Here is a 57671-nt window from a genome sequence, read left to right as displayed (position 1 = left end):
TGCGGCACCGCCATCGTCGTCAGCGGCGGCTGACAGACGCGGCTCACGTCGCTATCGCCAAAGCCGACCACCGCCAGATCGTCCGGCACCTTGATTCGCCTGCGCTGGCACTCGTACAGCGCGCCGCATGCCAGCTCGTCAGAGACGCACACCAGCGCATCCAGCTCCGGCCACGCCAGCAGGAATTCTGGCAGCTGTGCCGCGCCGGTCGAGAAGCTCGGCGGCATCGCCGCGTTAATGACCCGGGTCGGCGACATATGGTGGCGAAGCATGGCTTTGTACCAGCCCTGCAAATGCTGCTGGAAAATCCACTGCTCCTGGTTGGCGCACAGCAGGCCAATATTTTGATAGCCGCGCTTAATCACCATTTCCGTAAGTTCATACATGGCCGCTACGTTATCAATCCCGATATTCATATCAATCGGGTCGGCGCGCATGGCGCCCATCTCCATCACCGGAATAGAGGCGTTTTTCAGCCAGTGGCGAACGGTGTCGGTATGTTCAACGCTGAGCAGGATAGCGGCGGCAATATTTGACGCAAGCAGCGTCTCCAGCAACTTTTCCTCCTGCTCCAGGCGATGCTGGGATTCTGCCAGCATGATCTGATACCCGGCAGGCTGTAGCACCTGCTGTAGCCCGGCGAACATCTCCGAGCAGCCGGCTTCGGAGAGATTAGGCACCACCATGGCTATCGTCCATGACGACGCCGAGGCCAGCGCGCTGGCGGCAAGATTAGGCATATAGCCCAGCTCCTGCACGGCAGCTTCAATTTTTTCTCGTAGTTTATCGGAAACCTGTTCGGGCGTGCGGAGTGCACGGGACACGGTCATCGTGCCCACACCGGCAAGCTGTGCGACATCGGCGAGTGTCACTTTACCAGTACTGCGCCGTTTTCGGGTTAGAGACATACACCTTCCTGCTGACCAGACGCGTTCTTCATTTCCTTCGCTTCACGTGACAGGCAGTATACGCCTTAAATCCCTTTTTTTGCTGTGATTTAGCACCGTGATTGCAATTTGATAGCGCTATCACATTTCTGCATGTTAACCATTGGTAGCGCTATCTTTGTGATCGCGATCGCAGTCATCCAGCGATGTGTTGAATAAAGTTTGCTCATCTTCAAGCGTGTAGCGGGAGTGAAAAGTGCTCAAAAAATGGATATATGATACAACCATCACGCTGCAGGATAGCGTGGAAAACTGGCCGCAGGCGCTGGAGCTGTGCGCGAAGCCGCTTCTGGATTTGCAGGTGATTGAGCCTGAATACGTCACGGCCATCATCCAGCAGCACCACACGTTAGGACCCTATTATGTGCTGGCACCAGGGCTGGCTATGCCGCATGCGCGGCCGGAGGAAGGCGCCAAAGGACTGGGGTTGTCTTTATTAAAACTAAAACAGGGCGTCTCGTTTGGTGCCGGTGAGTTTGACCCTGTGGATGTCATTATTATGCTCGCGGCACCCGACAAAAATAGCCATATTGAGATGATATCTTCGCTGGCTGAATTATTTTCCAGCGATGCAGATATGGCTGAACTGCATCAGGCGAATACCCTGGAGGAAATTAAAACGATTATTGACCGCTTCTGATTTAATTCTTTAATCCGATTATTCACAACATTACGCGCCAGCGTGATGGGGCGTGCTCTACTCAAAATAAGGGGACAACAATGAAAATCATGGCTATTTGCGGCTCCGGCCTGGGCAGCAGTTTTATGGTCGAAATGAATATTAAAAAGGTGCTTAAAAAACTGGAGATTGAGGCTGAGGTTGAACATTCCGATCTCTCCTCGGCCACGCCGGGCGCAGCCGATCTTTTCGTGATGGCAAAAGACATTGCGGCCAGCGCCAGCGTGCCGGAAAGCCAGCTGGTGGTGATTAACAACATCATCGACATCAACGAACTTGAAGCGCAGCTGCGCGCCTGGTTCGACAGACAATAACCCTGATAAGGCGAGGTGGATATGTTTATCCTTGAAACGCTGAATTTCGTTGTTGATATTTTAAAAGTCCCTTCGGTGCTGGTCGGTTTAATTGCGCTAATTGGTCTGGTTGCGCAGAAAAAAGCGTTTTCGGACGTGGTGAAAGGGACGATTAAAACCATTCTCGGCTTTATTGTGCTGGGCGGCGGCGCCACGGTGCTGGTGGGGTCGTTAAATCCTTTGGGCGGTATGTTTGAGCACGCCTTTACGATCCAGGGCATTATTCCAAACAATGAAGCGATTGTGTCAATCGCGCTGGAAAAATACGGTGCAGCGACCGCGCTGATTATGGCCTTCGGCATGGTGGCGAATATCATCGTCGCGCGCTTTACTCGCCTGAAGTACATCTTCCTGACCGGTCACCACACGTTTTACATGGCGTGCATGATTGGCGTGATCCTGACGGTCGCGGGCTTTGAGGGCGTGGGGCTGGTCTTTACCGGCTCGCTGATCCTCGGCCTGATCATGGCCTTCTTCCCGGCGATTGCCCAGCGCTACATGAAGCGCATTACCGGCAACGATGAGATTGCCTTCGGCCACTTCGGCACGCTGGGCTACGTGCTGTCCGGCTGGATTGGCAGCAAGGTTGGCAAGGGCTCTCGCTCAACGGAAGAAATGAACCTGCCGAAGAACCTGAGCTTCCTGCGCGACAGCTCGATCTCCATCTCCCTGACCATGATGATTATCTACCTCATCCTCGCGGTGAGCGCCGGGCGCGAGTACGTGGAGGCCACCTTCAGCGGCGGCCAGAACTACCTGGTCTACGCCATCATCATGGCGATCACCTTCGCGGCGGGCGTGTTCATCATCCTGCAGGGCGTGCGCCTGATTCTGGCGGAGATCGTTCCGGCCTTTACCGGCTTCTCGGAGAAACTGGTGCCGAACGCGCGTCCTGCGCTGGACTGCCCGGTGGTGTATCCCTATGCGCCAAACGCGGTGCTGATTGGCTTCCTGTTCAGCTTCCTCGGCGGGATTGTGGGGTTGCTCATCTGCGGTCAGTTTAGCTGGGTGCTAATCCTCCCGGGCGTCGTGCCGCACTTCTTCACCGGCGCCACGGCGGGCGTGTTCGGTAATGCTACCGGTGGACGTCGCGGGGCAATGATTGGCGCCTTTGCTAACGGCCTGCTGATCACCTTCCTGCCGGTCCTGCTGCTGCCGGTGCTGGGCGCCATTGGCTTTGCCAACACCACCTTCTCGGACGCCGACTTCGGCGCGGTCGGGATTGTCCTCGGTAACCTGGCGCGCTTCCTGTCGCCGCTTGCCATCACCGGACTGGTTGTGGCGTTGTTCGCGCTGCTGGTGGCGTACAACGTCTTCGCGAAAAACAAACCTGCGGGCGGTAACGCGCAGGAAAACACCGGAGCCAAATCATGAATGAGAAAGAGATAACCGAACTCGCGCGTCAGATCCGTCTTGAGACGCTGAAGTCCCTGACGCAGCTGGGCTTTGGGCACTACGGCGGCAGTATGTCGGTGGTTGATACCCTGGCCGTGCTTTACGGCGCGGTGATGAAAATCGACCCGGCGGATCCGGACTGGCCGGAGCGAGACTATTTTGTCCTGTCGAAAGGTCATGCGGGCCCGGCGCTCTACAGCACGCTGGCAATCAAAGGCTACTTCCCGGTGGAAGAGCTGAGCACCCTGAACCAGAACGGCACGCGCCTGCCAAGCCACCCGGACCGTCTGAAAACGCGCGGCGTGGACGCCACCACCGGTTCGCTGGGGCAGGGGATCTCCATTGCTGGCGGTATGGCGCTCTCGCACAGGCTGGCGGGGCGGCCGAATCGGGTCTTCTGCATCGTCGGTGACGGCGAGCTGAACGAGGGGCAGTGCTGGGAGGCGTTCCAGTTTATCGCCCACCATCGCCTCAACAACCTGACGGTGTTCGTGGACTGGAACAAACAGCAGCTCGACGGCGAGCTGGACGAGATCATCAGCGCTTTCGACCTGGAGGGGAAATTCCGCGCCTTTGGCTTTGACGTGGCGACGGTGAAGGGCGACGACATTCCGGGTCTGCTGGCAGTAACGTCGCGGGTTCCGGCTGCCGATGCGCGTCCGTTAGTCGTCATCCTCGACAGCATTAAAGGGCAGGGGGTGCCGTACCTGGAGCAGCTCAGCAACTCGCACCACCTGCGACTGACCGCCGAGAGCAAAGCGGCCCTCAATGAGACGATTCGCCAACTGGAGGCTTCACATGATTAAGGTTGCACCGGCAGGACAGAAAGACGCCGTTGAGATGCGTAAGGTCTACGCGGGCTTCGTGGCAAAGCAGATTGAGGCAGGAAGCGAGATTATCGCCCTGGAGGCGGATCTGATGAGCTCAATGGCGATGGACGGCGTGGCGCGCGATTATCCGCAGCACGTGATTAACTGCGGCATTATGGAGGCCAACGTCATCGGCACCGCGGCGGGGCTGTCGCTTACCGGGCGTAAGCCGTTTGTTCATACCTTCACAGCCTTTGCCAGCCGTCGCTGCTTTGACCAGCTGTTTATGTCTCTGGACTATCAGCGCAACAACGTGAAGGTGATTGCCTCGGATGCGGGCGTGACGGCCTGCCACAACGGCGGAACGCATATGTCGTTTGAGGATATGGGCATTGTTCGCGGTCTGGCGCACTCGGTGGTGCTGGAGGTGACCGACGCGGTGATGTTCGAGGACGTGCTGCGCCAGCTTATCGACCTCGAAGGCTTCTACTGGGTGCGGACCATTCGTAAGCAGGCGCCGAGCGTGTATGCCCCGGGCTCAACCTTCACCATCGGAAAAGGCAACGTGCTGCGTGAAGGAACCGATATTACCCTGATTGCCAATGGCATCATGGTGGCGGAAGCGCTGGAAGCGGCGCGCCAGCTGGAGCAGGAGGGGGTAAGCGCGGTGGTCATCGACATGTTTACCCTGAAGCCCATCGACCGGATGCTGGTGAAAAACTACGCCGAGAAGACCGGGCGTATCGTCACCTGTGAAAACCACAGCATTCACAACGGCCTGGGATCGGCGGTGGCGGAAGTGCTGGTGGAAACCTGCCCGGTACCGATGCGGCGGGTGGGCGTCAAGGAGCGCTACGGTCAGGTAGGGACGCAGGATTTCCTGCAGAAGGAGTATGGCCTGACGGCACATGACATTGTGTCGGCGGCGAGAGAACTGCTGTAAATAAAAAAGGCGACCGGTTAAGTGGTCGCCTTTCTTGCCGGATGGCGCTTCGCTTATCCGGCCTACAAAACCGTAGGCCCGGTAAGCGCTAGCGCCACCGGGCTTTTTAGCTTACTGCTGCTGCTGTGACGACTGGATCGCGGTCAGAGCGATGGTATAGACGATATCGTCAACCAGCGCGCCACGGGACAGATCGTTCACAGGTTTGCGCATACCCTGCAGCATTGGCCCGATGGAGATCAGGTCTGCAGAACGCTGTACCGCTTTGTAGGTGGTGTTACCGGTGTTCAGATCCGGGAAGATGAACACGGTAGCGCGACCTGCAACCGGAGAGTTCGGCGCTTTGGATTTCGCAACGTCTGCCATTACGGCGGCGTCGTACTGCAGCGGGCCGTCGATCATCAGGTCAGGACGTTTTTCCTGCGCCAGACGGGTCGCTTCACGCACTTTCTCTACGTCGCTACCTGCACCAGAGGTACCGGTGGAGTAGGAGAGCATCGCGACGCGCGGTTCGATACCGAAGGCAATCGCAGAGTCCGCGGACTGGATAGCGATTTCTGCCAGCTGTTCTGCGGTTGGATCCGGATTGATCGCGCAGTCGCCGTAAACGTAAACCTGTTCAGGCAGCAGCATGAAGAACACGGAAGAAACCAGAGAGCTGCCTGGAGCGGTTTTGATCAGCTGCAGCGGTGGACGGATGGTGTTCGCCGTGGTGTGAACCGCACCGGAAACCAGACCGTCAACTTCGTCCTGCTCCAGCATCAGCGTACCCAGCACCACGTTGTCTTCCAGCTGTTCGCGCGCAACGGCTTCGGTCATGCCCTTGCTCTTACGCAGCTCAACCAGACGGGCAACGTAGCTTTCGCGAACCACTGCAGGGTCAACGATTTCGATGCCAGCGCCCAGCTCAACGCCCTGAGACGCCGCAACGCGGGTGATCTCATCCGGGTTACCCAGCAGCACGCAGGTCGCGATGCCGCGCTCGGCACAGATAGCAGCCGCTTTAACGGTACGTGGTTCGTCGCCTTCTGGCAGAACAACGCGTTTGCCCGCTTTACGCGCCAGCTCGGTCAGCTGGTAACGGAATGCTGGAGGAGACAGACGGCGGCTGCGCTCGGAGGTCGCGGTCAGGGATTCGATCCAGTCTGCGTTGATGTAGCCCGCAACGTATTCCTGAACTTTCTCGATACGCTCGTGGTCATCAACCGGTACTTCCAGGTTGAAGCTCTGCAGGCTCAGGGAGGTCTGCCAGGTGTTGGTGTTCACCATGAAGACCGGCAGGCCGGTGGCAAATGCGCGTTCGCAAAGCTTGCTGACGCGTGGGTCCATCTCGTAGGCACCGGTCAGCAGGATCGCACCGATTTCCACGCCGTTCATCGCGGCCAGGCAGGCTGCAACCAGAACGTCAGGACGGTCTGCGGAGGTCACCAGCAGGGAACCAGCGCGGAAGTGTTCCAGCATGTGCGGAATGCTGCGCGCACAGAAGGTCACGGACTTCACGCGGCGGGTGTTGATATCGCCTTCGTTAACCACGGTCGCGTTCAGGTGACGCGCCATATCGATGGCACGGGTGGCAATCAGATCGAAGCTCCATGGCACCGCGCCCAGCACTGGCAGCGGGCTGGATTCCTGCAGCTTAGCCGGGTCAACTTTGACAACTTTCGCTTTGGAAGAGTCGTCGAAGATCTCGGACAGGTCAGGGCGAGTACGGCCCTGCTCATCCACCGGTGCGTTCAGTTTGTTCACGATCACGCCGGTGATGCTGGTGTTTTTCGCGCCGCCGAAGCTGCTGCGCGTCAGTTCGATACGCTCGTTCAGCTGCTCTGGGGTGTCGGTGCCCTGAGACATCACGAAAACGATCTCTGCGTTCAGGGTTTTCGCGATTTCAAAGTTCAGAGACTGGGCAAACTGGTGTTTGCGCGTCGGGACCAGGCCTTCAACCAGCACCACTTCCGCGTCTTGCGCGTTAGCATGATAGTTGGCGATGATCTCTTCCATCAGCACGTCTTTCTGGTTGCTGGACAGCAGAGATTCAACGTGGCTCATCTTCAGCGGTTCAGCCGCTGGCAGATTGGAGTTCTTGCGAACGATAGTGGTGGTCTGGTCTGGCGCATCGCCACCGGCACGTGGCTGGGCGATTGGCTTAAAGACGCTCAGACGAACGCCTTTGCGTTCCATAGCACGGATAACGCCAAGGCTGACGCTGGTCAGGCCGACGCTGGTTCCGGTAGGGATCAGCATAATAGTACGGGACACGGTTTATCCTCTTTCGTTACCGCCGCGATTGGGCGGGTTACAAAACAGCACCGCCAGCATTGCTGGCGGTGTGGAATCAGGCAGTCAGGCGGTGCGCGTCTTGCGCAATGACCAGTTCTTCGTTAGTTGGGATAACGAGAGCAGGGCGGGTGCCTTCTTTGTTGATGAAGCCAGACTTGCCGAAGCGGGCAGCCAGGTTACGCTCGTGATCAACGTCGAAGCCCAGAACGCCCAGTTTGCCCAGGGACAGTTCGCGAACCATTGCCGCGTTCTCACCGATACCACCGGTGAAGATAACCGCGTCCAGACGGCCTTCCATCAGCGCAGTGTAAGAGCCGATGTACTTCGCCAGACGGTGGCAGTAAACGTCCATTGCACGTTTAGCGTCTTCTTTGTCTGCGTAGTTGTCTTCAACGTAACGGCAGTCGCTGGTGACTTCGGTCAGACCCAGCAGGCCAGACTCTTTGGTCAGCATTTTGTTGATCTGGTCAACGCTCATGCCCAGGGTGTCGTGCAGGTGGAAGATGATCGCCGGGTCGATGTCACCGGAACGGGTACCCATCACCAGACCTTCCAGCGGGGTCAGACCCATGGAAGTATCAACACATTTACCGTTGCGGATAGCGGAAACAGAACCACCGTTGCCCAGGTGGCAGGTGATGATGTTCAGTTCTTCAACCGGCTTGTTCAGGACTTTTGCGGCTTCCTGAGTCACATAGAAGTGGCTGGTGCCGTGCGCGCCGTAACGACGTACGCCGTGTTCTTTGTACAGGCTGTATGGCAGGGCATAGAGGTAAGACTCTTCCGGCATGGTCTGATGGAACGCGGTGTCGAATACGGCCACGTTTTTGTCTTTCAGATTCGGGAAGGATTTCAGCGCTTCAGCGATACCGATCAGGTGAGCCGGGTTGTGCAGCGGTGCGAAGGACGCAGAGTCCTTGATGCCCTGGATCACAGAGTCGTCGATGATGACGGAGCTGGTGTATTTTTCGCCGCCGTGGACGATACGGTGACCAATCGCAGTCAGCTGAGCAGACAGTTCTGGTTTTTGTGCCAGAATAGTGTTAACGATAAAGTTCAGCGCTTCACTGTGAGCGGCGCCTGCACCTAAAGCCGCTTCTTGTTTGCTGCCGTCCATCTTCCACTTGATACGTGCTTCAGGCAGATGGAAACATTCGGCCAAACCAGAGAGGTATTCGTCACCGTTGAGCGCATCGATGATGGCGAATTTCAGTGAGGAGCTACCGCAGTTCAGAACCAGTACTAACTTACTCGACATGGAAGTACCTATTATTGATACGTGGCTAAAAAAACGTCAGTGAGTCTAACAGCGTAACGCATGACGACTCAGACATTTATGATTAACATCATGCCAAACGAACATTGTGGCATGATGGAAGAAATAACTATGATTTTATGCCATTTTGCACAATTTTCAGCCAATGGCATAATATGCAATAATTTGACGAGTTAATGATTCTCGTCTATGGCCCTATCAGGCTGGCACAGGATACCCGATACGGGGTAGTGATGACAAAATATTTTGAACGTTGTCATAGCTTGTTGTGGTTTTGCACGAAAATTTTAATTTTTATATGTGAAGTTGAGGTACAGCCATGTCGACACCAGAAAACCCGTCCGTAAATTTCTTTAGTCTGTTTCGTCGGGGACAGCATTACGCAAAGACGTGGCCGATGGAAAAGCGCCTTGCGCCTATGTTCATTGAGAATCGCACCATCCGCGCCACGCGCTATGCGATTCGCTTTATGCCGCCTGTCGCTGTCTTTACACTGTGCTGGCAGATTGCGTTGGGCGGGCAGCTTGGTCCTGCGGTCGCGACGGCGCTCTTCGCGCTAAGCCTGCCGATGCAGGGCCTGTGGTGGTTAGGTAAACGCTCCATCACCCCGCTTCCCCCTTCTATTTTACACTGGTTTTATGAAGTGCGCGGAAAACTGGAGGAGGCCGGACAGGCGCTCGCCCCGGTTGAAGGCAAGCCGGATTACCAGGCGCTGGCGGACACGTTAAAGCGCGCTTTTAAGCAACTGGATAAAACATTCCTCGATGACTTGTGATTGATCATCGAAACGACGACGAAAAGAAGGCACAGTAACAATCAGTTACCGTGTCTTTTTTTTAAAGTGCAATGCGCTACAGGAGTCGAAAGATGGAAATGACCCATGCTCAACGTCTGATTTTGTCTAACCAGTACAAGATGATGACTATGCTTGATCCCGATAACGCTGCGCGCTACAGCCGCCTGCAAACCATCGTAGAACGCGGTTTTGGTTTGCAAATGCGCGAACTGGACCGCGAGTTTGGCGAGCTGAAAGAAGAAACCTGTCGCATCGTGATCGACATTATGGAGATGTATCACGCCCTGCACGTGTCCTGGACGAATCTCAAAGATCAGCAGTCCATTGACGAGCGCCGCGTGACCTTCTTAGGCTTTGATGCCGCAACGGAAGCGCGTTATCTGAGCTATGTTCGCTTTATGGTGAATACAGAAGGGCGTTACACCCACTTTGACGCGGGCACCCACGGCTTCAACGCGCAGACCCCAATGTGGGAGAAATATCAGCGTATGCTGAGCGCGTGGCACGCCTGTCCGCGTCAGTACCATTTAAGCAGCAACGAAATTCAACAAATCATTAATGCCTGACGGAGGTGCGTGTGCAGTGTAGAGGTTTTCTGTTTGATCTGGACGGTACGCTGGTGGATTCGCTGCCGGTTGTGGAGCGTTCATGGTGCCATTGGGCTGACCGACATGGCATCGACCATCAGGACGTGCTGAATTTTATCCATGGCAAACAGGCCATCACCTCGCTACGGCACTTCCTGGCCGGACGCTCTGAGGACGAAATTCAGGCGGAGTTCAAATACCTGGAACACATTGAAGCCACGGATACGGACGGCATCACCGCCTTACCGGGCGCGCGCGAGCTGCTTGAGCATCTGAACGAAGCGCAGATCCCGTGGGCGATCGTCACCTCAGGCTCCATTCCCGTCGCCCACGCCCGTCATAAGGCGGCAGGTTTACCGAAGCCAGAAGTGTTTATCACTGCGGAGCGCGTTAAGCGCGGTAAACCGGAGCCCGATGCATTTTTACTGGGAGCTGAACTGCTGGGCCTCGCCCCCGCAGAGTGTGTGGTAGTAGAAGATGCGGCCGCTGGCGTACTGGCCGGGCTGAACGCCGGAAGCCACGTTATCGCCGTTAACGTTCCGGCGGGCTCCCCCCGGCTGGAGGAGGCAGACTTTGTGCTGGATTCACTGACGGCGCTGGCCGTTTCGAAAGCCTCTGACGGAGTTGTAACCGTCTCGCTAAAAATGTAATCACATGATATAGCCCCACATTGCTGGGGCTTTTTTATGGCACAATTTCTCCTCTCCCACTGACAAGGACATGTTGTGAACGGTGAACTGATTTGGGTCCTGAGCCTGCTTTTAATCGCCATCCTTCTTTTTGCAACGGGCAAGGTACGCATGGACGCCGTCGCCCTGTTTGTCATCGTCGCGTTTGTGCTGAGCGGTACGCTCACGCTGCCGGAAGCCTTCTCCGGGTTTAGCGATCCCAACGTTATCCTGATTGCCGCCCTGTTTATTATCGGTGATGGGCTGGTGCGTACCGGCGTGGCAACCATCATGGGATCGTGGCTGGTGAAGGTAGCGGGCAGCAGCGAAACCAAAATGCTGATCTACCTGATGGTGACCGTCGCCGGGCTGGGGGCGTTTATGAGCTCAACGGGCGTGGTCGCCATCTTTATTCCGGTGGTGCTGAGCGTCTCCATGCGGATGCAGATCTCGCCGTCGCGCCTGATGATGCCCCTGAGTTTTGCCGGTTTGATCAGCGGAATGATGACGCTGGTGGCAACGCCGCCGAACCTGGTCGTCAACAGCGAGCTGATCCGGGAAGGATTCGAGGGCTTCAGTTTTTTCAGCGTCACTCCGCTTGGGCTGGTCATTCTGGTGCTGGGCGTGGTCTACATGCTGCTGACCCGGTTTGCCCTGAAAGGTGAAAAACAGGATAAAAATAAAGAAGGGTGGAAGCGACGGACCTTCCGCGATCTGATTAAAGAGTACCGTCTCACCGGGCGCGCGCGCCGTCTGGCTATTCGTCCCGGTTCGCCGATGGTGGGACAGCGCCTGGACGACCTGAAGCTGCGTGAGCGCTATGGCGCAAACGTGATCGGCGTAGAGCGCTGGCGTCGTTTTCGCCGGGTGATCGTCAACGTCAACGGGGTGTCGGAATTCCGCGCGCGGGACGTCCTGCTGATTGATATGTCCACCGCGGACGTGGATCTGCGCGAGTTTTGCAGCGAGCAGCTGCTGGAACCGATGGTGCTGCGCGGGGAGTATTTCTCCGATCAGGCGCTGGATGTTGGCATGGCCGAAGTATCGCTGATCCCGGAATCGGAACTGTTGGGTAAAACCGTGCGGGAAATGGGGTTCCGAACCCGCTATGGCCTGAATGTCGTGGGGCTGAAGCGCGATGGCGTGGCGATGGAAGGGGCGGTGGTAGATGAGCCGATCCTGCTGGGCGATATCTTCCTGGTTGTCGGTAACTGGAAGCTGATTAGCCAGCTCGGGCAAAAAGGGCGCGATTTTGTGGTGCTCAACATGCCTGTCGAGGAGAGCGACGCCTCCCCGGCGCACAGCCAGGCGCCCCACGCGATTTTTTGTCTGGTGCTGATGGTGGCGCTGATGCTGACCGATGAAATCCCCAATCCGGTCGCGGCAATTATCGCCTGCCTGTTGATGGGCAAATTCCGCTGCATTGACGCCGAAAGCGCGTATAAAGCCATTCACTGGCCGAGCATTATTCTCATTGTCGGGATGATGCCCTTCGCTCTGGCGCTGCAAAAGACCGGCGGGGTGGATCTGATCGTTAAAGGCTTAATGGACGTTGGCGGCGGGTACGGGCCGTACATGATGCTGGTGTGTCTGTTTATCATGTGCGCCACCATCGGTCTGTTTATCTCCAACACCGCGACGGCGGTACTGATGGCGCCGATTGCGCTGGCGATGGCCAAATCCATGGGCGTGTCGCCGTATCCCTTCGCGATGATGGTCGCAATGGCGGCCTCCGCGGCGTTTATGACGCCAGTTTCTTCACCGGTGAATACGCTGGTGCTGGGGCCCGGGAATTACAGGTTCAGTGATTTCGTGAAGCTGGGCGTGCCGTTCACCGTGCTGGTGATGCTGGTATGCGTGGTGTTGATACCGGTCCTGTTCCCGTTCTGAGCATTTTGCCGGGTGGCGGCTGCGCCTTACCCGGCCTACAAACTAAAAATTACAACGGTGAATCCTGGCTAATCTCATCCAGCGACAGATGGAAGCTCGGCACAAACACCTGCATAAAGTAATCCATCTCTTCGCTGCGGCGGGATTCCAGCGTTTTTTCCAGACGCGTTTTTGCCAGTAAAAATTCGTTATTCCCCGCGGACAGCTCTTCCAGACACTTCAGGTAGGCGCAGAGCGCGTCGGCCTGTTTGACCAGCGATTTTTCATCTTCCGTGTACTGATGCTCATCGATGAGCGGCTCAAAGATGTCGCGCAACTCGTCCGGCACCATGTCAATCAGTTTCTGCTGGGCAATCTTCTCGATGGCCTTATATTCCTGCGCAATCTGCGAGTTGAAATATTTCACCGGCGTAGGCAGGTCGCCGGTCAGCACTTCTGACGCATCGTGGTACATCGCCAGCAGGGCAATGCGCTCTGGATTGACCTGACCGTTAAATTTGCGGTTTTTAATGGCGGCCAGCGCGTGAGCGACCATCGCAACCTGCAGACTGTGCTCTGAGACATTTTCCGTGCGGACATTGCGCATCAGCGGCCAGCGGTTGATGAGTTTCAGGCGGGAGAGGTGGGCAAAGAAATGACTCTGACTCATAGGTTACCTTTTGTCTTCACTGCGACAGGCGTTCATTGTGCGGGGAGGGGAGGGAAGATGCAAATCTGAAGGTGTTGTAGGCCGGGTAAGCGCAGCGCCACCCGGCAGAAAGCCAGCGTTACTGATGATAACCGGACAGGAAGCGCCCGAAGCGGCTGATGGCCATTTCGAGATCATCTTCGCGCGGCAGCGTCACGATACGCACGTGATCCGGCCACGGCCAGTTAAACGCCGTACCCTGAACCAGCAGCACTTTTTCCTGCAGCAGGAAATCGAGCACCATTTTCTGGTCGTCGTGAATATTGAAGCGCTTCGCGTCAATTTTCGGGAACATATAGAGTGCGCCATTCGGCTTCACGCAGGAGACGCCCGGGATATCGTTGATCAGTTCCCACGCGCGGTTGCGCTGTTCGTACAGGCGACCACCGGGAACGATGAACTCGCTAATGCTCTGATAGCCACCCAGCGCCGTCTGGATCGCGTGCTGCGCCGGAACGTTGGCACATAAACGCATGGAGGCCAGCATCTCCAGCCCTTCAATATAGCCTTTGGCGTGCTTTTTCGGACCGTTTAATACCATCCACCCCTGACGGAAACCGGCCACGCGGTAGGTTTTAGACAGGCCGTTAAAGGTGACGGTCAGCAGATCCGGGGCCAGCGCAGCGATTGAGTGGTGCTGCGCCGCGTCGTACAGGATCTTGTCGTAGATTTCATCGGCAAAGATGATCAGGTTGTGCTGGCGGGCGAGCTCGACGATCTCCATCAGCAGCTCTTTTGAGTACACTGCGCCCGTTGGGTTGTTCGGGTTAATGATCACGATGCCGCGCGTGCGGGGCGTAATTTTTGCGCGAATATCATCGAGGTCCGGGAACCAGTCAGAGGACTCGTCGCACAGATAGTGCACTGCTTTACCGCTGGACAGTGATACGGCAGCCGTCCACAGCGGATAATCCGGCGCGGGTACCAGCATTTCGTCCCCGCTGTTCAGCAGCGCCTGCATCGCCTGCACGATCAGTTCAGAGACGCCGTTGCCAATATAAATATCTTCAACGGTAACATCACGCATACCGCGTGCCTGGTAGTGCTGCATGATGGCTTTACGTGCGGAGTAAAGTCCTTTTGAATCACAATAGCCTTGTGCAGTAGGAAGGTTGCGGATCACATCAACCAGAATTTCATCCGGCGCTTCAAAACCAAATGGCGCAGGGTTACCAATGTTGAGTTTCAGAACCTTGTTGCCTTCTTCTTCAAGGCGTTTTGCCTCTTTCAGAACCGGGCCGCGGATGTCATAACAGACGTTATCTAGCTTGCTGGATTTTTCGATAGGGGACATGAACCTTTAACCTTTTCGCTATTATTGCCACTCCCTGCCGTGGAAGTCAGCACGGAATAATGTACTCCCCCCTCGCTTCGTTTTGAAGGGTGTGCAGTAGAAGATTTTGTGCCGGGAGTAAAATTTTGATAAATCTTTTTCGCTGTGTGTGTGCTTTTATGCTGGCGTAAAGTTGTGCTCACAGCGTCGCGTTAGGTTAAATGTGCTATTCATTTGTCAAAATTGTGTATATTGTGCTGGTAAAAATAAGTGGGAAGCAGGACAAAGGTGGCAATCACCTTGAGTGACATTTCGTTAAACCTGAATGCTTGATACATGTTCCTGTAATAGCATACTGTGGCTAAAAGTTACTCATGTGAAATTAATGTTAAGTGCCATTAATGAATGGTCTTAATCTAAATTAAAATTTATTTATTATTAACCTAAAAAATGCAACTTTAGTTAATTCTAATAAAATTAGTTTAGAAGCTTAACATTCTTCTTTAATCCTCAATATTGCAATAAGACTTATAAATAAAGTGGATTTGGGTTAAGATGTCTTTCAGGAAAGCAGAGGTCAGAAGCATGCTTTTTGTATATCTGACGCTGTTTTTCCGAATTAATTGATTGTTATTGTTGGAGTTATCTCTGGCTGGAATGTGTCGAACATCTCCTGCTACGTTGACAGCGCTGCGATAAAGATGGCAGAAAAGGTGTTACACCTTTAATGTAATTTACATAAACCTGCGAACATCAAATATCCTGAACGTTTAAGAGAATAAAAATAACGTCATGAAACGTGCTTTCTGACTGTTGATATAAAGCAGCACAATAACTATCTGTCAGGCAGTCTGCCGGGCCGGGATGCGAGGGAAAATCTTCAGAGGGAATTGCTTAACTGTACACACACAGCTTCAACCCGGGCAGCTCCGCACGAGCAACCTGAAAGTGAATAGATATGATAAATGCAAATCGTCCGATAATGAATCTCGACCTCGATCTGCTGAGAACGTTTGTTGCGGTCGCCGATCTCAACACTTTTGCAGCAGCTGCTGCCGCCGTTTGCCGAACTCAGTCCGCCGTCAGCCAACAAATGCAGCGGCTGGAGCAACTGGTTGGTAAAGAGCTTTTTGCGCGTCATGGGCGTAATAAGCTCTTAACGGAACACGGTATTCAGCTTCTGGGTTATGCCAGGAAAATTCTTCGCTTTAATGATGAAGCATGTATGTCATTAATGTTTAGCAACCTTCAAGGGGTGCTAACATTAGGCGCATCTGATGAGTCAGCGGATACTATATTGCCGTTTCTTCTCAACCGTATTAGCTCGGTTTATCCGAAGCTTGCGCTGGACGTTAGCGTAAAGCGTAATGCCTTTATGGTTGAGATGTTAAATGAGAATAAAGTTGACCTGGTGGTGACGACGCATCGTCCCGGGCAGTTTGATTGCCTGACGCTGCGCACATCGCCTACGCACTGGTATTGCGCAGCCGAATACGTGCTGCAAAAAGGCGAGCCGGTTCCACTGGTCTTACTGGATGACCCGAGCCCGTTCCGCGACATGGTGCTCACGGCGCTGAATGAGGCCAACATTCCGTGGCGTCTGGCGTATGTGGCTTCCACGCTGCCAGCGGTCCGTGCCGCCGTGAAGGCCGGTCTGGGCGTAACGGCCCGTCCGGTAGAGATGATGAGCCCCGATCTGCGCGTCCTTGGGAAATCCGATGGTCTTCCTGCGCTGCCGGATACGGAGTATCTGCTCTGCCACAATTCGTCCAGCCATAACGAGTTGGCCAAAGTGGTGTTCGAGGCGATGGAAAACTACCATAACCCGTGGCAGTTCGAGCGCGTTACCTCCGAAGGGGGGGACGACTCCCTGATCGTTGAAGGGGATTTTGAGTGATCGATAGCTCAAAATTCTGGTAACAAAATGTAAGTGTAAAAAAAAGCCACTCGTGTGATTTTCACATGCAGTGGCTTTTTTTTAGCAATAATACCCGCTTATGGCGCATGGATTTTCAGGATATCCTCTATTTATCAATGAGATAAATGCTTTTGCTTAAAACTTGTCCGTTTTCCGTTCTAACTTCATCCACATCCCTCTCATGTTAAAAAAACAGGAAATATGTTGCCGTTTTCCAGGTTGAATTAACAAAAGCGTGTCTCAGATCAAGAAAATACTCCTATTTGGGGGGAGGAATCGTTGGCAAATCCTGTCAAAATAGGAGGGTTATTTTTTTTACTTCCGAAACGGACACGATTCAACAACATACATTTGACGGAAAGTCATGCACCCACCAGGGTTAAAGGGCACCAAATGTTAATGAGAATCGCTCGATGTAATTTAATGTGAAGAAACCTTTGTTAAAGTTGACAATAGGTTATAGAAAGGAGTAAAAAACCCCATCATTTTGCTGTCTACGTCTCATTTCTGACAGTTAGTGTAAGGTTATTTGTTCCTCCCCATGAATCGATGTGATGCCCATCTGCCAGCAAGAGCAGTGTCGTTGGTATCACTTTTGATGAGTAAGCAATGAGTATGTCAACATCCACAGAAGTCATCGCTCATCACTGGGCATTCGCAATCTTTCTTATTGTAGCCATTGGCCTGTGCTGCCTGATGTTAGTCGGCGGCTGGTTCCTGGGCGGTCGCGCCCGTGCAAGGCACAAAAACACACCTTTCGAATCAGGTATTGATTCAGTAGGTTCCGCTCGCTTACGCCTGTCTGCCAAGTTCTATCTGGTAGCCATGTTCTTCGTCATCTTCGACGTGGAAGCGCTTTACCTTTTCGCATGGTCAACGTCCATCCGCGAAAGTGGTTGGGTGGGCTTTGTCGAGGCCGCAATTTTCATTTTAGTGCTACTGGCCGGTCTGGTTTATCTGGTGCGTATTGGCGCGCTTGACTGGACGCCTGCGCGTTCACGTCGTGAACACATCAACCCGGAAAACAGTATCTCTAATCGTCAGCAGTAACAGCGAGGCAATAAGATGGATTATACGCTCACCCGCATAGATCCTAACGGTGAGAATGACCGTTACCCCCTGCAAAAACAGGAGATCGTAACCGACCCCCTGGAGCAAGAAGTCAATAAAAGCGTGTACATGGGCAAACTCGAACATGCCATGCACGATATGGTCAACTGGGGTCGTAAGAACTCCATCTGGCCGTACAACTTTGGCCTTTCTTGCTGCTACGTTGAAATGGTGACGTCATTCACTGCGGTGCATGACGTTGCGCGTTTTGGGGCAGAGGTACTGCGTGCTTCCCCACGTCAGGCTGACCTGATGGTGGTAGCCGGTACGTGCTTTACCAAGATGGCACCTGTTATTCAGCGTCTTTATGACCAGATGCTGGAGCCTAAATGGGTTATCTCCATGGGCGCATGTGCAAACTCTGGCGGTATGTACGACATCTATTCCGTCGTGCAGGGCGTAGATAAGTTTATTCCAGTGGATGTGTACATCCCGGGTTGTCCGCCACGTCCGGAAGCTTACATGCAGGCGCTGATGCTGCTGCAGGAGTCTATCGGTAAAGAACGTCGCCCACTGTCGTGGGTTGTTGGCGATCAGGGTGTGTATCGCGCGAACATGCAGTCTGAGCGCGAGCGTAAACGTGGTGAACGTATTGCCGTCACCAATCTGCGTACGCCTGACGAAATTTAATTTGCGCCTGTAGGCCTGGAGAACACCTTCGCATATCACTACTCAAATAGCGCGAAGCCAGGCTCAACAGTCACCACGGACCATTTGCAATGGTGAACAATATGACCGACTTAACCGCGCAAGAAGCCGCCTGGCAGACCCGGGATCATCTGGATGACCCAGTCATTGGCGAACTGCGCAACCGTTTTGGGCCGGATGCCTTTACTGTTCAGGCTACCCGCACCGGGGTACCCGTTGTTTGGGTGAAGCGTGAGCAATTGCTGGAAGTTGTCGATTTCCTCAAGAAATTGCCAAAACCGTACGTCATGCTGTTTGACTTACACGGCATGGATGAACGTCTGCGTACCCACCGCCAGGGCCTCCCTGCTGCGGATTTTTCCGTTTTCTACCACCTGATCTCAATAGACCGTAATACGGATATCATGCTCAAGGTGGCATTGTCTGAAAACGACATGCATCTGCCGACGATCACCAAACTGTTCCCGAACGCCAACTGGTACGAGCGTGAAACCTGGGAAATGTTCGGCATGACCTTCGACGGCCACCCGCACCTGACGCGCATCATGATGCCGCAGACCTGGACCGGCCACCCGCTGCGTAAAGACTACCCGGCACGTGCAACCGAATTCGATCCGTTTGAGCTGACCAAAGCCAAGCAGGATCTGGAGATGGAAGCGCTGACCTTCAAGCCGGAAGACTGGGGCATGAAGCGCGGTACCGACAACGAGGACTTCATGTTCCTCAACCTCGGTCCAAACCACCCGTCTGCGCACGGTGCATTCCGTATTATTCTTCAGCTTGATGGCGAAGAGATTGTCGACTGCGTGCCTGACATCGGCTACCACCACCGTGGTGCTGAGAAGATGGGCGAGCGTCAGTCCTGGCACAGCTACATTCCGTATACCGACCGTATCGAGTACCTCGGCGGCTGCGTCAACGAGATGCCATACGTGCTGGCCGTTGAGAAACTGGCGGGAATCGTTACGCCGGATCGCGTTAACGTGATTCGCGTCATGCTGTCAGAGCTGTTCCGTATCAACAGCCACCTGCTGTACATCTCCACGTTCATTCAGGACGTCGGCGCGATGACTCCGGTCTTCTTCGCCTTTACCGACCGTCAGAAAATCTACGATCTGGTAGAAGCGATTACCGGTTTCCGTATGCACCCGGCCTGGTTCCGTATCGGCGGTGTGGCACACGATCTGCCGCGCGGCTGGGACCGTCTGCTGCGTGAATTCCTCGACTGGATGCCAAAACGTCTGGCGTCTTACGAGAAAGCCGCACTCCGCAACACCATCCTGAAAGGCCGTTCCCAGGGCGTTGCTGCCTACGGCGCGAAAGAAGCGCTGGAGTGGGGTACGACAGGTGCAGGTCTGCGTGCGACCGGTATTGATTTCGACGTGCGTAAAGCCCGTCCTTACTCTGGCTACGAGAACTTCGACTTTGAAGTCCCGGTGGGCGGCGGTGTTTCCGACTGCTACACCCGCGTGATGCTGAAAGTAGAAGAGCTGCGCCAGAGTCTGCGCATCCTTGAGCAGTGCCTCAACAACATGCCGGAAGGCCCGTTCAAGGCGGATCACCCGCTGACGACGCCGCCACCGAAAGAGCGCACGCTGCAACATATCGAAACCCTGATCACCCACTTCCTGCAGGTTTCCTGGGGTCCGGTCATGCCGGCGCAAGAATCCTTCCAGATGATTGAAGCGACCAAGGGTATTAACAGTTACTACCTGACCAGTGACGGCAGCACCATGAGCTACCGTACCCGCGTGCGTACGCCGAGCTTTGCGCACCTGCAGCAGATCCCGTCCGCCATCCGCGGCAGTCTGGTCTCCGACCTGATTGTGTATCTGGGTAGTATCGATTTTGTTATGTCAGATGTGGACCGCTAATTATGCACGAGAATCAACAACCACAAACCGAGGCTTTTGAGCTGAGTGAAGCAGAACGTGCCGCCATTGAGCATGAGATGCACCACTACGAAGACCCGCGTGCGGCGTCCATTGAAGCGCTGAAAATCGTACAGAAACAGCGTGGTTGGGTGCCGGATGGGGCGATCTATGAGATCGCGAAAGTGCTGGGTATTCCGGCAAGCGACGTAGAAGGCGTAGCCACGTTCTACAGCCAGATCTTCCGTCAGCCGGTTGGCCGCCATGTGATCCGCTACTGTGACAGCGTTGTCTGCCACATCACCGGGTATCAGGGCATCCAGGCTGCGATTGAGAAGAAGCTCAATATCAAGCCGGGCCAGACCACGTTCGATGGACGCTTTACTCTGCTGCCAACCTGCTGCCTGGGTAACTGCGACAAGGGGCCGACCATGATGATTGATGAGGACACTCACAGCCATCTGACGCCGGAAGCGATTCCTGACCTGCTGGAGCAGTACAAATGAAAACTGTAATTCGTACTGCTGAGACGCATCCGCTGACCTGGCGTCTGCGCGATGACAAACAGCCGGTATGGCTCGACGAATACCAGAGCAAAAACGGCTATGCCGGTGCGCGTAAAGCCCTCGGCGGCATGGCGCCGGATGACATCGTTAATGCGGTGAAAGACTCCGGCCTGAAAGGGCGCGGCGGTGCGGGCTTCTCCACCGGTCTGAAGTGGAGCCTGATGCCGAAAGACGAATCCATGAACATCCGTTACCTGCTGTGTAACGCCGATGAAATGGAGCCGGGCACCTATAAAGACCGCCTGCTGATGGAACAACTGCCGCACCTGCTGGTGGAAGGCATGCTGATCTCCGCGTTTGCGCTGAAAGCGTACCGCGGCTACATCTTCCTGCGCGGTGAGTACATCGAAGCGGCGGAAAACCTGCGTCGCGCGATTGCCGAAGCTACCGAAGCGGGACTGCTGGGCAAAAACATCCTGGGTACCGGGTTTGACTTCGAACTGTTCGTGCACACCGGTGCCGGGCGTTACATCTGCGGTGAAGAAACCGCGCTGATTAACTCCCTGGAAGGCCGCCGCGCGAACCCACGTTCCAAGCCACCGTTCCCGGCAAGCTCCGGCGTATGGGGTAAACCGACCTGCGTAAACAACGTTGAAACCCTGTGTAACGTTCCGGCTATCCTCGCCAACGGCGTGGAGTGGTATCAGGGCATCTCCTCAAGCAAAGATGCCGGTACTAAGCTGATGGGCTTCTCCGGTCGCGTTAAAAATCCTGGCGTCTGGGAACTGCCGTTCGGTACCACCGCACGTGAAATTCTTGAAGACTACGCGGGCGGCATGCGCGATGGCCTGAAATTCAAAGCCTGGCAGCCGGGTGGGGCAGGGACAGACTTCCTGACCGAAGCCCACCTTGACCTGCCGATGGAATTCGAAAGCATTGGTAAAGCAGGCAGCCGTCTGGGTACGGCGCTGGCGATGGCCGTCGACCACGAGATCGGCATGGTCTCGCTGGTGCGTAACCTGGAAGAGTTCTTCGCCCGCGAGTCCTGCGGCTGGTGTACACCATGCCGTGATGGCCTGCCGTGGAGCGTGAAGATCCTGCGTGCAATCGAACGTGGCGAAGGCCAGCCTGGGGATATCGAGACGCTTGAGCAGCTGTGTCGATTCTTAGGCCCGGGTAAAACCTTCTGTGCCCACGCACCGGGTGCCGTCGAACCTCTGCAGAGCGCGATCAAATATTTCCGCGACGAGTTCGAAGCAGGCATCAAGCAGCCGTTCAGCAATACCCATGCGATTAATGGGATTCAGCCGAACCTGCTTAAAGCGCGCTGGTAACGACAAGAATTTTGATTAACGCTCGGTTTCGACCGAGCCAACTGGAAGCATGCTAATGGCTACGATTCATGTAGACGGCAAAGAATACGAAGTCAACGGGGCGGACAACCTGCTGGAAGCTTGTCTGTCTCTTGGCCTCGATATTCCGTACTTTTGCTGGCATCCGGCGCTGGGCAGCGTCGGTGCTTGCCGCCAGTGTGCGGTGAAGCAATATCAAAACGCGGAAGACACGCGTGGTCGCCTGGTGATGTCCTGTATGACGCCAGCCACCGAAGGCACCTTTATTTCGATTGATGACGAAGAAGCGAAACAGTTCCGCGAAAGCGTTGTGGAATGGTTGATGACCAACCACCCGCACGACTGTCCGGTCTGTGAAGAGGGCGGTAACTGCCACCTTCAGGATATGACCGTGATGACCGGCCACAGCTTCCGTCGCTATCGCTTTACCAAGCGTACCCACCGTAACCAGGACCTGGGGCCGTTCATCTCTCATGAAATGAACCGCTGCATCGCCTGCTACCGCTGCGTGCGTTACTACAAAGACTATGCAGACGGTCAGGATCTGGGCGTTTATGGCGCGCACGATAACGTCTACTTCGGTCGTCCGGAAGACGGCGTGCTGGAAAGCGAGTTCTCCGGTAACCTGGTAGAAATCTGCCCGACCGGCGTATTCACGGATAAAACCCACTCCGAGCGTTACAACCGTAAATGGGACATGCAGTTTGCGCCAAGCATCTGCCAGCAGTGTTCCCTCGGCTGTAACACCAGCCCGGGTGAACGTTACGGCGAGCTGCGTCGTATCGAAAACCGTTACAACGGTACCGTTAACCACTACTTCCTGTGCGACCGCGGTCGTTTCGGCTATGGCTATGTGAACCTGAAAGACCGTCCGCGTCAGCCGGTTCAGCGCCGTGGCGACGACTTCATTACCCTGAACGCTGAACAGGCGATGCAGGGCGCGGCAGATATTCTGCGCCAGTCGAAGAAAGTGATCGGTATCGGCTCCCCGCGCGCCAGCATCGAAAGCAACTTCGCGCTGCGCGAGCTGGTTGGCGCGGAAAACTTCTATACCGGTATCGCCCAGGGCGAGCAGGAACGTCTGCAATTGGTACTGAAAGTGCTGCGTGAAGGCGGTATTCATACCCCTGCGCTGCGCGAAATTGAATCTTATGATGCGGTCCTGGTGCTGGGTGAAGACCTGACGCAAACGGGCGCACGCGCGGCTCTGGCGGTTCGTCAGGCGGTGAAGGGTAAAGCACGTGAAATGGCAGCGGCGCAGAAAGTGGCTGACTGGCAGATTGCGGCGATCCTGAACATCGGCCAGCGCGCGAAGCATCCTCTGTTTGTGACCAACGTTGACAACACCCGTCTGGACGACATCGCCGCGTGGACCTACTGCGCGCCGGTTGAAGATCAGGCGCGCCTCGGCTTTGCGATTGCCCACGCGCTGGACAACAGCTCGCCGGCCGTTGAGCTGGATCGCGACCTGCAGAACAAGGTTGACGTGATTGTTCAGGCCCTGGCGGGTGCGAAGAAACCGCTGATTATTTCCGGTACCAACGCCGGCAGCGCGGAGATCATTCAGGCGGCTGCCAACGTTGCCAAAGCCCTGAAAGGCCGCGGTGCGGACGTCGGTGTGACCATGATTGCCCGCGCGGTGAACAGCATTGGTCTGGGCATGATCGGCGGCGGCTCGCTGGAAGCAGCGTTAGGCGAACTGGAATCCGGTGCCGCCGACGCCGTTGTGGTGCTGGAAAACGACCTGCATCGCCACGCCTCTGCCGCTCGCGTTGACGCCGCGCTCTCCAAAGCGCCGCTGGTGATGGTCATTGACCATCAGCGCACCGCGATCATGGACAAAGCGCACCTGGTGCTCTCTGCGGCAAGCTTCGCAGAAAGCGACGGTACGGTGATTAACAACGAAGGCCGCGCACAGCGCTTCTTCCAGGTTTACGACCCGGCGTACTACGACAGCAACACCGTGATGCTGGAAAGCTGGCGCTGGCTGCACTCCCTGCACAGCACCGTGCAGAGCCGTGAAGTGGACTGGACGCAGCTCGACCACGTTATCGACGCGGTAGTCGAAAAACTGCCTCAGCTGGCAGGCATTAAAGATGCCGCACCTGAAGCAAGCTTCCGCATTCGCGGCCAGAAACTGGCGCGTGAACCGCACCGCTACAGCGGCCGTACCGCGATGCGTGCCAATATCAGCGTGCACGAACCGCGCCAGCCGCAGGATAAAGACACCATGTTCGCCTTCTCCATGGAAGGGAACAACCAGCCGTCTGCGCCGCGTTCGCAAATCCCATTCGCATGGGCGCCAGGCTGGAACTCCCCGCAGGCGTGGAACAAGTTCCAGGCTGAAGTGGGTGGCTCCCTGCGCCACGGCGATCCGGGCGTGCGTCTGATTGAAGCCTCCGAAACCGGTCTGGACTTCTTCACCACCGTACCGGCAAGCTTCCAGGCACAGGATGGCAACTGGCGTATCGCGCCGTACTACCATCTGTTCGGTAGCGACGAGCTGTCCCAGCGTTCACCGGTCTTCCAGACCCGTATGCCGCAGCCGTACATCAAGCTCAACCCGGCGGATGCCGCGAAGCTTGGCGTTAACGCGGGCGCGAACATTGCCTTTAGCTATGACGGCCAGACAATCAGCCTGCCGCTGATTATCTCCGAAGGTCTGACGGCAGGGCAGGTGGGTCTGCCGATGGGTATGCCTGGCATCGCGCCGGTTCTGGCGGGTGCGCGTCTTGATAACCTGCAGGAGGCAAAAGCATGAGTTGGTTAACGCCGGATCTTATCGACATCCTGCTGAGCATTCTGAAAGCGGTTGTTATCCTGCTGGTAGTGGTCACCTGTGGTGCGTTCATGAGCTTTGGTGAACGTCGTCTGCTCGGTCTGTTCCAGAACCGTTACGGACCGAACCGCGTAGGCTGGGGTGGTTCACTCCAGCTGGTCGCGGACATGATCAAGATGTTCTTTAAAGAGGACTGGATCCCGCGCTTCTCGGACCGCGTGATCTTTACTCTGGCACCGATGATCGCCTTCACCTCGCTGCTGCTGGCGTTTGCTATCGTTCCGGTCAGCCCGACCTGGGTGGTCGCTGACCTGAACATCGGCATTCTGTTCTTCCTGATGATGGCAGGCCTCGCGGTTTACGCGGTGCTGTTTGCAGGCTGGTCCAGTAACAACAAATACTCCCTGCTGGGTGCGATGCGTGCTTCCGCGCAGACGCTGAGCTACGAAGTGTTCCTGGGTCTCTCCCTGATGGGCGTGGTGGCGCAGGCCGGTTCATTCAACATGACCGACATCGTCAACAACCAGGCCGACATCTGGAACGTTATTCCGCAGTTCTTTGGGTTTATTACCTTTGCAATCGCGGGCGTGGCCGTGTGTCACCGTCACCCGTTTGACCAGCCAGAAGCCGAACAGGAACTGGCCGACGGTTACCACATTGAATATTCCGGTATGAAATTCGGTTTGTTCTTCGTGGGCGAGTACATCGGTATCGTCACCATTTCCGCGTTGATGGTAACGCTGTTCTTCGGTGGCTGGCATGGCCCGTTCTTACCGCCGTTCATCTGGTTCGCGCTGAAAACCGCGTTCTTCATGATGATGTTCATTTTGATTCGCGCAGCGTTACCGCGTCCGCGTTATGACCAGGTAATGTCCTTCGGCTGGAAAGTGTGCCTGCCGCTGACGCTCGTCAACTTGTTGGTAACGGCGGCTGTCATTCTCTGGCAGCAGCCATAAGGGGCTATAGACCATGACCTTAAAAGAATTACTGGTAGGCTTCGGTACCCAGGTACGCAGTATCTGGATGATCGGCCTGCACGCGTTTGCCAAACGCGAAACCCGGATGTACCCGGAAGAGCCGGTATATCTGCCGCCGCGCTACCGTGGCCGTATCGTGCTGACGCGCGACCCGGACGGTTCCGAGCGCTGCGTTGCCTGTAACCTGTGTGCGGTAGCGTGTCCGGTAGGCTGTATCTCTCTGCAGAAAGCCGAGACGGTAGACGGCCGCTGGTACCCTGAGTTCTTCCGCATCAACTTCTCACGCTGCATCTTCTGCGGTCTGTGTGAAGAAGCGTGCCCAACCACGGCGATTCAGCTGACTCCAGACTTCGAACTGGGTGAGTACAAGCGTCAGGACCTGGTGTACGAGAAAGAGGATCTGCTGATTTCCGGTCCGGGCAAATACCCGGAATATAACTTCTACCGGATGGCGGGTATGGCAATCGACGGCAAAGATAAGGGCGAAGCAGAGAACGAAGCTAAGCCTATCGACGTCAAGAGCCTGTTACCGTAAGGAGAGGGCAATGGAATTCGCTTTTTATATCTGTGGCCTTATCGCCATCCTGGCTACGCTGCGAGTGATTACGCACACCAATCCGGTGCATGCGCTGCTGTACTTAATCATCTCGCTGCTGGCCATTTCCGGGGTGTTCTTCGCACTGGGCGCGCACTTCGCCGGTGCGCTGGAAATCATCGTCTACGCCGGGGCCATCATGGTGCTGTTCGTGTTCGTGGTGATGATGCTGAACCTGGGCGGCTCTGAAATTGAGCAGGAACGTCAGTGGTTAAAACCGCAGGTGTGGATTGGCCCGGCAATTTTGTCGGCCATCATGCTGGTGGTGATCGTTTACGCCATTCTGGGTGTTAACGATCAGGGCATTGACGGAACGCCGATTGGCGCGAAAGAGGTCGGTATTACGCTCTTTGGCCCATACGTTCTGGCGGTTGAACTGGCCTCAATGCTGCTGCTGGCAGGTCTGGTTGTTGCTTTCCACGTTGGCCGCGAAGAGCGTGTTGGCGAGGTGCTGAGCAACCGCACTGACGACCGCGCGAAAAGAAAAATGGAGGAGCGCGCATGATCCCCTTAACACATGGACTGATCCTCGCTGCGATTTTATTCGTCCTGGGTCTGACCGGTCTGGTTATCCGCCGCAATCTGCTGTTTATGCTGATCGGGCTGGAAATCATGATTAACGCCTCCGCGCTGGCCTTCGTGGTCGCCGGAAGCTACTGGGGCCAGACCGATGGTCAGGTGATGTACATTCTTGCCATCAGCCTCGCGGCTGCCGAAGCGAGTATTGGCCTGGCGCTGTTACTGCAGCTCCATCGTCGCCGCCAGAACCTGAACATCGATTCAGTAAGTGAGTTGCGTGGATGAACATGCTTGCCTTAACCATTATTTTTCCGCTGATTGGCTTCGTGCTGCTGGCGTTTTCTCGTGGCCGCTGGTCCGAGAATCTGTCTGCGACCGTGGGCATTGGCTCCATCGGCCTGGCTGCGCTGGTCACAGCGTATGCGGGTATCGACTTCTTTAACAACGGACGTCAGCCTTTCAGCGTGCCGCTGTGGACGTGGATGTCGGTCGGTGATTTCAACATCGGCTTCAACCTGGTGCTGGACGGCCTCTCGCTGACCATGCTCTCCGTGGTCACCGGTGTTGGCTTCCTGATCCACATGTTCGCCTCCTGGTATATGCGCGGTGAAGAGGGTTACTCCCGCTTCTTCGCCTACACCAACCTGTTTATCGCCAGCATGGTGGTTCTGGTGCTGGCCGATAACCTGCTGTTGATGTACCTGGGCTGGGAAGGCGTGGGTCTGTGTTCTTACCTGCTTATCGGTTTCTACTATACCGATCCGAAGAATGGCGCAGCGGCCATGAAAGCGTTCGTCGTGACCCGCGTGGGTGACGTCTTCCTCGCTTTCGCGCTGTTCATTCTTTACAACGAACTGGGCACGCTGAACTTCCGCGAAATGGTGGAACTGGCGCCGGCGCACTTCGCTGCAGGCAACAACATGCTGTGGTGGGCAACGCTGATGCTGCTGGGTGGTGCCGTGGGTAAATCCGCGCAGCTGCCGCTGCAGACCTGGCTGGCCGACGCGATGGCGGGTCCAACCCCTGTCTCCGCGCTGATCCACGCCGCGACCATGGTAACCGCCGGTGTCTACCTGATTGCGCGTACTCATGGCCTGTTCCTGATGACCCCGGAAATTCTGCATCTGGTGGGTATCGTCGGTGCGGTCACGCTGGTGCTGGCAGGCTTTGCCGCGCTGGTGCAGACCGACATCAAACGCGTTCTCGCGTACTCCACCATGAGCCAGATTGGTTACATGTTCCTGGCGCTGGGCGTTCAGGCGTGGGACGCAGCCATTTTCCACCTGATGACGCACGCGTTCTTTAAAGCGCTGCTGTTCCTCTCATCCGGTTCTGTGATTCTGGCCTGCCATCACGAGCAGAACATCTTCAAGATGGGCGGACTGCGTAAGTCCATCCCGCTGGTTTATATCTGCTTCCTGGTAGGCGGCGCGGCGCTGGCGGCACTGCCGCTGATTACCGCGGGCTTCTTCAGTAAGGACGAAATCCTTGCGGGTGCCATGGCGAATGGTCATATCAATCTGATGGTTGCGGGTCTGGTCGGTGCGTTCATGACCTCCCTGTATACCTTCCGTATGATTTTCATCGTATTCCACGGTAAAGAACAAATTCACGCTCACGCAGGGAAGGGGATCACCCACCACCTGCCGCTGATTGTGCTGCTGGTACTGTCCACCTTCGTTGGCGCGATGATTGTGCCACCGCTGCAGGGCGTACTGCCAGACACCACCGAGCTTGAGCACGGTCGCGTTCTGACGCTTGAAATCACCTCCGGCGTGGTCGCTATTGCGGGCATCCTGATTGCAGCATGGCTGTGGCTGGGTAAACGTACGCTGGTGACTGCCGTTGCCAACAGCGCCCCGGGCCGCCTGCTGGGCACCTGGTGGTACAACGCGTGGGGCTTCGACTGGCTGTACGACATGATCTTCGTTAAGCCGTTCCTGGGCATTGCGTGGCTGGTGAAGCGCGACCCACTGAACAGCCTGATGAATATCCCGGCGATCCTCTCCCGCTTTGCAGGTAAAGGCCTGCTGTACAGCGAGAACGGTTACCTGCGCTGGTATGTGGCGTCCATGAGCATCGGTGCGGTTGTCGTACTGGCGCTGCTGATGGTGTTGCGATAGTGGTTTTGCCCGGTGGCGCTGCGCTTACCGGGCCTACGAGACCGTAGGTCGGGTAAGCGTGAGCGCCACCCGACACCACAAACCGCACTAACGCGTGAATTTTGTCGAATTTGTTGAAAATCGGTCCCTTAGGGACTTTAACAAGGAATAAAAATCGCCATGTTACTACCCTGGCTAATATTAATTCCCTTCATCGGCGGCTTCCTGTGCTGGCAGACTGAACGCTTTGGCGTGAAGATGCCGCGCTGGATCGCGCTGATCACCATGGGATTGACGCTCGCGCTTGGCCTGCAACTGTGGTTGCAGGGCGGTTACTCACTGACCCAGTCTGCGGGCATTCCGCAGTGGCAGTCTGAGTTCATTCTGCCGTGGATCCCGCGTTTCGGCATTACGATCCACCTGGCGATTGACGGTCTGTCGCTGCTGATGGTGGTGCTGACCGGTCTGCTCGGCGTTCTGGCGGTACTTTGCTCCTGGCGAGAAATCGAAAAATACCAGGGCTTCTTCCACCTGAACCTGATGTGGATCCTGGGCGGCGTTATCGGCGTGTTCCTTGCCATCGACATGTTCCTGTTCTTCTTCTTCTGGGAGATGATGCTGGTGCCGATGTACTTCCTGATCGCGCTGTGGGGCCACAAGGCGTCCGACGGTAAAACGCGTATCACGGCGGCAACCAAGTTCTTCATCTATACCCAGGCGAGTGGTCTGGTGATGTTGATTGCCATTCTGGCGCTGGTGTTTGTTCACCACAACGCGACCGGCACCTGGACCTTCAACTACGAAGATCTGCTGAAGACGCCAATGTCACACGGCGTTGAATACCTGCTGATGCTGGGCTTCTTCATCGCCTTCGCGGTGAAAATGCCGGTCGTTCCGCTGCACGGCTGGCTGCCAGACGCGCACTCTCAGGCACCAACGGCGGGTTCCGTTGACCTGGCGGGCATCTTGCTGAAAACGGCGGCCTACGGTCTGCTGCGTTTCGCACTGCCGCTGTTCCCGAATGCCTCCGCAGAGTTCGCACCGATTGCCATGTGGCTGGGTGTGATCGGTATCTTCTACGGTGCCTGGATGGCCTTCACGCAGTACGACATTAAGCGTCTGATTGCCTACACCTCCGTTTCCCACATGGGCTTCGTGCTGATTGCTATCTACACCGGCAGCCAGCTGGCGTACCAGGGCGCGGTGATCCAGATGATTGCGCACGGTCTGTCCGCAGCCGGCCTCTTCATCCTGTGCGGTCAGCTGTATGAACGTCTGCATACCCGCGACATGCGCATGATGGGCGGCCTGTGGAGCAAAATTAAGTGGCTGCCAGCGCTGTCCATGTTCTTCGCTGTTGCCACTCTGGGGATGCCGGGTACCGGTAACTTCGTCGGCGAATTTATGATTCTGTTCGGCAGCTTCAAAGTGGTACCGGTGATTACCGTGATCTCCACCTTTGGTCTGGTGTTCGCTTCCGTGTACTCGCTGGCGATGCTGCACCGCGCTTACTTCGGTAAAGCGAAGAGCGAAATTGCTGCACAAGAACTGCCGGGGATGTCGCTGCGTGAGCTGTTCATCATCCTGCTGCTGGTCGTACTGCTGGTGCTGCTGGGCTTCTTCCCGCAGCCGATTCTGGATACCTCGCATAGCGCGATGGGTAACATCCAGCAGTGGTTTGTTAATTCTGCTTCTACTACAAGGCCGTAATTCGCCATGACAATAACTCCACAACAACTGATCGCGCTGCTACCGCTGCTGATCGTCGGATTGACGGTGGTGGTTGTGATGCTCTCCATTGCGTGGCGACGCAATCACTTCCTGAATGCCACGCTGTCGGTCATCGGCCTGAACGCCGCGTTAGTCTCTCTCTGGTTTGTTGGCCAGGGTGGGGCGATGGACGTCACCCCGCTGATGCGCGTTGACGGTTACGCCATGCTGTATACCGGTCTGGTGCTGCTGGCGAGCCTGGCAACCTGTACCTTTGCGTACCCGTGGCTCGAAGGCTACAACGACAACAAAGAAGAGTTTTACCTGCTGGTTCTGATTGCCGCGCTGGGCGGCATTCTGCTGGCGAATGCGAACCATCTGGCCGCGCTGTTCCTCGGTATTGAGCTGATCTCTCTGCCGCTGTTCGGTCTGATTGGTTACGCCTTCCGTCAGAAGCGCTCGCTGGAAGCAAGCATCAAGTACACCATTCTGTCTGCTGCTGCGTCCTCGTTCCTGCTGTTTGGTATTGCGCTGCTGTACGCACAGTCCGGTAATCTCTCTTTCATGGCGCTCGGCAAGAGCCTCGGTGACGGCATGCTGCATGAGCCGCTGCTGCTGGCGGGTCTGGGCATGATGATCGTGGGTCTCGGCTTTAAACTCTCTCTGGTGCCGTTCCACCTGTGGACGCCAGACGTCTACCAGGGCGCTCCGGCTCCGGTGTCGACCTTCCTGGCGACGGCGAGCAAAATCGCTATCTTCGGTGTGGTCATGCGTCTGTTCCTGTACGCACCGGTAGGTGACAGCGAAGCGGTTCGCGTGGTGCTGGGCATTATCGCGTTCGTCTCCATCATCTTCGGTAACCTGATGGCGCTGAGCCAGACCAACATCAAGCGTCTGCTGGGCTACTCGTCTATCTCTCATCTGGGCTACCTGATGGTGGCGCTGATTGCGCTGCAGAGCGGTGAGATGTCAATGGAAGCCGTGGGCGTATATCTGGCCGGCTACTTGTTCAGCAGCCTCGGCGCCTTCGGCGTGGTGAGCCTGATGTCCAGCCCGTACCGTGGTCCGGATGCCGATTCACTGTTCTCCTACCGTGGTCTGTTCTGGCACCGTCCGATCCTGTCCGCAGTGATGACCGTGATGATGCTCTCTCTGGCGGGTATCCCGATGACGCTCGGCTTTATCGGTAAGTTCTACGTGCTGGCCGTCGGTGTGCAGGCGCACCTGTGGTGGCTGACTGCGGGCGTGGTTATCGGCTCCGCGATTGGCCTCTACTACTACCTGCGCGTGGCCGTGAGCCTGTACCTGAGCGCGCCTCAGCAGCTCAACCGTGATGCCCCAACCAACTGGCAGTACAGCGCCGGTGGTATCGTCGTGCTTATCTCCGCGCTGCTGGTGCTGATCTTCGGTATCTATCCGCAGCCGCTGATTGATATCGTGCAGCGCGCGATGCCGCTGATGTAAAACAAAAAACCCGCCTCGGCGGGTTTTTTTATGGTTTTCTCCCTCTCCCCGTGGGAGAGGGCCGGGGTGAGGGCACCAGCCCGCACAATGCTTAAGACAGCTGCTTCCTGCTAATCAACGGCCCGTCAATCTTCTTCATCGAGCGGTCCAGCACTTCCTCAATCACCGACGACAGCTCGTTCAGCTCAAACTTCGCCACATACCCGTCCGCCTTCACCTTGCGAATATGGTCTTCGTTGGCGTTGCCGGAAAGGGAAGAGTGGATCACCACCGGAATATCTTTCAGTACCGGGTCGGTTTTGATTTTGCGCGTCAGCGTAAAACCGTCCATCTCCGGCATTTCGAGGTCGGTCAGCACCAGAGCGATCTTATCGGTGATGGGCACCCCTTCAGCCTGGGCCTGTGCCGTCAGCACGCCAATTTTTTCCCACGCCTCTTTGCCGGTGATATGCAGCTGTGCCGGGATCTCCATTGCCTGCAGACCTTTCTCAAGCATCGAGCGCGCCACTTTGGAGTCTTCCGCGACGATGGCGACAGCGCCTGGCTTGATATGGAATTTGGTGGTCTTCAGGTTCGTGGCGTGCAGATCGTGATTGGCCGGGGTGATGTCATACAGGATCTGCTCAACGTCCAGCACCATCGCCAGATCGTTGGTATCGGTCTTCTCGTCAAGACACGCAATGCTGGTGATGTAGCGACCGCTGACGGCGGTTTCCGCCGCGTGCACCTGCTTCCAGTCCAGACGCATGATGTTCTCAACCGATTCCACGGCAAACGCCTGCACGCTGCGCGCATATTCGGTGATCAGCAGAATGTTCAGCCCGGTGGTGGGCTTACAGCCCGCCACGGCGGCCAGGTCAATCACCGGGATCACCTGATCGCGAATATTCACCATTCCCATCAGCGGCGACTTCATCCCGGCAGGTTTTGTGAACTCCGGCATCGGCACAATTTCACGCAGCTTAAAGACGTTAATCCCAAACAGCTCGGATTTATTTTCGTTCAGAGAGGTGCCAAGACGGAACAGCAACAGTTCAAAACGGTTCGACAGGGTCAGATTCGCCCTGTCATCAATATCTTTCTGGAAATTATCCATTCTACCCTCGAGAGAAATGCTGACCTTTTAATCGTTATCGGCATCCTGAGGGAAAAATGAAGGACTAAACGCTGACCTGAGCGAAATCTTCGGCCAGCTCACATTCCGGGAACAGCGCGCGGCACTCTGCCAGCAGGCCTGCGCATCCCCGCGCGTCGTAGCGCGAGCTGACGTGGGTGACGATCAGTCTTCCTACACCCGCATCACGGGCAAGCTGCGCCGCCTGACGCGTGGAGCTGTGGCCCCGGCTGTTGGCTTTCTCTTCCATCGCGGTTTCAAGCGTCGCTTCATGCACCATCACGTCCACGCCCTGGGCCAGCGTGAGCGCCGCCTGGCAAGGGGCCGTATCGCCAAAAATCGCCAGTTTTTTGCCCGGCTGCGGTGCGGCGAGATAATCCTGGCCGTTGATGACGCGTCCGTCCTCCAGCGTGACGGTCTCTCCATGCTTCAGACGCTGGAACAGCGGCCCGGGTTTTACGCCGTCGGCCATCAGCGCGGCGGCATCCAGCGCACCGGGTTTGTCATGCGCTTCAATACGGTAGCCATAGCATTCCACAGGATGACTGAGCGGTTGAGCAGTGACCCGATAATCCCCGTCGTCGAATACCAGGCCTTCGGTAATCTCAACGACCTCCAGCGGATAATCGGTCCATGACCCGCTCAGGCGCAGCGTAGCTTCAACAAATTCACGAATACCCGCTGGCCCGTAAATCGTCAGCGGGTTGGCGTTACCGGCCATCGAGCGGCTGCACAGCAGGCCGGGAAGGCCAAACAGATGGTCGCCATGCAGATGGGTGATAAAAATTTTATCCAGCTTGCCGGGGTGATAAGCGGTGTGTAACAGCTGATGCTGCGTCCCTTCACCACAGTCAAACAGCCACAGTCCGCCACGGGTGGGGTGCTTAAGATCCAGCAGGATCGCCGTCACGTTCCGTGAGCGGGTTGGCACGCCAGCGGACGTACCCAGAAAAATCAGTTCCATAACGCAATCAGCCCTTTGCCGAACGGGGAGGGGTTTAGTATAACGTGATGAACCCCAGGAAGGAGACTGACATGATCCAGTGGCAAGATTTACATCATAGTGACCTCACCGTTCAATCGCTTTACGCCCTGCTGAAGCTGCGCTGTGAAGTGTTTGTTGTGGAACAGACCTGCCCGTATCAGGACATCGACGGCGATGACCTCGTTGGCGAGAACCGCCATATCCTCGGCTGGCGTGATAACGAGCTGGTGGCGTATGCGAGGATTCTGAAAAGCGAAGATGATTTTGAGCCTGTCGTGATTGGCCGCGTCATCATCAGCGGCAAGGCGCGCGGTGAAAAACTGGGCTATCAGCTGATGGAAAAAACGCTGGAAGCGTGCCGGAAACAGTGGCCGGACAAGGCGTTATACCTGGGCGCGCAGGCGCACCTGCAGTCGTTCTATGCCCACTTTGGCTTCACGCCGGTAACGGAAGTGTATGACGAAGATGGCATTCCGCACATCGGCATGGCGCGAGAAGTGAAACAGGCGTAATGGCATCTCGTTGGCTATAGTTAGCGGACTGGTGTACTAACATGGAGAAAAATATGTCATTTCAATCCTGGGATACCCGTATCGACGACGACCTGGCCTTACTGAGCGAAACGCTTGAAGAAGTGTTACGTTCCTCGGGCGACCCTGCCGATCAGAAATATATTGAGCTAAAAGCCCGTGCCGAGCAGGCGCTGCATGAAGTGAAAAACCGCGTCAGCCATGCGTCTGATACTTACTACTACCGTGCCAAAAAAGCGGTGTATCGTGCCGATGATTACGTGCATGAAAAACCGTGGCAGGGTATTGGGATGGGTGCCGCCGTGGGGCTGGTGCTGGGGCTGCTGTTAGCCCGTCGTTAACAGCGTTTTAAACGCTTAACCACTCCCTATACGTGGGTACTGCTATTTATGGCCAGTACCCCGTATAATACGAGGTTTTAACAGGGAGAGGTTCGCGTGAATTCGATTTTCCTCGCGCTGGAGCAACTGCGTACCCAGCTATCGCAAGCGTTACCCGCAGCACCCGGCATACGTCATTTCGACGTCTCTTTCCCGTTAAACGACGCCTTCGATCCCCTCGCCTGGCTGGGCGAGCAGCAGTGTTATCCGCAGTTTTACTGGCAGCAGCGTAACGGCGATGAAGAGCTGGCCGCGCTGGGGGCAGTCACCCAATTTCCCTCTCTGGCATTAGCCTCGCAGTTTTTGCGCGAGCAAAACGTGGCAGGTGATACCCGCATTTGTGGCCTGAACGCCTTTAATCCGGAGCAGGGCAGCCTCTTTTTACCGCGACTGCTCTGGCGACGCACCGCCGGCAACGCCACGCTGCGCCTGCAGCTGTGGAGCGACCGCTCGCTTGAGGAGGATGCCTGCGTCGCGCTGGATTTTTTACAGCAGCTACGTCCTGCGAGACCTATCCGTCCGCTGTCCGTTCAGGTTGAGCACGAAACCCATCAGCCGCAGCAGGCCGAATGGCTGAAGCTTATCCGCACGGCGACGGAGACCATCGCGCGCGGTGATTTTGAAAAAGTGGTTCTCGCCCGGGCAACCGATCTGCAGTTCACGCAGCGTGTTAACCCTGTCGCGCTGATGGCGGCCAGCCGCGCCCTGAATTTACACTGCTACCATTTTTGCATGGTATTCGACGCTAACAACGCGTTTCTTGGCTCTACGCCGGAGCGTCTGTGGCGGCGGCGCGGCAAGCTGCTGCGCACGGAAGCGCTGGCGGGCACCGTTGCCAGCCATACCGATGATAGCCAGGCCCAGCGTCTCGGCGAGTGGCTGCTGAATGACGATAAAAACCAGCGCGAAAATATGCTGGTCGTGGAAGATATCTGCCAGCGTCTTCAGCACCATACGCAGACGCTTGAGGTACTGCCCGCCCAGGTGGTGCGCCTGCGTAAGGTGCAGCATTTGCGCCGCTGTATCTGGACCGAGCTCAAACAGGCCGATGACGAGCAGTGTCTGCTCATGTTACAGCCGACAGCGGCCGTTGCCGGATTACCCCGACAGCCTGCGCGCGAGTTTATCCAGAAGGTTGAACCCTTTAACCGCGAATGGTACGCCGGTTCGGCCGGGTATTTATCTCCTGAACAGAGTGAGTTCTGCGTAGCGTTGCGCTCCGCGCGCGTTCTGGAGGATTCTCTGCGGCTCTACGCCGGCGCCGGTATTGTCAGCGGGTCTGACCCGGAGCAGGAGTGGCAGGAGATTGAAAACAAAGCCGCCGGATTGCGCTCTCTGCTCCTAAGGGATTAATACTGAATCGCGCAATCCCGATTCATATCAAAATTCTATTTTTTTCTATTATTTATACTGTGTCGCATTCTTGATACCGGACAATCTCATGTCAGTAAGTTCTTTTAACCGACGCTGGGCGGCGGTGATCCTTGAAGCCCTGACGCGTCATGGCGTCAGGCACGTGTGTATTGCACCGGGTTCTCGCTCAACGCCATTGACGCTGGCTGCCGCTGAAAACCGGGCGTTGATTCACCACACCCACTTTGATGAACGCGGTCTCGGCCATCTTGCGCTCGGGCTGGCGAAGGTCAGCAAAGAACCAGTGGCGGTGATCGTCACCTCCGGTACCGCCGTGGCGAACCTCTATCCGGCCCTGATTGAAGCCGGGTTAACCGGTGAAAAACTGATCTTACTGACGGCCGATCGCCCCCCTGAGCTTATCGACTGCGGCGCTAATCAGGCCATTCGCCAGCCGGGGCTCTTTGCTTCGCATCCTTCGCAGACGATTTCGTTACCGCGTCCCACCCAGGATATTCCGGCAAGCTGGCTGGTCTCCACCGTCGATCACGCCATGGAGACGCTGCGCAGCGGGGCGTTGCATATCAACTGCCCGTTTGCCGAGCCGCTCTACGGTGAGCTGGACGACACGGGTCTTGACTGGCAGCAGTCCCTTGGCGACTGGTGGGAGAGTGAAAAACCGTGGCTGCGCGAGCAGACGCATCTTGAGAGCGCGAAGCAGCGCGACTGGTTCTTCTGGCGGCAGAAGCGCGGCGTGGTGATTGCCGGGCGCATGAGCGCCGCTGAAGGCAAACTGGTTGCCGAATGGGCGCAAACCCTTGGCTGGCCGCTGATAGGCGACGTGCTTTCCCAGACCGGTCAGCCGCTGCCGTGCGCCGACCTCTGGCTGGGGAATGCCAAAGCGGTCACCGAGCTGGCGCAGGCGCAGATTGTGGTCCAGCTTGGATCGAGTTTGACCGGCAAACGGTTACTGCAGTGGCAGGCCACCTGCACGCCGGAAGAGTACTGGCTGGTGGACGCGCTGGAAGGCCGGCTTGACCCGGCACACCACCGCGGTCGTCGTCTGGTCAGCAGTATCGACGCCTGGCTGACGCTTCATCCGGCTGAAAAACGCAAGCCCTGGGCGGTAGCCATCCCGGACCTTTCGCGCCAGGCGTGGGAGCTGACCAAAGCGCACTGTGAAGCGTTTAGCGAGGCCGGGCTGGCGCACCGTATTCGCCAGTGCCTGCCTGAACAGGGGCAATTGTTTGTCGGCAACAGCCTGGTCGTGCGGCTGATTGACGCGTTTTCGAAGCTGCCAGCGGGCTACCCGGTGTACAGCAACCGCGGCGCCAGCGGCATCGACGGGCTGATCTCCACAGCGGCGGGCGTGCAGCGCGCCAGCGCGAAATCGACGCTGGCGATCGTGGGCGATCTCTCCGCGCTCTACGATCTCAACGCGCTGGCGCTGCTGCGTCAGGCGTCTGCCCCGTTTGTGCTGATTGTGGTCAACAACAACGGCGGACAGATTTTCTCCCTGCTGCCAACGCCGCAGAGCGAGCGCGAGCGCTTCTATCTGATGCCGCAGAACGTGCAGTTCGAACACGCCGCGGCGATGTTTAGCCTGAAATACCATCGCCCGGAAAGCTGGGAACAGCTAGACGCAGCGTTAAGCAGCGCCTGGAAGCAGCCGGGTGCGACGCTGATTGAGCTGGTGGTGAACGATGCTGACGGTGCGCAGGCCCTGCAAAGCCTGCTGGCGCAGGTGAGCCAGCTGTGATCCTCTCTGGCGTGCAGAAGGCCGGAAAACCCGGCTATCCCTGGCTGGTCTTTTTGCACGGTTTTTCAGGCGACTGCCGCGAGTGGCAGAGGGTCGGTGAAGGGCTCAGGGATTACCCCCGGCTGTACCTGGATTTGCCGGGTCACGGTGGATCCCAGGAGCTGGGCGTGACGGGGTTTGACGAGGTGAGCACGTTGCTCACCCGAACCCTTCTTAGTTACAACATACTGACATTCTGGCTCATCGGGTACTCCCTCGGCGGCCGCATTGCGATGTTCCATGCCTGCCAGCAGCCGAAGGGGCTGCTGGGCGTGATGGTGGAGGGGGGACATCCCGGCCTGCAGGATGCCGAGGTGCGGAATGCGCGGCTGGCATCCGACCGCCGCTGGGCAACGCGTTTTCGCACCGAACCGCTGGAGAAGGTGTTCGCTGACTGGTACCAACAGCCCGTGTTCGCCTCCCTCACGGACGCCCAGCGCGAGGCGCTGATAACCCTGCGCAGCCAGAACAACGGCGCGACGCTGGCGATGATGCTCGAGGCGACCTCGCTGGCCGTGCAGCCGGATTTGCGTGCCGCGCTTAGCGCACGCGATTTCTCTTTTGACTATCTCTATGGCGAACGGGATGAGAAGTTCGCGGCCCTTGCCGCAGAAGTGAACGCCGTTCGCCATGCCATTCCCAATGCCGGACACAACGCCCACCGGGAAAATCCCGATGCGGTTATCGCGAGTCTGGCTCAGATACTGCGTTATCGAATAAAGGACACTCTATGATCTATCCTGATGAAAACATGCTCTACGCCCCGGTTGAATGGCAGGACTGCTCCGAAGGCTACACCGACATTCGTTACCACAAATCCACCGACGGCATTGGCAAAATCACCATCAACCGTCCGCAGGTGCGTAACGCCTTCCGTCCGCTGACCGTGAAAGAGATGATTCAGGCCCTGGCGGATGCGCGCTACGACGACAACATCGGCGTGATTGTCCTGACCGGCGAAGGCGATAAAGCGTTCTGCTCCGGTGGCGATCAGAAAGTGCGCGGCGACTACGGCGGATACCAGGACGATGCGGGTACCCACCACCTGAACGTCCTCGATTTCCAGCGTCAGATCCGCACCTGTCCAAAACCAGTGGTGGCGATGGTGGCGGGCTACTCCATCGGCGGCGGTCACGTGCTGCATATGATGTGCGATCTGACCATTGCGGCAGAGAACGCCATCTTCGGCCAGACCGGCCCGAAAGTCGGGTCCTTCGACGGCGGCTGGGGCGCCTCGTACATGGCGCGCATCGTCGGGCAGAAAAAAGCCCGCGAAATCTGGTTCCTGTGCCGTCAGTACAACGCTCAGGAAGCGCTGGATATGGGCCTGGTGAATACCGTGGTACCGATTGCCGATCTCGAAAAAGAGACCGTTCGCTGGTGCCGTGAAATGCTGCAAAACAGCCCGATGGCGCTGCGCTGCCTGAAGGCCGCGCTCAACGCCGACTGTGACGGCCAGGCGGGTCTGCAGGAGCTGGCGGGCAACGCCACCATGCTGTTCTACATGACCGAAGAGGGTCAGGAAGGGCGCAACGCGTTTAACGAAAAACGCCAGCCGGACTTCAGCAAATACAAACGGAACCCGTAATGCGTCGCGCGCAGGTTTACCGCTGGCAGATACCGATGGACGCGGGCGTGGTGCTGCGTGAACGGCGGTTAAAAACCCGTGACGGCTTCTTCGTGCATCTGCAGCAGGACGAGCGGGAAGGCTGGGGCGAGATTTCGCCTCTGCCGGGCTTTAGCCTGGAATCTCTGGATGACGCGCAGTCAGCATTGCTGGCGTGGGCGGACGCGTGGCGCGAGGGCGCGGCTCCGGCGTTGCCGGACGTGCCTTCCGCGGCTTTTGGTATCAGCTGCGCGCTGGCGGAACTCGACGGCAGCCTGCCTGAAGAGGCTAACTACCGCGCGGCACCGCTCTGCACGGGCGATCCTGACGAGCTGTTCGCGCTGCTCTCCGCCATGCCGGGCGAGAAAGTGGCGAAAATTAAAGTTGGTCTCTACGAGGCGGTGCGCGACGGCATGGTCGCCAACCTGCTGCTGGAAGCGATCCCCGACCTTCATCTGCGTCTGGACGCTAACCGCGCCTGGACGCCTCTCAAGGCGCAGCAGTTCGCAAAGTACGTCAACCCGGCGTACCGCAGCCGCATTGCCTTCCTCGAAGAGCCGTGCAAAACCCGCGACGATTCGCGCGCGTTTGCCCGCGAAACGGGGATAGCCATCGCCTGGGATGAAAGCCTGCGCGAGGACGATTTTGAATTTGTCGCCGAGCCCGGCGTCAGCGCGGTGGTGATTAAACCGACGCTGACCGGTAGCCTGGCGAAGGTGCGCGAGCAGGTCTCGGCGGCGCACGCGCTGGGGCTGACGGCGGTCATCAGCTCGTCGATTGAATCCAGCCTTGGGTTGACCCAGCTGGCGCGCATTGCCGCCTGGCTAACGCCGGACACGATCCCCGGCCTCGACACGCTGAATCTGATGCAGGCCCAGCTTATCCGCACGTGGCCGGACAGCGCGCTGCCGTGCCTCGACGTCTCGGCGCTGGAGCCGCTGCGATGAGTTTTACCGACTGGCCGTGGCGACACTGGTGCGCGCAGTTTGCTGATAAACCGGCCCTGAGGCTGGACGACGAGGTGCTCAGCTGGCAGCAGCTGTGCACCCGCATCGACCGCCTGGCGGCAGAATTTCATCTTCAGGGCGTGGAGGAGGGCGACGGCGTGCTGCTGCTGGCCCATAACCACCCGCAAACCCTTCTGGCGTGGCTGGCGCTGCTCCAGTGCGGGGCGCGTATTCTTCCCGTTAATCCGCAGCTGCCTCGCCCGCTGCTGGACGTGTTGCTCCCGCAGATGACGCTGCGCTTTGCGCTGGTGCTGGACGGTACGTGTGAGGGTCTTCCTGCCCTGCGCATGCGCGAGCGCGCGGGTGAATATCGCGTTGCGTGGCAACCGTCGCGGCTGGCGTCCATGACGCTGACCTCCGGTTCCACCGGGCTGCCGAAAGCGGCGGTGCATACCTGCGCCGGCCACCTCGCCAGCGCGCGCGGCGTGCTGGCGCTGATGCCATACGGTGAAGACGACGACTGGCTGCTTTCGCTGCCGCTGTTTCACGTTTCCGGCCAGGGGATTTTATGGCGCTGGCTGCAGGCCGGGGCGCGGTTAACCGTGCGCGAGAAACAGCCGCTGGCGCAGGCGCTGCTCGGCTGCACCCACGCCTCGCTGGTGCCGACCCAGCTCTGGCGTCTGCTTAATACCCACCAGCCTGTCGCACTGAAAGCGGTGCTGCTGGGCGGTGCCGCCATCCCTGTTGAATTGACGCAGCAGGCGCGCGAGCAGGGGATTCACACCTTCTGCGGCTACGGCCTGACCGAGTTTGCCTCTACCGTCTGCGCGAAAGCGGCGGACGGCGAGCCGGACGTAGGCTATGCTCTGCCGGGCAGAGAGGTGCAGGTGGTTAACGGTGAGGTCTGGATCCGGGCGCAGAGCATGGCCTCAGGCTACTGGCGGGACGGCGAATTAGTTCCGCTGACCAATGCGCAGGGATGGTTCGCCACCCGCGATCGCGGTGAATGGCATGATGGCCGCCTGACGATCCTGGGCCGCATGGACAACCTCTTTTTTAGCGGTGGAGAAGGGATTCAGCCGGAGAGCCTTGAGCGTGTTATCGCCCGCCATCCGCAGATTAACCAGGTGTTTATCGTCCCGCTGGACGACGCCGAGTTTGGGCAACGTCCGGTGGCGGTGGTGGAGTGCGAGCCGGGAACGGATATCACCTGTTTGCCTGACTGGGTCAGGGATAAGGTGGCGCGTTTTGAGCAACCCGTCCGCTGGCTGCTGTTGCCGACCGAACTCAAAAATGGCGGCATTAAAGTTTCGCGCCGCGCGTTGCAGCAGTGGGTGAACGCATCGCTGAAGGGATAACAGCCGTTTCAATTAGTTACAATCTACCGTTCTGCCGCACGCAGAGTGCTTGATCCCCGGGAGACTCCGGTTAAAATCTCGCGGTTTTGGGACTTCTTTATAATAATTGTGCGGGATCACGACAATGAAAAAAGTGGCATTACTGGGCTTCGGCCTGATGGTTGTATCTGCGGCGGCTAACGCCATCAGCATTAACGGCTCGGCGGGTCAGGATTACACCCACCTGGGCTTTGGCATGGGTACCGAGACTTCCGGTCTGGCGATGACCGGCGGCTGGACGCATAACGATGACGACGGCGACGCGGCGAGCCTCGGCCTGGGTCTGAACGTTCCTCTTGGCCCATTCCTGGCCACCGTCGGCGGTAAAGGTATCTATACCAACCCAAATGACGGTGACGAAGGGTACGCGGCGGCAGTGGGCGGCGGCCTGCAGTGGAAAATTGGCGACAGCTTCGGCCTGTTTGGTGAGTATTACTATTCGCCGGACTCCCTCTCAAGCGGTATCGAGAGCTATGAAGAGGCTAACGCCGGCGCGCGCTGGACCATCATGCGTCCAATTACCATCGAAGCGGGCTATCGCTATCTGAACCTGGCCGGCAAAGACGGCAACCGCGACAACGCGCTGGCCGACGGCCCGTACGTGGGCGTCAGCGCAGGCTTCTAATCACTCCGGCGCGGCGTTCTGCCGCGCCAGTTTCTCTCTTCTCCACCCCGCGTTTGCGCTATAGTGTTTTGACCAAATAAGCGGGAGAACATAATGATTAACGTGGAGATGTTATCCACCGGCGACGAAGTGCTGCATGGACAAATTATCGATACCAATGCTGCCTGGCTTGCCGATCTTTTCTTTGAGCAAGGATTACCGTTAACGCGCCGCAATACCGTGGGCGACAATCTTGAGTCGCTGGTCGCTATTCTGCGCGAGCGCAGCGAGCACTGCGACGTGCTGATTGTGAACGGCGGGCTCGGCCCCACTAGCGACGATCTCAGCGCGCTGGCCGCCGCGACCGCAAAAGGCGAAGGGCTGGTGCTGCACGAGGCGTGGCTTTCGCAGATGGAGCGCTTTTTCTCCGAACGTGGTCGCGTCATGGCCCCCAGCAACCGCAAACAGGCGGAAATTCCCGCCAGCGCCGAGCTGGTCGATAACCCGGTGGGTACCGCGTGCGGGTTTGCCATGCAGCTGAACCGCTGCCTGATGTTCTTCACGCCGGGCGTGCCCTCAGAATTTAAAGTGATGGTCGAGCAGCAGATCCTGCCGCGCCTTCGCGATCGTTTTACCCTGCCTGAACCGCCGCTGTGCCTGCGTCTGACCACCTTTGGCCGCTCTGAAAGCGATCTGGCCCAGAGCCTTGACCCCCTCCCGCTGCCGCCGGGCGTCTCCATGGGCTATCGCTCCTCCATGCCGATCATTGAACTTAAGCTGACAGGCCCGGCCGAGCAGAAAGAGGCGATGCTGGCCCTGTGGCCCGAGGTGCAGCGCGTGGCGGGCGAAAGCCTGATTTTTGAAGGGACGGAAGGGTTGCCCGCGCAGATTGCGGCGCATCTGCAGTCGCGTCAGCTGAGCGTGACCTTAAGCGAGCAGTTCACGGGTGGCCTGCTGGCGCTGCAGCTGTCGCGCGTCAACGCGCCGCTGCTGGCCAGCGAAGTGGTGCCGTTCCAGCAGGAGACCCTGGCGCAAACCGCACGCTGGGCTTCCGAGAGAAGGGTGAAGCATTTTGCCGGTCTGGCGCTGTTCGTCGGGGGGCTGGACGAGGAATACCTTAACTTCGCGCTGGCGACGCCGGAAGGCACCTGGGCCCTGCGGGTAAAAATGAGCATCACCCGCCACAGCCTGGCGGTGCGTCAGGAGGTTTGCGCCATGATGGCGTTGAACATGCTGCGCCGCTGGCTGAATGGTAAAGAGGTTGCCAGCGAGCACGGCTGGATCCATGTGGTCGAGTCGCTGTTTATCGAGTAAAACCTGTGCCGGGGCCTTTCGCCCCGGCCATGTTCAGCCCAGCGCCTTCGCCAGCAGGGTGATTGGATGTTCGCAGCGCTTGCTGGTGGACATCTCAATCTGCCACTTGCAGGTTTCGCAGTCCGTTACCACGATATCCGCGCCGCTCTCTTCAATCTGACGGAACAGCGGGGCGCCAATCGCCTGTGACGTTTCGTAGTTTTCACGCTTAAAGCCGTAGGTCCCCGCAATCCCGCAGCAGCGCGAATCCAGCACCGTCAGCTCCAGGCCAGGAATAAGCCGCAGCAGCTCAAGCGTATAGAGCGACCAGCCCATTTTCTCCATGTGACACGGCGTGTGATAGACCACTTTCAGCGGTAATGTCTTCAGCGGCAGCGTCTGCCCGCTATCCAGCTTGCGCCACAGGAAGCGCGTCGCCAGCTCGATGTGCTCGCGCAGGCCGGTGTTATCCACGTCCAGCAGATGCGGGTACTCGTCGCGCAGGGTGAAGGTACAGGTGGACGAGGTCGCCAGCACCGGAATACCTTTATCGACAATTGCTTCGCGCAGGGAGGTGACATTGCTCTGAGCTTGCCTGCGCGCTTTATCGGTAAACCCGTTGGCAATCAGCGGTACGCCGCAGCACTTCTCTTTGTTCAGTAGCTGAACGCCCGTTCCCATGGCGTTCAGCACCTTCAGCAGGTCTTTACCCAGCTGCGGGTGGTTGTAGTTCACATAGCAGCCGTGGAAAAAGGCCACCTGGTCGGCATACTTCGCCTGTTCCGCCGCGACGGATTTGTACCAGCGGCGGAAGGTGCCGTGAGAATATTTTGGCAGGCTGCGGTGATGGTCTATCTTCAGCGTCGCATCCAGCAGCTGGCGCACCGGCTTGAGCGAGGTCGCGGCATTCACCAGCGGGGCAAAGGGCGTCGAGACGCTGCCCATCAGATCGGTATGGCTAAGGATCGCGTCCCGCAGCGTCGGCTTTTGCGTGCTGTAGCGCGCCCGGGCGCGCTGGATGATATCGCCGATTTTAACATCCGACGGGCAGGCGACTTCGCAGCGTTTGCAGTTAATGCAGTATTTCAACGCCTCGTCATACAGCTTGCCGTCCTTCAGACGCAGACGCTCGCCGTCCGGTCCGGCCTGCTTTGGACCCGGATAGCGTGGGTTCACGCCGCTGACCGGGCAGACGGTGGTACACACCGTGCATTTAATGCAGCTTTCAAAACGGGTGTCGTTCATTGTTCAGCCTCCGTGCGCTGGCTAATCTGCTCTGCCACACACAGCGCCGTGACGGCGCAGACCCCGCCACCGCATCCCTGGGCAATGGGATCGTACCCGCCCAGCAGCGAGCCGATGGCAAAGAGATTACTGACGGGCTTACCGGAAAGCTGCGGGTGCAGCTGGCTATCGACAATCACCCCGAACTGCTGCCAGGGCTGCGGCGAGAAGAAATCACTCTGATACCAGTCAGATCGGGAGGCTCGCTGGCGAACATCCAGCCCCATGATGGCTTCCCGGATGCCCTCCCGGCTGCTCAGCAGCCCGTTGCTGAAGAAGCTGCCGCTTGCCAGCACCGTATAGCGGGCACGAAGCGGAATATCGTCGTGGTTGCGCGTCCAGATTTCGCTCACCGCGCCGTCGGTCAGGGTGATTTTTTTCACCTCATCACCCGCCATCCACACGCCGCCCTGCGCGACAAACTGGCGCTGGAGCTGGGTATGCAGGCGAATGCCGGGTACGGAAGGGGGCAGCGTGGGCAGCAGGCCGAGCGAGCAGGGCAGACGATCCGAGAGCCAGCGCCAGAGCCGGTTGTCGCGTAAACCAAAGCAGGCTGGCATCAGCAGGGCGTCGCAGCCGTCGCCGAGCGGCCTGAGCGCGTCATACAGCAGCGGCCATTTGTCTTCGTTATCCAGAAAACGGGCGATATTCACCGCGCGAAACTCGCTCGGGTTATCGCGCAGGACATCAAGCTCGGGCAGCTCTATTTCTGCCGTTTCGGCGTTAACGCCCTGGCGACAGAGCGACGCCGCCGCGAGATGGGGCTGAAAATCCAGAAAGCCGCTAATACCCACGACCCGCACGCGCGCGGCATTGAAGGGTGCAACGGGCACCTCCTCCGGGCTGAGCCAGGCAGAGCGTAGGGTGCCGAGCGGCGTGACGCGCTGGTTATTGAGCCGGGCACTTCCCTTCAGACGTGCGCCGCAGTCCGCCAGCAGCGCTTCGGTTTCCAGCGCAAAGCGGTCAATATGCTGCGCGCCAATCAGGTGATACGGGTGCTCCGGCGGCAGCTTATCGCGGTACGCTTCGTTCACCAGATCCAGCGAGCCCGACGAGAAGTGCAGGGCGCTCTGGCCACGGGTGATAATGGCGCAGCGCAGCCCCTGCTTCGTGAGTTTGATGCCGCAGAGCAATCCTGCCAGCCCGCCGCCGACGATGACGGTATCAAATTTCATCGCGTTGCTCCTTCTCAAGACCGCAAAGCCCCTGGTAGACCCAGCGGGTAAATTCGCTTTCGCGCAGGGCATCTCCCCACGCGACAGGCTGAATGCCTTTCCAGCGCTCGTTTAAAAACGCGCTGAGCTGATCGAGCGACTGGGTGGCGGTGGTGGTGTGAAAACGCTGCAATAACCCGGCGGCACGACAGGCGCACAGCTCGCCCTGACAGGTGCCCATTCCAACGCGGGTGCGGCGGCGAAGATCGAGCAGGCTGTTTACCGTCAGGCTCTCCACCGCGTACTGCACCTCACCGGCGGTGACGGCTTCGCACTCGCACACCAGGCTGCGGCTCAGTCGTCCTTCACCGAGCCACTGTGGCGTTCTGTCGCCGTGGCGGTAAATAGCGGACCCGCGCAGCGGCGCGGGCAGAGAGATAATTTTTTGCAGCGTTTTTTCGGTGGACTGACGCGAGCCGGGCAGGGCTTGCTCTGCCGTCACGCACCGTTCGGTATTGCCCAGCTTGCGGCAGACGGCATCGGTCGCCCACTCGGCCATCAGGCGGTAGGTCATCAGCTTGCCGCCGGTAATGGTGATAAACCCGTCCATGCCGTCGCGCTCGGCGTGATCGAGCAGCACGATGCCCCGGCTGACGTTACGCCCGCTCGGGTCGTTATCGCTGGCGACCAGCGGACGCACGCCCGCGTAGGCGCGCAGAATACGCGTCTGGGCCATCACCGGGGCCAGTTTTTCCCCTTCGCGCAGCAGGATGTCGACCTCTTCGGCGGTCACGCGGTTGTAGTCAATCTCGCTGTAGTCCACGTGGGTTGAGGTGGTACCGATTAACGAAATGGTGTCGCCCGGGACGAGGATATCGGCATCGGACGGTTTGCGGCAGCGGTTAATCACGTGGTTATTGATGCGGTGGTCGAGGATCAGCAGCGAGCCTTTCGCCGGGAACATGCGCACCGACAGGTCCGCGTATTCCGCGATGCGCTGCCCCCAGATCCCCGCCGCGTTAACCACAACGGCGGCATACAGCTCGCTGTGTTCGTTATATTGCGTATCAAGGATCCGCACGCCGCAGATGCGATTCCCCTCGCGGATAAGCCCGGTCACTTCGTGCCCGGTCAGGATGTGCGCGCCATGCTCGCGAGCGTCCAGCATATTGGCGGCGGTCAGGCGGAAGGGGTCAACGGTGCCGTCAGGCACTTTCACCGCGCCGATAAGCGCCGGGTTAACCGACGGTTCCAGCCGCCGCGCCAGCGCCGGGTCCATGGCCTCAGCCTGAATGCCTGCTGCAGTGCAGGCGGTAATAAAGGTGTCCTGAAAGGCGAGGTCATCTTCGGGAAGGGTAATAAAGAGGCCGTCGGTCGGCTCAATGCAGTGGCGGGCGATACGCTTGAGGATCTGGTTTTCAGCAATACATTCGCGCGCGGATTCACCGTCGGTCACCGCGTACCGCGCGCCGCTGTGCAGCAGGCCGTGGTTGCGTCCGGTTGCGCCCGTGGCGATATCATGGCGCTCGAGCAGCGTGACGCTTAAGCCGCGAAGGGCGCAATCGCGTGCGATCCCGGCGCCGGTTGCGCCACCGCCAATGATTATCACATCGCTGTAGCGAGGATCGTGAATGGTCATTGTTTACCCTCTATGTTCGTTTTTTTATCATTTAGCCATATCAATAGTGTGGTTTGTTTGATTTCGAACATAAACGCGCGAAATTCGAAAGTGAAACGTGATTTCATGCGCTTTTTTGCGCATTCTGTCATATTTCTGTAACAATCTGTGCGTTGATTCACAGTAACAATCACCGTGATTTCTTAACATCCCCGCCTCTGGAATTCAGGTGCGAGCCACCTGCTCATTCAATTCAAGGCCACGGAGGCTGTTATGCTCAGTATCTTCAAACCTGCGCCGCATCGGGCGCGTCTGCCAGAGGCAGAAATTGATCCGCTATACCGCCGCCTGCGCTGGCAAATCTTCCTGGGGATCTTCTTCGGGTACGCGGCGTACTACCTTGTACGTAAAAACTTTGCGCTCGCCATGCCGTATCTGGTGGAGCAGGGCTTCTCCCGCGGCGATCTGGGGTTCGCGCTGTCGGGGATCTCAATCGCCTACGGTTTTTCCAAATTCATCATGGGTTCCGTATCGGATCGCTCGAATCCGCGCGTGTTCCTGCCCGCCGGCCTGATCCTGGCGGCCACGGTCATGCTGTTCATGGGCTTTGTGCCGTGGGCGACGTCCAGCATTGCCGTCATGTTCGTGCTGCTGTTCCTCTGCGGCTGGTTCCAGGGGATGGGGTGGCCGCCGTGCGGACGTACCATGGTGCACTGGTGGTCGCAGAAGGAGCGCGGCGGCATCGTGTCGGTGTGGAACTGCGCGCATAACGTGGGTGGCGGTATTCCGCCGCTGCTGTTCCTGCTGGGTATGGCCTGGTTCAACGACTGGCACGCTGCGCTGTATATGCCTGCCTTCGGCGCCATCGTCGTGGCGATTATCGCCTTCGCGCTGATGCGCGACACGCCGCAGTCCTGCGGCCTGCCGCCGATTGAAGAGTACAAAAACGACTATCCGGATGATTACAGCAAGGAGCACGAGGAAGAGCTGACCGCAAAACAGATCTTCATGAAGTACGTCCTGCCGAACAAGCTGCTGTGGTACATCGCGGTGGCGAACGTGTTCGTTTACCTTCTTCGCTACGGCATCCTCGACTGGTCGCCAACCTACCTGAAAGAGGTGAAGCACTTCGCGCTGGATAAATCCTCGTGGGCCTATTTCCTGTATGAATATGCCGGGATCCCGGGCACGCTGCTTTGCGGCTGGATGTCGGACAAGGTGTTTAAAGGTAACCGCGGCGCGACGGGCGTGTTCTTTATGACCCTGGTGACCATCGCGACCGTTGTTTACTGGCTCAACCCGCCGGGCAACCCATCAGTAGACATGGCCTGCATGATCGTCATCGGCTTCCTGATTTATGGTCCGGTAATGCTGATCGGTCTGCACGCGCTGGAGCTGGCACCGAAAAAAGCGGCAGGCACGGCGGCAGGCTTTACCGGTCTGTTCGGCTATCTGGGCGGTTCGGTCGCGGCGAGCGCCATCGTGGGCTACACCGTTGACTTCTTCGGCTGGGACGGCGGCTTTATGGTGATGATCGGCGGCAGCGTGCTGGCGGTACTGCTGCTGATTGTTGTGATGATCGGTGAGAAACGCCACCACGCGGAAGTGCAGGCGCGTCGTCAATAAGGAGTATTGCCATGAAATTATCTTACGTAACAACCGGCCTGCTGCTGGCGGGCCTGATGACCGGCTCCGCGCTGGCGGCGGATAAAATCGTTATCGCCCACCGCGGTGCCAGCGGCTATCTGCCGGAGCATACGCTGCCGGCAAAAGCGATGGCCTATGCCCAGGGCGCGGATTATCTGGAGCAGGATCTGGTGATGACGAAGGACGACCAGCTGGTCGTCCTGCATGACCACTATCTGGACCGCGTGACGGACGTGGCGGAGCGCTTCCCTGACCGCGCGCGAAAAGATGGCCGCTATTACGCCATTGATTTCACCCTGGCGGAGATCCGTTCCCTGAAATTTACCGAAGGCTTCGAGATTGAAAACGGCAAGAAGGTGCAGGTCTATCCGGGACGTTTCCCGATGGGCAAATCTGACTTCCGCATTCATACCTTCCAGGAAGAGATTGAGTTTGTTCAGGGGCTGAACCACTCCACCGGTAAAAACATCGGTATCTACCCGGAGATCAAAGCGCCGTGGTTCCACCATCAGGAAGGAAAAGACATTGCCGCGAAGACGCTGGAGGTGCTGAAACAGTACGGCTACACCAGCAAGAAGGACAAAGTCTACCTGCAGTGTTTTGACGCCGCCGAGCTGAAGCGCATCAAAACCGAGCTGGAGCCGAAGATGGGCATGAACCTCAATCTGGTTCAGCTGATCGCCTATACCGACTGGAATGAAACCCAGGAGAAGCAGCCGGACGGGAAGTGGGTGAACTACAACTACGACTGGATGTTTAAGCCGGGCGCGATGAAGCAGATTGCGCAGTACGCCGACGGCATCGGGCCGGATTACCACATGCTGGTGGCGGAAGGCTCAGCGCCGGGCCACGTGAAGCTGACGGCGATGGTGAAAGAGGCGCACGCCAGCAAGATGCAGGTGCATCCGTATACCGTGCGTGCAGACCAGCTGCCGCCGTATGCTACGGACGTGAATCAGCTTTATGAGGTGTTGTATAACCAGGCGGGCGTGGACGGGCTGTTTACGGATTTTCCGGATAAAGCGGTGAGCTTTTTGAAGGATTAACGCTGAAATTGCCGGGTGGCGGCTGCGCCTTACCCGGCCTACGAACTAACCCTCTCCCACCGGGAGAGGGGATACGGACAACATCACATCTCGATCTCAATATCGCCTTTTGCCCGGCAGCAGCAGGGCAAAATTTCCCCTTCGTTGATAAAGGCCAGCGGCTCGGTCAGCCAGTCCACCTGGCCGGCGACCAGACGGCAGCGGCAGGAGCCGCAGTAGCCGGAACGACACTGGTACTCTACTTCTACCTGATGCGCTTCAAGCGCCACCAGCAGAGAAGGGTGCTCCTCCCGACACAGTACCTCAGTGCCGGAAAGGCTTAACGTGACGCGTGACATCAGAGCTGGAAGTTGCTCAGGTCGTCGGTGTTGACTTCAGAATCAATCTGACCGACCAGATAAGAGCTCACTTCCACTTCCTGCGGCGCAACCTGCACGTTATCGGACACCAGCCAGGTGTTGATCCACGGGATTGGGTTAGAGCGCGTCTGGAACGGCAGGTCGAGACCGACGGCCTGCATGCGGATGTTGGTGATGTACTCAACGTACTGGCACAGGATGTCTTTGTTCAGGCCAATCATGGAGCCGTCGCGGAACAGGTAGTCCGCCCACTCTTTCTCCTGCTGAGCCGCCAGCACGAACAGGTCGTAGCACTCCTGCTTGCACTCTTCGGCGATTTCCGCCATCTCCGGATCGTCCGTACCGCTGCGCAGCAGGTTCAGCATGTGCTGGGTACCGGTCAGGTGCAGGGCTTCGTCACGAGCGATCAGGCGAATGATTTTGGCGTTGCCTTCCATCAGCTTGCGCTCGGCAAAGGCGAAGGAGCAGGCGAAGCTCACGTAAAAGCGGATCGCTTCCAGCGCGTTGACGCTCATCAGGCACAGGTACAGCTGCTTTTTCAGCGCGCGCAGGTTCACGGTAACGGTTTTACCGTTCACGTTGTGGGTGCCTTCGCCCAGCAGATGCCAGTAGCTGGTCATCTGGATCAGCTCGTCGTAGTAGTGGGCAATGCCTTCCGCGCGCTTCTGGATCTGCTCGTTGGTAACGATATCGTCAAACACCACCGCCGGATCGTTCACGATGTTGCGGATGATGTGGGTGTAAGAGCGGGAGTGGATCGTCTCGGAGAACGCCCAGGTTTCCACCCAGGTTTCCAGCTCAGGAATGGAGATCAGCGGCAGCAGCGCCACGTTCGGGCTACGGCCCTGAATGGAGTCCAGCAGCGTCTGGTACTTCAGGTTACTGATGAAGATATGCTTTTCGTGATCCGGCAGCGACTGGTAGTCAATACGGTCGCGGGAGACGTCCACTTCTTCCGGGCGCCAGAAGAAGGAGAGTTGCTTTTCGATCAGCTTTTCGAAGATGTCATATTTTTGCTGATCGTAGCGTGCCACGTTGACCGGCTGGCCGAAGAACATCGGCTCTTTGAGCTGGTCGTTTTTCGTCTGTGAAAAGGTGGTGTATGCCATGAGTGTGTCCTGTGAGAGATTTTGTCAGTCGGGCAAACAAAATCGTAGGCCGGGTAAGCGTAGCGCCACCCGGCATTTACATTAGATCTTACATGCGCCGCTTTCGCAGCCATCGTCCTGAATTGACGGCACCATGTCGTCCTGCGCGTCTTCCGCACCGTCACGGGTGTTGTGATAGTACAGCGTTTTCACGCCAAATTTGTAGGCGGTGAGCAGGTCTTTCAGCAATTGCTGCATCGGAACCTTGCCGGACGGGAAGCGCGTCGGGTCATAGTTGGTATTGGCAGAGATCGACTGGTCGATAAACTTCTGCATGATACCTACCAGCTGCAGGTAACCGTCGTTGTTTGGCATTTCCCACAGCAGCTCGTAGTTGTTGCCCAGCGTTTCGTAATCCGGTACGACCTGACGCAGCACGCCGTCTTTCGACGCTTTAATGCTGACGTGGCCGCGCGGCGGTTCAATACCGTTGGTGGCGTTCGAGATCTGCGAAGAGGTCTCGGACGGCATCAGGGCAGAGAGCGTGGAGTTACGCAGGCCGTGGGTCTTGATGGACTCACGCAGACCTTCCCAGTCGAGATGCAGCGGCTCGCTGACAATCGCATCCAGGTCTTTCTTGTAGGTGTCGATTGGCAGAATGCCTTTCGCGTAGGTGGTTTCGTTGAACCACGGGCACGCGCCTTGCTCTTTCGCCAGCTCGTTAGAGGCTTTCATCAGGTAGTACTGAATCGCTTCGAACGTCTGGTGCGTCAGGTTGTTGGCGCTGCCGTCAGAGTAGCGCTTGCCGTTTTTCGCCAGCCAGTAGGCGAAGTTGATCACGCCGATACCCAGGGTACGGCGGCCCATTGCACCGCGTTTAGCGGCCGGGATTGGGTAATCCTGGTAGTCCAGCAGGGCGTCGAGTGCGCGAACCGCCAGCACGGCCAGCTCTTCCAGCTCGTCCAGGCTCTTAATCGCGCCCAGGTTGAACGCGGACAGCGTACACAGCGCGATTTCGCCGTTTTCGTCGTTAACGTCTTCCAGCGGTTTGGTCGGCAGGGCGATCTCCAGGCACAGGTTAGACTGGCGCACCGGGGCGACGACCGGGTCAAACGGGCTGTGGGTGTTGCAGTGGTCCACGTTCTGGATGTAGATACGGCCGGTAGAGGCACGTTCCTGCATCATCAGGGAGAACAGGTCTACCGCCTTCACGCGCTGCTTGCGAATGCTGTCGTCTTTTTCGTATTTGGTGTACAGACGCTCGAACTCGTCCTGATCGGCAAAGAACGCGTCATACAGGCCCGGAACGTCGGACGGGCTGAACAGGGTGATGTCTTCGCCTTTCAGCAGACGGGTGTACATCAGCTTGTTGATCTGCACGCCGTAGTCCATGTGGCGCACGCGGTTGCCTTCCACGCCGCGGTTGTTTTTCAGGACCAGCAGGCTTTCCACTTCCAGGTGCCACATCGGGTAGAACAGGGTCGCAGCACCGCCGCGCACGCCGCCCTGAGAGCAGGATTTTACTGCCGTCTGGAAGTGTTTATAGAACGGGATACAGCCGGTGTGGAACGCTTCACCGCCGCGAATCGGGCTGCCCAGCGCACGGATGCGACCGGCGTTGATGCCGATACCGGCACGCTGGGAAACGTATTTCACGATGGCGCTGGAGGTGGCGTTGATGGAATCCAGGCTATCACCGCACTCGATCAGTACGCAGGAGCTGAACTGACGGGTTGGGGTACGCACGCCGGACATGATTGGCGTCGGCAGAGAAATCTTGAACGTGGATACCGCATCGTAGAAACGCTTCACGTATTCCAGACGGGTGTCACGCGGGTAGTTAGAGAACAGGCAGGCGGCCACCAGAATATAGAGGAACTGGGCGCTTTCGTAGATCTCACCGGTTACGCGGTTCTGAACCAGGTATTTGCCTTCGAGCTGCTTCACCGCCGCATAGGAGAAGTTCATGTCGCGCCAGTGATCGATAAACCCGTTCATCTGCTCGAACTCTTCTTCCGTATAGTCTTCCAGCAGATGCGTGTCGTATTTGCCCAGCTCAACCATTTTCACTACGTGATCGTAAAGCTTCGGCGGCTCAAACTGGCCGTAGGCTTTTTTACGCAGGTGGAAAATCGCCAGACGTGCAGCGAGGTACTGATAATCCGGTGCTTCGCGGGAGATGAGGTCTGCCGCTGCTTTAATGATCGTTTCGTGGATATCAGACGTTTTGATGCCGTCGTAGAACTGAATGTGGGAACGCAGTTCAACCTGGGAGATAGATACGTTGTTCAGTCCTTCTGCTGCCCAGTCGAGAACTCGATGGATTTTGTCCAGATTGATACGCTCGGTAGTACCGTCGCGCTTTGTCACCAGCAGACTCTGATTCATGTGGGTTTTACCTGTCCGTGAAATAAAAAATATCCCCCGCTTATCCACAGATCCGTCTTGTGACTAACTCTGTGGATAAATACTACATATAGGGGGTTTGCGATAAGATAAACGCTATATGGTGAGTATTCTAGTATCGAATCATTTCAGCACAAGGGTTGATTTTGACGTTAAATTGAGGTTGTGAAAGGGTAAAAAAGGCTAAGTCCTCGTACCGTAAGGCCTGGAAGACATGTCAATAATTAAGAAAAAAAATTCAAAATTTGATCGAGTGCTGATTTCTTCAACGAGAGGTCAGAATTGCGCAACATGATGTCGCGCAATCTTTATAAGAATAACGAATGACGTTAGTCGTTTTTGGCGGTTGTGTGCAACATATAGTTAACATCAACGCCCGGTGCGAGTTTGAATTTATCGGTCAGCGGATTGTAGTGCAGGCCGGTGATGTGCTGCTCTTTGAGCCACGTCTGGTCAACCCAGCTTAACAGCTCCGCAGGCTTGATGAATTTCTTCACGTCGTGGGTCCCTTTCGGCACCATGCGCAGCACATACTCCGCGCCGACGACGGCCATCAGCCAGGCTTTACCGTTGCGGTTGATGGTTGAGAAGAAGACCTGGCCGCCCGGCTTCACCAGATTTGCACAGGCATGCACCACCGACTGCGGATCGGGAACGTGCTCCAGCATCTCCATGCAGGTCACCACATCGTACTGATGGGCGTGTTTCGCCGCATGCTCTTCCACGGTTTCCTGCACGTATTCAACCTGTATACCGGACTCCAGCGCGTGAAGGCGGGCCACCTGCAGCGGTTCAAAGCCCATATCCAGGCCCGTAACATTCGCCCCTTCGCGCGCCATGCTCTCAGCCAGGATGCCGCCGCCGCAGCCGACGTCGAGCACTTTCTTACCGAACAGACCGCCGGAACGCTCCGCGATATAGCCCAGACGCAGCGGGTTAATGCGATGCAGCGGTTTGAACTCACCTTCGAGATCCCACCAGCGGGACGCCACCGCTTCAAATTTGGCAATCTCTTCGTGGTCAACGTTGTGAACCACCGGGGATTTTTCGGCATTCATGGGCGCTTTTACTCCTTATTTAGCAAGACAAAGGAGTATATCAGGCAATCCCCGTGAATAAAGCGTATAGGTTTACCTCAATCACCTCGGCTGTGTTATAATTTGCGACCTTTGAATCCGGGATACAGTAGAGGGATAGCGGTTAGATGAGCGACCTTGCGAGAGAAATTACACCGGTTAACATCGAGGAAGAGCTGAAGAGCTCCTATCTGGACTATGCGATGTCGGTCATTGTTGGCCGTGCGCTGCCGGACGTCCGCGATGGCCTTAAGCCGGTACACCGTCGCGTACTATACGCCATGAACGTATTGGGCAATGACTGGAATAAAGCCTATAAAAAATCTGCCCGCGTCGTCGGTGACGTTATCGGTAAATATCACCCGCATGGTGATACCGCCGTTTATGACACCATCGTTCGTATGGCGCAGCCATTCTCCTTGCGTTACATGCTGGTAGATGGTCAGGGTAACTTTGGTTCAGTCGACGGCGACTCCGCTGCGGCGATGCGTTATACGGAAATCCGTATGTCGAAAATCGCACATGAGCTGATGGCCGACCTGGAAAAAGAGACCGTTGATTTCGTCGATAACTACGACGGCACCGAGCGCATCCCAGATGTGATGCCAACCAAGATCCCGAACCTGTTGGTTAACGGTTCGTCCGGTATCGCGGTCGGTATGGCAACCAACATTCCGCCGCACAATATCACCGAGGTGATCAACGGCTGCCTGGCCTATATCGACGATGAAGACATCAGCATTGAAGGGCTGATGGAACACATCCCGGGCCCGGACTTCCCGACGGCGGCGATCATCAACGGTCGTCGCGGTATTGAAGAAGCGTACCGCACCGGCCGCGGCAAGATTTACATCCGTGCCCGCGCCGAAGTGGAAGCGGACGCTAAAACCGGCCGTGAAACCATCATTGTTCACGAGATCCCGTATCAGGTGAACAAAGCGCGTCTGATTGAAAAAATCGCCGAGCTGGTAAAAGAAAAACGTGTTGAAGGCATCAGCGCGCTGCGTGACGAGTCTGACAAAGACGGTATGCGCATCGTGATTGAGATCAAACGCGACGCGGTGGGCGAGGTTGTGCTGAACAACCTGTACTCCCAGACTCAGCTTCAGGTCTCCTTCGGTATCAACATGGTTGCACTGCACCATGGTCAGCCGAAGATCATGAACCTGAAAGAGATCCTGAGCGCGTTCGTGCGTCACCGCCGTGAAGTGGTGACCCGTCGTACCATCTTCGAACTGCGCAAAGCGCGCGACCGTGCGCACATCCTTGAAGCGCTGGCGGTTGCGCTGGCCAACATCGACCCGATCATCGAGCTGATCCGTCGTGCGCCAACCCCGGCGGAAGCGAAAGCCGGCCTGATTTCCCGTCCGTGGGATCTGGGTAACGTCGCCGCGATGCTGGAACGTGCGGGCGACGACGCTGCGCGTCCTGAGTGGCTGGAACCTGAATTCGGCGTGCGTGACGGTCAGTACTACCTGACTGAACAGCAGGCACAGGCGATTCTGGATCTGCGTCTGCAGAAACTGACCGGCCTTGAGCACGAAAAACTGCTCGACGAATACAAAGAGCTGCTGGAACAGATTGCTGAGCTGCTGCACATCCTGGGCAGCGCAGAGCGTCTGATGGAAGTGATCCGTGAAGAGCTGGAACTGGTCCGCGATCAGTTCGGCGATGCGCGCCGCACCGAAATCACCGCGAACAGCTCTGATATCAACATTGAAGACCTGATCAACCGCGAAGACGTGGTGGTCACCCTGTCTCACCAGGGCTATGTGAAGTATCAGCCGCTGACCGACTACGAAGCACAGCGTCGTGGCGGTAAAGGCAAGTCTGCAGCTCGTATTAAAGAAGAAG

Annotated in this window: 50 protein-coding genes (2 of these 50 cut by a window edge); 36 read left to right on the top strand and 14 right to left on the bottom strand. The window is 57.3% G+C overall.

Annotation, left to right across the window (positions count from 1 at the left end):
• Window positions 1–908, bottom strand: partial view of a LacI family DNA-binding transcriptional regulator gene (locus AC2TE5_RS15700; RefSeq protein ID WP_023312550.1) — the 5' portion only. It extends 112 nt beyond the left edge of the window; the window shows 908 of its 1020 coding nt (coding positions 1–908); it begins with the start codon at window positions 906–908; the stop codon falls past the left edge of the window.
• Between the two features lie 235 nt (window positions 909–1143).
• Here AC2TE5_RS15700 and AC2TE5_RS15695 point away from each other — a divergent pair, with 235 nt between their 5' ends.
• The 5 genes from AC2TE5_RS15695 (at window position 1144) to AC2TE5_RS15675 (ending at window position 5126) form a co-directional block, all read left to right on the top strand.
• Complete coding sequence (locus AC2TE5_RS15695; RefSeq protein ID WP_023336414.1) at window positions 1144–1587, top strand: PTS sugar transporter subunit IIA; 444 nt, start codon at window positions 1144–1146, stop codon at window positions 1585–1587.
• 80 nt (window positions 1588–1667) lie between these two features.
• Window positions 1668–1940, top strand: a complete 273-nt coding sequence (locus AC2TE5_RS15690; RefSeq protein ID WP_023336413.1) for a PTS sugar transporter subunit IIB — start codon at window positions 1668–1670, stop codon at window positions 1938–1940.
• Window positions 1941–1961: 21 nt separating this feature from the next.
• A complete protein-coding gene (locus tag AC2TE5_RS15685; RefSeq protein ID WP_032659183.1) occupies window positions 1962–3353 on the top strand; it encodes a PTS ascorbate transporter subunit IIC in 1392 nt (463 codons plus the stop codon).
• Complete coding sequence (locus tag AC2TE5_RS15680) at window positions 3350–4180, top strand: transketolase (protein WP_484611971.1); 831 nt, start codon at window positions 3350–3352, stop codon at window positions 4178–4180. The genes AC2TE5_RS15685 and AC2TE5_RS15680 overlap by 4 nt, the downstream gene beginning before the upstream one ends.
• Complete coding sequence (locus AC2TE5_RS15675) at window positions 4173–5126, top strand: transketolase family protein (RefSeq protein WP_484611970.1); 954 nt, start codon at window positions 4173–4175, stop codon at window positions 5124–5126. Before AC2TE5_RS15680 ends, AC2TE5_RS15675 begins: the two co-directional genes overlap by 8 nt.
• A 111-nt stretch (window positions 5127–5237) precedes the next feature.
• On the opposite strand, the gene pta is transcribed toward AC2TE5_RS15675, so the two are convergent.
• Both pta and ackA read right to left on the bottom strand, forming a co-directional pair.
• On the bottom strand, window positions 5238–7382 hold the full coding sequence (gene pta, locus AC2TE5_RS15670; RefSeq protein WP_484611969.1) for a phosphate acetyltransferase: 2145 nt from the start codon (window positions 7380–7382) through the stop codon (window positions 5238–5240).
• 76 nt (window positions 7383–7458) lie between these two features.
• Window positions 7459–8661, bottom strand: a complete 1203-nt coding sequence (gene ackA / locus AC2TE5_RS15665) for an acetate kinase (RefSeq protein ID WP_484611968.1) — start codon at window positions 8659–8661, stop codon at window positions 7459–7461.
• Window positions 8662–8998: 337 nt separating this feature from the next.
• Between ackA and yfbV the strand changes: the two genes are divergently transcribed.
• The 4 genes from yfbV to AC2TE5_RS15645 all read left to right on the top strand — a co-directional run bounded on the left by yfbV (window position 8999) and on the right by AC2TE5_RS15645 (window position 12620).
• Entirely contained in the window at window positions 8999–9454 is a 456-nt protein-coding gene (yfbV, locus tag AC2TE5_RS15660) for a terminus macrodomain insulation protein YfbV (protein WP_023312543.1), read from the top strand.
• Window positions 9455–9546: 92 nt separating this feature from the next.
• Window positions 9547–10041, top strand: coding sequence for a YfbU family protein (locus tag AC2TE5_RS15655; protein WP_023312542.1), 495 nt, complete (start codon window positions 9547–9549; stop codon window positions 10039–10041).
• A gap of 11 nt (window positions 10042–10052) precedes the next feature.
• The gene (locus AC2TE5_RS15650) at window positions 10053–10712 is read left to right on the top strand and encodes a sugar phosphatase (protein WP_045402709.1); all 660 of its coding nucleotides are present in this window, start codon (window positions 10053–10055) and stop codon (window positions 10710–10712) included.
• A gap of 75 nt (window positions 10713–10787) precedes the next feature.
• Complete coding sequence (locus tag AC2TE5_RS15645; RefSeq protein ID WP_213328141.1) at window positions 10788–12620, top strand: SLC13 family permease; 1833 nt, start codon at window positions 10788–10790, stop codon at window positions 12618–12620.
• 49 nt (window positions 12621–12669) lie between these two features.
• On the opposite strand, the gene yfbR is transcribed toward AC2TE5_RS15645, so the two are convergent.
• On the bottom strand, window positions 12670–13269 hold the full coding sequence (yfbR, locus tag AC2TE5_RS15640) for a 5'-deoxynucleotidase (RefSeq protein ID WP_023312539.1): 600 nt from the start codon (window positions 13267–13269) through the stop codon (window positions 12670–12672).
• A gap of 118 nt (window positions 13270–13387) precedes the next feature.
• Window positions 13388–14602 (bottom strand): alanine transaminase AlaA, encoded by a 1215-nt coding sequence (alaA, locus tag AC2TE5_RS15635; protein WP_008500204.1) that lies wholly within the window; start codon window positions 14600–14602, stop codon window positions 13388–13390.
• 937 nt (window positions 14603–15539) lie between these two features.
• Here alaA and lrhA point away from each other — a divergent pair.
• The 14 genes from lrhA to nuoN all read left to right on the top strand — a co-directional run bounded on the left by lrhA (window position 15540) and on the right by nuoN (window position 32132).
• A complete protein-coding gene (gene lrhA / locus AC2TE5_RS15630) occupies window positions 15540–16478 on the top strand; it encodes a transcriptional regulator LrhA (RefSeq protein ID WP_021241557.1) in 939 nt (312 codons plus the stop codon).
• A 630-nt stretch (window positions 16479–17108) separates the two neighbouring features.
• Complete coding sequence (nuoA, locus tag AC2TE5_RS15625) at window positions 17109–17549, top strand: NADH-quinone oxidoreductase subunit NuoA (protein WP_014171000.1); 441 nt, start codon at window positions 17109–17111, stop codon at window positions 17547–17549.
• Between the two features lie 15 nt (window positions 17550–17564).
• Entirely contained in the window at window positions 17565–18239 is a 675-nt protein-coding gene (nuoB, locus tag AC2TE5_RS15620; RefSeq protein WP_003861482.1) for an NADH-quinone oxidoreductase subunit NuoB, read from the top strand.
• A gap of 89 nt (window positions 18240–18328) precedes the next feature.
• The gene (nuoC, locus tag AC2TE5_RS15615) at window positions 18329–20131 is read left to right on the top strand and encodes an NADH-quinone oxidoreductase subunit C/D (protein WP_023312537.1); all 1803 of its coding nucleotides are present in this window, start codon (window positions 18329–18331) and stop codon (window positions 20129–20131) included.
• Between the two features lie 2 nt (window positions 20132–20133).
• Window positions 20134–20634: an NADH-quinone oxidoreductase subunit NuoE gene (nuoE, locus tag AC2TE5_RS15610; protein ID WP_006176513.1), complete on the top strand. Its 501-nt coding sequence runs from the start codon at window positions 20134–20136 to the stop codon at window positions 20632–20634.
• Window positions 20631–21968 carry an NADH-quinone oxidoreductase subunit NuoF gene (gene nuoF, locus AC2TE5_RS15605; RefSeq protein WP_023312536.1) on the top strand — a complete coding sequence of 446 codons (1338 nt, stop codon included), beginning with the start codon at window positions 20631–20633 and terminating at the stop codon, window positions 21966–21968. The genes nuoE and nuoF overlap by 4 nt, the downstream gene beginning before the upstream one ends.
• Window positions 21969–22023: 55 nt before the next feature.
• Complete coding sequence (gene nuoG, locus AC2TE5_RS15600; protein ID WP_193939378.1) at window positions 22024–24747, top strand: NADH-quinone oxidoreductase subunit NuoG; 2724 nt, start codon at window positions 22024–22026, stop codon at window positions 24745–24747.
• The gene (nuoH, locus tag AC2TE5_RS15595; protein WP_047346615.1) at window positions 24744–25721 is read left to right on the top strand and encodes an NADH-quinone oxidoreductase subunit NuoH; all 978 of its coding nucleotides are present in this window, start codon (window positions 24744–24746) and stop codon (window positions 25719–25721) included. The genes nuoG and nuoH overlap by 4 nt, the downstream gene beginning before the upstream one ends.
• A gap of 13 nt (window positions 25722–25734) precedes the next feature.
• Window positions 25735–26277: an NADH-quinone oxidoreductase subunit NuoI gene (gene nuoI, locus AC2TE5_RS15590; protein ID WP_003861491.1), complete on the top strand. Its 543-nt coding sequence runs from the start codon at window positions 25735–25737 to the stop codon at window positions 26275–26277.
• Window positions 26278–26287: 10 nt separating this feature from the next.
• Window positions 26288–26842: an NADH-quinone oxidoreductase subunit J gene (gene nuoJ, locus AC2TE5_RS15585; protein ID WP_029741935.1), complete on the top strand. Its 555-nt coding sequence runs from the start codon at window positions 26288–26290 to the stop codon at window positions 26840–26842.
• Complete coding sequence (nuoK, locus tag AC2TE5_RS15580) at window positions 26839–27141, top strand: NADH-quinone oxidoreductase subunit NuoK (protein ID WP_003861496.1); 303 nt, start codon at window positions 26839–26841, stop codon at window positions 27139–27141. The genes nuoJ and nuoK overlap by 4 nt, the downstream gene beginning before the upstream one ends.
• The gene (gene nuoL / locus AC2TE5_RS15575) at window positions 27138–28979 is read left to right on the top strand and encodes an NADH-quinone oxidoreductase subunit L (RefSeq protein WP_063143734.1); all 1842 of its coding nucleotides are present in this window, start codon (window positions 27138–27140) and stop codon (window positions 28977–28979) included. Before nuoK ends, nuoL begins: the two co-directional genes overlap by 4 nt.
• Before the next feature lie 159 nt (window positions 28980–29138).
• Window positions 29139–30668: an NADH-quinone oxidoreductase subunit M gene (gene nuoM, locus AC2TE5_RS15570; protein ID WP_023312532.1), complete on the top strand. Its 1530-nt coding sequence runs from the start codon at window positions 29139–29141 to the stop codon at window positions 30666–30668.
• Window positions 30669–30674: 6 nt separating this feature from the next.
• Entirely contained in the window at window positions 30675–32132 is a 1458-nt protein-coding gene (gene nuoN / locus AC2TE5_RS15565) for an NADH-quinone oxidoreductase subunit NuoN (protein WP_029740937.1), read from the top strand.
• A gap of 91 nt (window positions 32133–32223) precedes the next feature.
• Here nuoN and AC2TE5_RS15560 read toward each other — a convergent pair whose 3' ends face one another.
• A complete protein-coding gene (locus AC2TE5_RS15560; protein WP_484611967.1) occupies window positions 32224–33228 on the bottom strand; it encodes a chemotaxis protein in 1005 nt (334 codons plus the stop codon).
• A gap of 64 nt (window positions 33229–33292) precedes the next feature.
• The gene (gene rbn / locus AC2TE5_RS15555) at window positions 33293–34210 is read right to left on the bottom strand and encodes a ribonuclease BN (RefSeq protein WP_484611966.1); all 918 of its coding nucleotides are present in this window, start codon (window positions 34208–34210) and stop codon (window positions 33293–33295) included.
• A gap of 71 nt (window positions 34211–34281) precedes the next feature.
• On the opposite strand from rbn, the gene AC2TE5_RS15550 reads away from it, so the two are divergent.
• The 10 genes from AC2TE5_RS15550 to AC2TE5_RS15505 all read left to right on the top strand — a co-directional run bounded on the left by AC2TE5_RS15550 (window position 34282) and on the right by AC2TE5_RS15505 (window position 44160).
• On the top strand, window positions 34282–34743 hold the full coding sequence (locus AC2TE5_RS15550) for a GNAT family N-acetyltransferase (protein ID WP_484611965.1): 462 nt from the start codon (window positions 34282–34284) through the stop codon (window positions 34741–34743).
• A 53-nt stretch (window positions 34744–34796) separates the two neighbouring features.
• Window positions 34797–35102: a stress response protein ElaB gene (elaB, locus tag AC2TE5_RS15545; protein WP_484611964.1), complete on the top strand. Its 306-nt coding sequence runs from the start codon at window positions 34797–34799 to the stop codon at window positions 35100–35102.
• Between the two features lie 96 nt (window positions 35103–35198).
• Complete coding sequence (menF, locus tag AC2TE5_RS15540; RefSeq protein ID WP_484611963.1) at window positions 35199–36494, top strand: isochorismate synthase MenF; 1296 nt, start codon at window positions 35199–35201, stop codon at window positions 36492–36494.
• A gap of 88 nt (window positions 36495–36582) precedes the next feature.
• Entirely contained in the window at window positions 36583–38253 is a 1671-nt protein-coding gene (menD, locus tag AC2TE5_RS15535) for a 2-succinyl-5-enolpyruvyl-6-hydroxy-3-cyclohexene-1-carboxylic-acid synthase (protein WP_213328147.1), read from the top strand.
• The gene (gene menH, locus AC2TE5_RS15530; RefSeq protein ID WP_484611962.1) at window positions 38250–39026 is read left to right on the top strand and encodes a 2-succinyl-6-hydroxy-2,4-cyclohexadiene-1-carboxylate synthase; all 777 of its coding nucleotides are present in this window, start codon (window positions 38250–38252) and stop codon (window positions 39024–39026) included. Before menD ends, menH begins: the two co-directional genes overlap by 4 nt.
• The gene (menB, locus tag AC2TE5_RS15525; RefSeq protein ID WP_484611961.1) at window positions 39023–39880 is read left to right on the top strand and encodes a 1,4-dihydroxy-2-naphthoyl-CoA synthase; all 858 of its coding nucleotides are present in this window, start codon (window positions 39023–39025) and stop codon (window positions 39878–39880) included. The genes menH and menB overlap by 4 nt, the downstream gene beginning before the upstream one ends.
• Complete coding sequence (gene menC, locus AC2TE5_RS15520; protein WP_484611960.1) at window positions 39880–40845, top strand: o-succinylbenzoate synthase; 966 nt, start codon at window positions 39880–39882, stop codon at window positions 40843–40845. Before menB ends, menC begins: the two co-directional genes overlap by 1 nt.
• Window positions 40842–42203, top strand: a complete 1362-nt coding sequence (gene menE / locus AC2TE5_RS15515; RefSeq protein WP_484611959.1) for an o-succinylbenzoate--CoA ligase — start codon at window positions 40842–40844, stop codon at window positions 42201–42203. The genes menC and menE overlap by 4 nt, the downstream gene beginning before the upstream one ends.
• A gap of 124 nt (window positions 42204–42327) precedes the next feature.
• A complete protein-coding gene (locus AC2TE5_RS15510; RefSeq protein ID WP_024908211.1) occupies window positions 42328–42867 on the top strand; it encodes a YfaZ family outer membrane protein in 540 nt (179 codons plus the stop codon).
• A gap of 93 nt (window positions 42868–42960) precedes the next feature.
• Entirely contained in the window at window positions 42961–44160 is a 1200-nt protein-coding gene (locus tag AC2TE5_RS15505) for a nicotinamide mononucleotide deamidase-related protein YfaY (protein WP_063143742.1), read from the top strand.
• 33 nt (window positions 44161–44193) lie between these two features.
• Here AC2TE5_RS15505 and glpC read toward each other — a convergent pair whose 3' ends face one another.
• From glpC to glpA, 3 genes are read right to left on the bottom strand one after another with little or no spacing between them, the layout of a single operon-like run.
• Window positions 44194–45384 (bottom strand): anaerobic glycerol-3-phosphate dehydrogenase subunit GlpC, encoded by a 1191-nt coding sequence (glpC, locus tag AC2TE5_RS15500; protein WP_301508358.1) that lies wholly within the window; start codon window positions 45382–45384, stop codon window positions 44194–44196.
• Complete coding sequence (gene glpB, locus AC2TE5_RS15495; protein WP_484611958.1) at window positions 45381–46598, bottom strand: glycerol-3-phosphate dehydrogenase subunit GlpB; 1218 nt, start codon at window positions 46596–46598, stop codon at window positions 45381–45383. The genes glpC and glpB overlap by 4 nt, the downstream gene beginning before the upstream one ends.
• Entirely contained in the window at window positions 46588–48216 is a 1629-nt protein-coding gene (glpA, locus tag AC2TE5_RS15490) for an anaerobic glycerol-3-phosphate dehydrogenase subunit A (protein WP_407597658.1), read from the bottom strand. The genes glpB and glpA overlap by 11 nt, the downstream gene beginning before the upstream one ends.
• A 252-nt stretch (window positions 48217–48468) precedes the next feature.
• On the opposite strand from glpA, the gene glpT reads away from it, so the two are divergent.
• Entirely contained in the window at window positions 48469–49821 is a 1353-nt protein-coding gene (gene glpT, locus AC2TE5_RS15485) for a glycerol-3-phosphate transporter (protein WP_484611957.1), read from the top strand.
• 11 nt (window positions 49822–49832) lie between these two features.
• Window positions 49833–50888, top strand: a complete 1056-nt coding sequence (gene glpQ / locus AC2TE5_RS15480; protein ID WP_213328156.1) for a glycerophosphodiester phosphodiesterase — start codon at window positions 49833–49835, stop codon at window positions 50886–50888.
• An 83-nt stretch (window positions 50889–50971) separates the two neighbouring features.
• Here glpQ and yfaE read toward each other — a convergent pair whose 3' ends face one another.
• The 4 genes from yfaE to ubiG form a co-directional block, all read right to left on the bottom strand.
• Window positions 50972–51226 (bottom strand): class I ribonucleotide reductase maintenance protein YfaE, encoded by a 255-nt coding sequence (gene yfaE / locus AC2TE5_RS15475; RefSeq protein ID WP_008500234.1) that lies wholly within the window; start codon window positions 51224–51226, stop codon window positions 50972–50974.
• Window positions 51226–52356, bottom strand: coding sequence for a class Ia ribonucleoside-diphosphate reductase subunit beta (gene nrdB / locus AC2TE5_RS15470; protein WP_029740920.1), 1131 nt, complete (start codon window positions 52354–52356; stop codon window positions 51226–51228). Before nrdB ends, yfaE begins: the two co-directional genes overlap by 1 nt.
• A gap of 81 nt (window positions 52357–52437) precedes the next feature.
• Complete coding sequence (gene nrdA, locus AC2TE5_RS15465) at window positions 52438–54723, bottom strand: class 1a ribonucleoside-diphosphate reductase subunit alpha (protein ID WP_023312513.1); 2286 nt, start codon at window positions 54721–54723, stop codon at window positions 52438–52440.
• Window positions 54724–55070: 347 nt separating this feature from the next.
• Complete coding sequence (gene ubiG, locus AC2TE5_RS15460; RefSeq protein WP_213328158.1) at window positions 55071–55799, bottom strand: bifunctional 2-polyprenyl-6-hydroxyphenol methylase/3-demethylubiquinol 3-O-methyltransferase UbiG; 729 nt, start codon at window positions 55797–55799, stop codon at window positions 55071–55073.
• A 146-nt stretch (window positions 55800–55945) separates the two neighbouring features.
• Here ubiG and gyrA point away from each other — a divergent pair, with 146 nt between their 5' ends.
• A protein-coding gene (gene gyrA, locus AC2TE5_RS15455; RefSeq protein WP_121425291.1) for a DNA topoisomerase (ATP-hydrolyzing) subunit A crosses the window boundary here: on the top strand, window positions 55946–57671 show its 5' portion. The gene runs 911 nt beyond the window's last position; only the first 1726 of its 2637 coding nucleotides appear in the window; its start codon is at window positions 55946–55948; the stop codon falls past the right edge of the window.

Source organism: Enterobacter sp. N5-15 (genome assembly GCF_057221635.1).
Note: the sequence above shows the minus strand (reverse complement) of the source record. Positions and strands in the feature narration are given on the sequence as shown.

Bases quoted from the DNA above. Each gene is read 5' to 3' on its own strand.
- AC2TE5_RS15690 (WP_023336413.1), top strand. From the start codon at position 1,668: ATGAAAATCATGGCTATTTGCGGCTCCGGCCTGGGCAGCAGTTTTATG.
- AC2TE5_RS15685 (WP_032659183.1), top strand. From the start codon at position 1,962: ATGTTTATCCTTGAAACGCTGAATTTCGTTGTTGATATTTTAAAAGTC.
- AC2TE5_RS15680 (WP_484611971.1), top strand. From the start codon at position 3,350: ATGAATGAGAAAGAGATAACCGAACTCGCGCGTCAGATCCGTCTTGAG.
- AC2TE5_RS15675 (WP_484611970.1), top strand. From the start codon at position 4,173: ATGATTAAGGTTGCACCGGCAGGACAGAAAGACGCCGTTGAGATGCGT.
- ackA (WP_484611968.1), bottom strand. From the start codon at position 8,661: ATGTCGAGTAAGTTAGTACTGGTTCTGAACTGCGGTAGCTCCTCACTG.
- yfbV (WP_023312543.1), top strand. From the start codon at position 8,999: ATGTCGACACCAGAAAACCCGTCCGTAAATTTCTTTAGTCTGTTTCGT.
- AC2TE5_RS15655 (WP_023312542.1), top strand. From the start codon at position 9,547: ATGGAAATGACCCATGCTCAACGTCTGATTTTGTCTAACCAGTACAAG.
- yfbR (WP_023312539.1), bottom strand. From the start codon at position 13,269: ATGAGTCAGAGTCATTTCTTTGCCCACCTCTCCCGCCTGAAACTCATC.
- alaA (WP_008500204.1), bottom strand. From the start codon at position 14,602: ATGTCCCCTATCGAAAAATCCAGCAAGCTAGATAACGTCTGTTATGAC.
- lrhA (WP_021241557.1), top strand. From the start codon at position 15,540: ATGATAAATGCAAATCGTCCGATAATGAATCTCGACCTCGATCTGCTG.
- nuoA (WP_014171000.1), top strand. From the start codon at position 17,109: ATGAGTATGTCAACATCCACAGAAGTCATCGCTCATCACTGGGCATTC.
- nuoB (WP_003861482.1), top strand. From the start codon at position 17,565: ATGGATTATACGCTCACCCGCATAGATCCTAACGGTGAGAATGACCGT.
- nuoC (WP_023312537.1), top strand. From the start codon at position 18,329: ATGGTGAACAATATGACCGACTTAACCGCGCAAGAAGCCGCCTGGCAG.
- nuoE (WP_006176513.1), top strand. From the start codon at position 20,134: ATGCACGAGAATCAACAACCACAAACCGAGGCTTTTGAGCTGAGTGAA.
- nuoF (WP_023312536.1), top strand. From the start codon at position 20,631: ATGAAAACTGTAATTCGTACTGCTGAGACGCATCCGCTGACCTGGCGT.
- nuoG (WP_193939378.1), top strand. From the start codon at position 22,024: ATGGCTACGATTCATGTAGACGGCAAAGAATACGAAGTCAACGGGGCG.
- nuoH (WP_047346615.1), top strand. From the start codon at position 24,744: ATGAGTTGGTTAACGCCGGATCTTATCGACATCCTGCTGAGCATTCTG.
- nuoI (WP_003861491.1), top strand. From the start codon at position 25,735: ATGACCTTAAAAGAATTACTGGTAGGCTTCGGTACCCAGGTACGCAGT.
- nuoJ (WP_029741935.1), top strand. From the start codon at position 26,288: ATGGAATTCGCTTTTTATATCTGTGGCCTTATCGCCATCCTGGCTACG.
- nuoK (WP_003861496.1), top strand. From the start codon at position 26,839: ATGATCCCCTTAACACATGGACTGATCCTCGCTGCGATTTTATTCGTC.
- nuoL (WP_063143734.1), top strand. From the start codon at position 27,138: ATGAACATGCTTGCCTTAACCATTATTTTTCCGCTGATTGGCTTCGTG.
- nuoM (WP_023312532.1), top strand. From the start codon at position 29,139: ATGTTACTACCCTGGCTAATATTAATTCCCTTCATCGGCGGCTTCCTG.
- nuoN (WP_029740937.1), top strand. From the start codon at position 30,675: ATGACAATAACTCCACAACAACTGATCGCGCTGCTACCGCTGCTGATC.
- AC2TE5_RS15560 (WP_484611967.1), bottom strand. From the start codon at position 33,228: ATGGATAATTTCCAGAAAGATATTGATGACAGGGCGAATCTGACCCTG.
- rbn (WP_484611966.1), bottom strand. From the start codon at position 34,210: ATGGAACTGATTTTTCTGGGTACGTCCGCTGGCGTGCCAACCCGCTCA.
- AC2TE5_RS15550 (WP_484611965.1), top strand. From the start codon at position 34,282: ATGATCCAGTGGCAAGATTTACATCATAGTGACCTCACCGTTCAATCG.
- elaB (WP_484611964.1), top strand. From the start codon at position 34,797: ATGTCATTTCAATCCTGGGATACCCGTATCGACGACGACCTGGCCTTA.
- menD (WP_213328147.1), top strand. From the start codon at position 36,583: ATGTCAGTAAGTTCTTTTAACCGACGCTGGGCGGCGGTGATCCTTGAA.
- menB (WP_484611961.1), top strand. From the start codon at position 39,023: ATGATCTATCCTGATGAAAACATGCTCTACGCCCCGGTTGAATGGCAG.
- menC (WP_484611960.1), top strand. From the start codon at position 39,880: ATGCGTCGCGCGCAGGTTTACCGCTGGCAGATACCGATGGACGCGGGC.
- menE (WP_484611959.1), top strand. From the start codon at position 40,842: ATGAGTTTTACCGACTGGCCGTGGCGACACTGGTGCGCGCAGTTTGCT.
- AC2TE5_RS15510 (WP_024908211.1), top strand. From the start codon at position 42,328: ATGAAAAAAGTGGCATTACTGGGCTTCGGCCTGATGGTTGTATCTGCG.
- AC2TE5_RS15505 (WP_063143742.1), top strand. From the start codon at position 42,961: ATGATTAACGTGGAGATGTTATCCACCGGCGACGAAGTGCTGCATGGA.
- glpC (WP_301508358.1), bottom strand. From the start codon at position 45,384: ATGAACGACACCCGTTTTGAAAGCTGCATTAAATGCACGGTGTGTACC.
- glpB (WP_484611958.1), bottom strand. From the start codon at position 46,598: ATGAAATTTGATACCGTCATCGTCGGCGGCGGGCTGGCAGGATTGCTC.
- glpA (WP_407597658.1), bottom strand. From the start codon at position 48,216: ATGACCATTCACGATCCTCGCTACAGCGATGTGATAATCATTGGCGGT.
- glpT (WP_484611957.1), top strand. From the start codon at position 48,469: ATGCTCAGTATCTTCAAACCTGCGCCGCATCGGGCGCGTCTGCCAGAG.
- glpQ (WP_213328156.1), top strand. From the start codon at position 49,833: ATGAAATTATCTTACGTAACAACCGGCCTGCTGCTGGCGGGCCTGATG.
- yfaE (WP_008500234.1), bottom strand. From the start codon at position 51,226: ATGTCACGCGTCACGTTAAGCCTTTCCGGCACTGAGGTACTGTGTCGG.
- nrdB (WP_029740920.1), bottom strand. From the start codon at position 52,356: ATGGCATACACCACCTTTTCACAGACGAAAAACGACCAGCTCAAAGAG.
- nrdA (WP_023312513.1), bottom strand. From the start codon at position 54,723: ATGAATCAGAGTCTGCTGGTGACAAAGCGCGACGGTACTACCGAGCGT.
- ubiG (WP_213328158.1), bottom strand. From the start codon at position 55,799: ATGAATGCCGAAAAATCCCCGGTGGTTCACAACGTTGACCACGAAGAG.